Genomic DNA, 57,671 nt, shown 5'->3' with positions numbered 1-57,671 from the left:
ACGCACGCTGACCGGGATCTCGATCGCGCATTGGGTCAGCCATTTCCATCTGCTGGTCCTGCCGATGCTGTTTCCATTCCTGAAAGTTCAACTCGGCGTCGGCTATGTCGAGCTCGGCTTCGCGTTGACCGTGTCGGCCGTGGTCTCCGGTCTGACGCAGGCACCGACCGGCTATCTCGTCGACCATTTTGGTGCGCGCAAGATTTTGCTCGGCGGACTGACGCTCGGCGGCCTCGCGCTTGTTTTGCTCGGGCTACATCTGAGCTACGCCTCGCTGATCGCCTGCGCCGTGCTGCTCGGGCTCGCCAATAGCGTCTATCATCCGGCCGATTACGCGATTCTCGCCGAGCACATGGACGAGGCGCGGATGGGCCGCGCGTTTTCGGTCCACACCTTTGCCGGCTATTTCGGCGGCGCCGTCGCTCCGGCGATCGTCGCCGCACTGATCACGGTGTCCGGCGGCGTCGGTGCGCTGCTCGCCTCGGGCGCGATCGGCGTGCTGGTGGCGCTGCTGCTGGTGATGATGAGCATTCCCGATGCCGGCGCGCACAAGGCCAAGCCTGGAAACGCCGATGCACCGAAGCAGGCCGTCATCACGCCGGCGCTGATCACGCTGACCGCGCTGTTCATGCTGCTGAGCCTGTCGGTGGCCGGCATCAACAATTTCGGCGTGGTGGCGCTGATGAGCGGCTACGGCGCAACCTATTCCGTGGCCAATGTGGCGCTGACCGCGTTCCTCGGCTCAAGCGCCGCGGGCGTGCTCGCGGGCGGCTTCCTCGCCGACCACACCGAGCGCCACGGCTATGTCGCCGCCGCCTGCTTTGCCGCGAATGCCGCCATCGTGCTGCTGATCGCGCTGGTGACGTTGCCGGCCTGGGCCCTGACTGCCACGATGGCAACCGCGGGCTTCCTCTCGGGCGTGATCGCGCCGTCGCGGGACATGCTGGTGCGCAACGCCGCGCCTCCCGGTGCCGCGGGCCGCGCGTTCGGCATCGTCTCCACCGGCTTCAATCTCGGCGGCATCGTCTCACCGCTGCTGTTCGGCTGGATCATGGACCAAAGCGCGCCGCACTGGGTGTTCGGGGCGTCAGTGATCTTCATGGTCGCTACCGTGATGCTGTCGCCGTTCACCGAGCGGAAGACGCGAGCCAAGGCTTAGCGAGAAGTTTTACCGTCGTCCCGGCGAAGGCCGGGACGACAAGAAGCAAAACAAACCGGGACGAAACACCATGAGCACCCCTGATCTCGTGATCCGTGGCGGCACCGTCGCGGACGGCCACGGCGGCGAGCTGTTCGAGGCTGACGTCGCCATCACCGGTGGCATGATCAGCGAGGTGGGCAAGGTCGCGGCCAAGGGCAAAGAAGAAATCGACGCGCGCGGAAAGCTGGTGACGCCGGGCTTCGTCGACGTGCACACCCATTACGACGGGCAGGTCACCTGGAGCCAGGACATCACGCCGTCGTCGCAGAACGGCGTCACCACCGCGATCATGGGCAATTGCGGCGTCGGCTTCGCACCGTGCAAGCCCGCCGATCACACCCGCCTGATCCAGCTGATGGAAGGCGTCGAGGACATTCCCGAGCCGGTGCTGAGCGCCGGCATTCCCTGGGCCTGGGAGAGCTTCCCTGATTACATGGACTGGCTGTCGAAGCGCGATTTCGACATCGATGTCGGCGCGCAGTTGCCGCATGCGGCATTGCGGGTCTATGTCATGGGCGAGCGCGGCGCCCGCCGCGATCCCTCGACGGCGGAAGACAATGCGGCGATGGCCAAGCTTGCGGGCGAAGCGGTACAATCCGGCGCGCTCGGCTTCTCGACCTCGCGCACGCTCAACCACCGCACCTCGACCGGCGATTTCACGCCAACGCTGAAAGCGGGCGAGGACGAGCTCACCGCGATTGCCGGCGCGATGCACAGCCAGGGCCGCAGCGTGCTGCAATTCGTGCTCGATCTTTCCACCATCCATGAAGACCTGCCGATGATGCTGCGGGTGGCCGACAGCACAAGGTGCCCGATCTCGTTCTCGATCACGCAGAATGACAGATCACCCAACCGCTGGCGCCAGACGCTGGACGAGATCAATGCGGCCGCGAAACGCGGGCTGTCCATCACCGCGCAGATCGCGGCGCGCCCGGTCGGTCTGCTGCTCGGGCTCGAGCTGTCACGCAATCCGTTCCAGACCCATCCCAGCTACAAGGCGATCGCGCATTTGCCTCTGAAGGAACGGCTGGCGCGGTTGCGCCAAGCCGATGTGCGCAAGGCGATCCTGAGCGAGAGCGCGACTGCGACTGACGATCCGCTGTTCTTCCGCCCGAACTACGACAAGATGTTCCTGCTGGGCGATCCCCCCGACTACGAGCAGCCGCCGGAGAATGCGCTGGGGCCGCAGGCGCGCAAGCAGGGCCGCCAGCCGGAGGAGCTCGCTTACGATGCGATGCTGTCGGACGAGGGCCGCGGCATGCTCTACGTGCCGTTCCTCAATTATTCCGACGGCAATCTCGACGCGACGCGCGAGATGCTGATCGATCCGCAATCGGTGCCCGGCCTTTCCGACGGCGGCGCCCATTGCGGCATCATCTGCGATGCCAGCTTCCCGACTTATCTGCTGACGCACTGGACGCGTGACCGCAAGCGCGGCGAGAAGCTGTCGATCCCCTTCGTGGTCGCAGCGCAGTCGCGCAAGACGGCGTTGTCGGTGGGGCTGACCGATCGCGGATTGATCGCGCCGGGCTACAAGGCCGACGTCAACGTGATCGATTACGACCGCCTGCATCTGCATCCACCCGAGGTGCATTACGACCTGCCGGTCGGTGGTCGCAGGCTGCTGCAGGATGTCGACGGCTATGAGGCCACGATCGTCTCGGGCGTGGTGACGCGGCGGCAGGGCGAGGCGACGGGGCGAAGGCCGGGGAAGCTGATTCGGGGTGCGCAGGGGTGCAGTAAGCGGGCGCATGTTGAGCGCGATGTTTCCGCAATGTAGGCGTCGTCCCGGCGAAGGCCGGGACCCATAACCACGAAAAGGAGTTAAAGCGCAGGGCTCCCACTCCGAGTCTTCGCCAAACTGCTCCCTGGGGGTATGGGTCCCGGCCTTCGCCGGGACGACACTTGTTTCGTGGCAGGCTTTGGAAGACCTACGTCGGCGACACTGCGCGCTTCAGCGGCGCCGTCTGCACCGCCGCACCACGCGTCAGCCTCGCCTTTTCCGAGTTCGGCCAGAGCAGCAGCAGCCCGACCACACCGGAGCCGATCATGATCACGGCGTTGATGGTAAATCCGGTCATGTAGCCGTCGATCATGCTGCCGGCGCGCTCGATCACCTTGCCCATCACGTAGGGCGCGATGATGCCCGAGAGCGTATAGAGTGCGCCGTAGATCGCGAGGATCGCGCCGCGCTGCGAGGCCGGGGTAAACTCGCCGAGCATCGGCGGGCAGACGACATAGATCGCGCCGCAGAGACCGGAACCGACCACCAAGAGCGCGATCTGCAAGCCCGCACCCTGCATGTGAGGCATCGTTGTGAGAATGAGGCCGCCGATGATCAGCGGCACCGAGCCCAGCACGCCACGCGACATGCGCGTGGTGTAGCCGCGCACCATCATCACCTGCGAGATCCAGCCGGTCAGAATCACGATGGTGGCGCCGAACACCCAGGGCAGGATCGAGATCCAGCCGGCGTCGCTCTGCGAAAAGCCAAGTCCCTTGACGATGAAGGACGTAAACCACGTGAGTCCGAGCGACAGCGCCCAATAGGCGCCGAAGGTTGCGATCACGCAGCCGAGGAAGGTGCGCGAGGTCAGAAGGCGGATGTAGGGAATTTTCGGCTCACTGACGGCGAGCGCCTGCGTGTCCTCGAGCGGTCCTTCCTTGCCCAGCGCCAGCCAGGCGCAGACCCAGATCAGGCCGACCACGCCGAGCGCCCCGAAGGCATAGTGCCAGGAGTGATTGACGATGACCCAGTTCAGCGCCGGCACGGCCAGGATGACCCCGAAGGCCGAGCCCTGTGTCAGGACCGCGGTCGGCAGCGTGCGCTTCTCGTCGGGGAACCATTTGTAGATTGCGTGCGTCGCGACCGAAGCCGCCGGACCTTCGCCCGCACCGAGCACGATGCGGCAGATCAAGAGCGTGCTGAAGCTGACGGTGCCGACCATCGGAAACTGCGCCAGCGCCCAGACCACGGCGAGCGTCAGCAACACATAGCGCGTCGCCACCTTGTTGACGAGGAAGCCGACCACGATGGCCGAGATCGAGAACAGGAAGAAGAACGAGGAGCCGAGCAGGCCGAATTGCGCAGGCTCGAGCTTCAAGTCGGTCATGATCGGCACGCCGGCGAGGCCGACGACGATCTTGTCCGCGAAGTTCACCACCATCAGGAGAAAGAGGAGAAAAACGATGGTCCAGGCGCCCTTCGGCGTCGCCGTGGACGTTTGCTTGGACGTCCCTGCCATCCTGGCTGCCGCGGACGGCGTTCCCTGAGCGCTCATCATTCTCCCCGTATGTCTTCTTGTCGGCACTTTTGATTTGGCCGTCTTGGGAGCTAACAACGGCTTGAACGGCAACGCAACCCCGGCATTTCCGCGGCAAGTGTGCTACGCAGCACGGAGTTAATTCCGTCCGGCGAACAGACCTTGCTGAGCATCCGAAACCTCTCCAAAACCTTCACCTCGGCCGGCGAGCCCGTGCATGTGCTGCGCGGCGTCGACCTCGACCTCAAAGCCGGCGAACGCGTCGCGCTCACGGGCGAATCCGGCAGCGGCAAGAGTACGCTGCTGCATTTGATCGCAGGGCTGGATGCCGCCGATGGCGGCTCGATCCGCCTGGAGGACACCGAGATCACTGAGCTTGCCGACGCCGGCCGCGCCGAGTTGCGGCGAGACCGGATCGGTCTCGTGTTTCAGCAGTTCAATTTGATCCCAAGCCTGTCGGTCGCCGACAATCTCGCTTTCCAGGCCCGCATCGCCGGTCGGCACGACGCGCCCTGGACCAAGGAGCTGGTCGAGCGGCTCGGCCTCGGCGGCCTGCTCAAGCGTTATCCCGAGCAATTATCAGGCGGCCAGCAGCAGCGGGTCGCAATCGGCCGGGCGCTGGCGACAAAACCGTCGCTGCTGCTCGCGGACGAGCCGACCGGCAATCTGGATGAAGCCACCGCCGACGACGTGCTGGCGCTGACGCGCGACCTCGTCGCGCGCACCGGCTGCGGCTTCCTGATGGTGACGCACAGCCTGCATCTGGCCGGCACGCTCGACCGCCACATCGTCCTCCATGCGGGACGGATCGCATGAGGCGCGCGCTCTGGGTGCTGGCGGTGCTGCTGAGCCATTGGCGCCGGCATAGGATGCAGTTCGCAACGCTGCTGATCGGGCTGATCGCTGCGACCGCGCTGTGGAGCGGCGTGCAGGCGATCAACCAGCAGGCCCGCACGGCCTATGACCGTGCGGCGGCGACGTTTGGCGGCGTGCGCACGGCGACGCTGGTGGCGCCTGATACGGCGACGTTCCCGCAAGAGCTTTTCATAAAGCTTCGCCGCGCGGGCTGGCCGGTCTCGCCGGTGCTGGAAGGCCGGGTCCAGATCAACGGACGCTCGATCCGGCTGCTTGGCATCGAGCCGGTGACGCTGCCAGTTGACGTCGGCAATGCGCCGCGCCTCGGAGCCGCGGACCTCAGCAGCTTCGTCGCCGCGCCCGGACAGACGCTAGTGGCGCGGGAGACGCTGAGCGATTTGCACGAGAGCGAAGGAACGACGCCGTCGATCAGCAGCGGCGCAAAGCTGCCGCCGCTGCATGTGCAGCCGCAGCTGGTGCCTGATGTGCTGGTGGTCGATATCGGCGTGGCGCAGCGGCTCCTCAACAAGCCGGATCAGGTCTCGCGTCTGCTGATCGGCAGGGCGAGAGGCAAGCCGGCACCGCTGCAAAGCGTCGTCGGCGAAGAGTTGAAGCTGAAAGAGCCGACCGCGGAGACGGAGCTGGAGCGGCTCACCGACAGTTTCCACCTCAACCTCACCGCCTTCGGCCTGCTGTCGTTCTTCGTCGGTCTGTTCATCGTCAATTCCGCCGTCGGCCTCGCCTTCGAGCAGCGGCTGCCGATGCTGCGGACCTTGCGCGCTTGCGGCGCCTCGGCACGGCTGGTCAACTCCGTCCTGGTCGTTGAGCTGGTGGCGCTGGCGCTGGTCGCGGGGCTGATCGGGCTCGTCTGCGGTTATGTCATCGCAGCAGCGCTGCTACCCGACGTCGCGGCGTCGCTGCGCGGACTCTATGGTGCGCAGATTCCGGGGCAGCTGACGCTGCGGCCCGAGTGGTGGCTCGCCGGCATCGGCATCAGCGTTCTAGGCGCGATCGTGGCGGCTGCGACCAGCCTCATCAAGGCGATCAGGATGCCGGTGCTGGCGACCGCGCAGCCGCGGGCCTGGCAGCAGCGACAGCGCCGCTGGCTGATCCTGCAAAGCTTCGCTGCCTGCGCCGTGTTCGCGGTCGCGCTGCTGCTGCTCTATTACGGACAGTCCTTGATCGCCGGCTTCGCCCTGCTGGCTGCGCTGATGCTCGGCGCGGCGCTGATCCTTCCGGCCTTCCTCGAGATCCTCCTGCTTGCCGGCCAGCGGCTTGCGCGCGGGCCGCTGGCGCTGTGGTTCTGGGCGGACAGCCGGCAGCAGCTCTCGGGACTCTCGCTGGCGCTGATGGCTCTGCTGCTCGCGCTGGCAGTCAATGTCGGCGTCTCGACCATGGTAGAAACCTTCAGCCGCACCTTTGTCGGCTGGCTCGACGGACGGCTCGCCGCCGACGTCTACATCAGCGCTGCCGACAACGCGCAGAGCATCGCGATCCGCAACTGGCTGAAGGACCGCAGCGAGGTCCAGGCGATCCTGTCGGGCGGCCGCGCGGAGACGCAGGTTCAGGGCCAACCGGTGGAGTTGCTCGGCCTGCCCGATCACGCGCTCTATCGCGAGCGCTGGCCGCTGCTGGAGACCGCGCCACGCGCCTGGACCCAGTTGGTCCCGGGCAATGCCGCCTTCATCAGCGAGCAGCTGAGCCGCCGCCTCAATATCCGCGTTGGCGACGTCATCGAGGTGCCAGCGCCAGGCGGAACCTGGGAGCTCGACATCGTCGGCATCTATGCCGATTACGGCAATCCCAAAGGGCAGCTTGCCGTCAACGTCGCGGCGCTGATCCGGCAGTTTCCGCAGACGCCGCAGACACGGATCGGGCTGATTGTCCCGCGTGACAAGATTCCCGGCCTGATTGCGGCCTTGCAGAAGCAGTTCGCGCTCGACGACCGCGCGGTGGCCGACCAGGCCACGGTGAAGGCGGAATCGATCCGCATCTTCAACCGCACCTTTGCGGTGACCTCCGCGCTCAATGCCTTCACGCTCGGCGTCGCCGGCATCGCGCTCCTCACCAGCCTGCTGACGCTGGCAAACTCGCGCCTGCCACAGCTCGCGCCGCTCTGGGCGATCGGCATCACCCGGCCGCGCCTCGCCGCGATCGAGCTGACCAAGACGCTGTCGGTCGCGCTGTTCACGTCGCTGCTCGCGGTGCCGCTTGGGTTGCTGGTGGCGTGGTGCCTGATCGCGATCGTCAATGTGAAGGCGTTCGGCTGGCGGCTGCCGTTCCATGTGTTTCCGCTGCAATTGATCGAGTTGGTCGCGGTCGCGCTTGTCGCCTCGCTGCTGGCCGCGCTGCTGCCGGTGTTGCGGCTGGCGCGGATGCAGCCGGCGAGTCTCGTCAAGGTGTTTGCCAATGAGCGCTGACAAACTCTCGCGGCGCGCGTTCGCTGCCGGTATCGCAGCCCTTGCTCTCGCGCGCCGCGCCGCCGCGCAAGGCTATGCCGGGCTCGGCGAGACCGCCGACGGCTTCGCAAAGGTCACGCCCGGAAAAACGTTCACGTTCCCTGCCGATCACGGGCCGCATCCGGACTTTCGCATCGAGTGGTGGTATCTGACCGCAAATCTCGTCGACGTCAGTGGCGCGGCATGCGGGCTGCAATGGACGCTGTTCCGCCAGGCTGCAAAGCCGGGACCGCAAGGAGAAGGCTGGGCCAATCAGCAGATCTGGATGGCACATGCCGCGGTGACGCGCGCCGACACGCATCGATTCAGCGAGCTGTTTTCTCGCGGCGGCATCGGACAGGCGGGCGTCGAGGCAAAACCGTTTGCTTCGTGGATCGATGATTGGGAGATGAAGGGGTCCGAGCGCACCGACGACCGGACCTTGTCGCCGGTGACTCTGAAAGCCTCGGGCACCGACTTCAGCTACGCGCTGACACTGGAGACCGATCGTCCGGTCGTGTTGCAGGGTGACGGCGGCTACAGCCGCAAATCCGAGCGCGGGCAGGCGTCCTATTATTACAGCCAGCCGTTCTACCGCGCGCGCGGCACGCTCACGATCGACGACAAGCCGATCGAGGTCTCAGGCCAGGCCTGGATGGACCGCGAATGGAGCAGCCAGCCGCTCGACGCTGATCAGACCGGCTGGGACTGGCTATCGCTGCATCTCGTCTCCGGCGACAAGCTGATGCTGTACCGGCTGCGCCAGAAGGACGGCAAGGATTACCCGTTCGGCAACTGGATCAGCGCCGCCGGCGAGACGCAGATGATTGCGGGAGGCGACATCCAGATGACGCCAAAGGCGACGGCGGACGTGGCGGGCCGCAAGCTGCCGGTGGAATGGCAGATCGCGATCCCGTCGCACTCGTTCTCGATTTCCTGCAAGCCGCTCAATCCGAAGGCGTGGATGGGGACCGGCTTCTCTTACTGGGAAGGACCGATCAGCTTTACCGGCACGCATGACGGCGTTGGCTATCTCGAGCTGACCGGCTATTGAAGCGCGACCTGTTTGAAGGGATCTTGCGAAGTATCATTTCACCGCCCTCGTCACGCTGCTCGCGCTTGCGTTTTATTTCTTCACCTGCATCAACGTCTCGCGGTCCCGGACCAGGACCGGCGTGAAGGTGCCGGCGATGTCGGGCCATCCGGATTTCGAGCGCGCCTTCCGCATCCAGATGAATACGCTGGAATGGATGCCGATCTTCTTGCCGTCGCTGTGGCTGTTCGCGATCTATATCAGCGACGCCATCGCGGCCGGCATCGGCGCGGTCTGGATCATCGGCCGCATCGTGTATTTCATCGGCTATTCGCAAGCCGCCGCCAAGCGCGGCCCGGGCTTTGCGATCCAGGCGACCGCGGCGATCGCGCTGTGGGCGGGGGCGTTGTGGGTCGTGGTGTTGAGGGTGGTGTGAGGCAAGATCGCGCCTCAATCTCAGCCGTCGTCCCGGACAAGCGCGCCCCTAGGCGCGCGCCGATCCGGGACGACATTGGGGCTTGTAGCGCTAGCTCAACCCCTCACTTCGTCAGAGGGCAGCCGCTGTCCTTGGCTGTCGAAAACGCCTGGTCGCCGGGGACGACGGCGAGCTGCTTGTAATAGTCCCACGGCTTCTTCGATTCCGAGGGCTTCTTGACCTCGAACAGATACATGTCGTGGACCATGCGGCCGTTGGCGAGCACCTTGCCCTTGGCGAAGGCGTCATCGACCGGCAATTCCTTCAGCTTCTTGGCGACCGCGTCGGTGTCCTTGGTGCCGGCGGCTTTCACTGCCTTCAGATAGCTCAGCGTCGCCGAATAGGTACCGGCATGGATCATGCTCGGCATCCGGCCGGTGCGCTTGAAGAAACGCTCGGAGAAGGCACGCGAGGCATCATCATGATCCCAATAGAAGCCTTCGGTCAGGACCAGGCCCTGCGCCGCCTGCAAGCCAAGACCGTTCACCTCGGCGAGCGTCATCAGCAGGCCGGCAAGTTTCTGGCCACCCTGCACGATGCCGAATTCAGCCGCCTGCTTGATCGAGTTGGTGGTATCCTGACCGGCATTGGCGAGGCCGACGATCTTCGCCTTCGAACTCTGCGCCTGCAGCAGGAAGGACGAGAAGTCCGACGAGTTGAGAGGCACGCGGACCGAGCCCAGCACCTTGCCGCCGCTGGCCGTGACGATCTCGCTGGTGTCCTTCTCCAGCGCATAGCCGAACGCGTAATCAGCGGTGAGGAAGAACCAGGTGTCGCCGCCGGCCTTGGTCAGCGCGCCGCCGGTGCCGACCGCAAGCGCGTGGGTATCGAAGGCCCAGTGGAAGCCGTAGGGCACGCATGAAGCGCCTGTTATGGCCGATGTCGCCGCGCCGACCACGATGTCGATCTTCTTCTTTTCCTTCGACAGCTCCTGCACTGCGAGCGCGACCGACGAGGTCGTCAGCTCGGTGATCATGTCGACGTTCTCGGCGTCGTACCAGCGGCGCGCGATGGATGTGGCGAGGTCAGGCTTGTTCTGGTGATCGGCGGTGACCATCTCGATCTTCTGGCCGAGCACCTCGCCGCCAAAATCCTCGATCGCCATCTTCGCTGCTTCGACGGAGTACTTGCCGCCGTAATCGGCATAAACGCCGGACTGATCGTTGAGGATGCCGATCTTGACGCCTTGCGCGAAAGCCGGCGCGGCCAGCAAAAGGGCCGAGGTTGCGACAGCGGCCAAAAGTCCTGATTTCATTCGTTATCTCCCAGCAGTGTTCTGTTTTGAAATCGCGCGGATATTAGTGAAGAACCCCGGCTATGCCCATGGGTTTCGTGTTGATCGTTGGCAGGGGCGCCAAGCAAAAACTGTCGTCCCGGCGAAGGCCGGGACGACATCGAGATTTTGGATACGTTGGTGGTCAAGACGACGAGACCGTCCCCTTCTCGTTCCGGCCCTCGGCCAAGTTCCGCACCACGACATAGAAGATCGGAGTGAACAGCAGGCCGAACAGGGTGACGCCGATCATGCCGAAGAACACGGCAACGCCGACGGCCTGGCGCATTTCGGAACCTGAGCCGGACGAGATCACCAGCGGCAACACGCCGAGGATGAAGGCGAAGGACGTCATCAGGATCGGCCGCAGGCGCAGGCGGCAGGCCTCGATCACAGCCTCCAGCCGCGGTTTGCCCTCCTTCTCGATGTCGCGCGCGAACTCGACGATCAGGATCGCGTTTTTCGCCGCCAACCCCACCAGGACGACGAAGCCGATCTGGGTGAGGATGTTGACGTCCTGGCCCATGATGCGCACGCCGATCGTGGCAGCGAGCAGGCACATCGGCACGATCAGGATCACCGCGAACGGCAGTGTCCAGCTGCCATATTGCGCGGCAAGCACGAGATAGACGAACAGCACGCATATCGGGAACACGTAGAGGCCGGCATTGCCGCCGTTGATCTGCTGATAGGACAGGTCGGTCCACTCGAAGGTGAAGCCGCTCGGCAAAGTGTCGTCGGCGAGCTTCTTGATGGCGTTGAGCGCGGTGGTCGAGCTCGTGCCCGGTGCCGGCTCGCCCTGAAGCTCGGACGCCGCGTAGAGATTGTAGCGCGCCACGCGATCGGGTCCCGAGACATCCCTGAAGTCGACCACGCTGCCGAGCATCACCATGTCGCCGGAGGCGTTGCGCGTGCGCAGGCGCGCGAGATCGCTGGGCTCTTTCCGGAACGGGAAGTCAGCCTGCGCGGTGACGTGATAGGTACGGCCGAACAGGTTGAAGTCGTTGACATAGGTCGATCCGAAATAGGTCTGGATCGTGTCGTTGATGTTGGCGATGGGCACGCCAAGCTTCTGCGCCTTGGTGCGGTCGATGTCGACGAACAGCTGCGGCGTATTGGCGGAGAACGGCGAGAACACCGTGGGGGCAAGGAGCGCTGGCGATTTGCGCGCCGCGGCGACGAGTTCGTCGGTTGCGGACGCCAGCAGCTCCGGTCCACGCCCCTGCCGATCCTGGATGCGGATGGTGAAGCCACCGCCGGTGCCGATGCCGGGCACGGCCGGCGGCGGAATCACGATGATGAAGGCGCCCTGGATCGCAGCCAGTCGCTTGCGCAGCTCGGCTGTGATGGCATTCGCCGTCAAGCCCTTCTTCAGCCGCACCTCTGGCTCATCGAAAACAGGGAAGAGCGCCGCCGCATTGCCGGCCTGCGTGCGCGTCGCGCCGGAGAAGCCGGCGAAGGCCGCGACGCGGACGATACCTGGCGTATCCAGCGAGATCCGCTCGATCTCTCGGACAATTTCGGTGGTCCGCGCCAGCGATGCCGCACCCGGCAGCTGCGCCGAGATGATGACATAGCCGCGATCCTGCGCGGGGATGAAGCCCTGCGACGTCGTCCCGATCAGCCAGCCTGCGCTGCCGATGAGCACGACATAGATCAGGATCATCACCACGGAGTGCCGGATGACGAAATTGGCGAGGCCGGCATAGCCGTGCGAGAGCCGGTCGAATACGCGGTTGAAGACGCCGGTGAAGGCATTCCATCCGCGCGCGAACAGATTCCACGCGGCAGGCGGCCGCTTCTCGGCGTGGGGCGTGAGGATCAGCGAAGCCAATGCCGGCGACAGCGTCAGCGAGCAGAAGCAGGAGATCGCGGTCGCAACCGCGATGGTCACCGCGAATTGCTGGAAGAATTGCCCGGAGATGCCGCCGAGGAACGCGGTCGGCACGAACACCGCGCAGAGCACCAGGGCGATCGAGACCAGCGCGCCGCCGACCTCCTCCATCGTCTTCAGCGCCGCGTCGCGCCGGCTGAGCCCGTGCTCGAGATGCCGCTCGACATTCTCGACCACGACGATGGCGTCGTCGACCACGATGCCAACCGCAAGCACGAGCCCGAACAGCGTCAGATTGTTGATGGAGAAGCCGAGCGCCGCCATCACTGCAAAGGTGCCGACCAGCGACACCGGAATGGCGATGATCGGGATGATCGCCGCCCGCCATCCCTGCAGGAACACCAGCACGACGACCACCACGAGCAGCATGGCTTCGTAGATGGTCTTGATCAGCTCGTGGACGGACTGCGCGATGAATTCGGTCGGATTATAACCGATGTTGAAGTCGAGGCCCTTCGGAAAGCCCTGCTTGAGCTTCGCCATCGTGTCGGAGATGTTCTTGGCCGTCGCGAGCGCATTCGATCCCGGCCGCTGCGTCACCAGCATAGCGACCGCGGATTTACGCAGCAGGAAGCTGTTGGTCGAATAAGCGAGCGCACCGAGCTCGATGCGAGCGACGTCGCGCAGGCGCACCGTGCGGCCGTCCGAGCCGGCCTTGATCAGGATGTCCTCGAACTGTTTCTGGTCTTTCAGCCGCCCGGTGAAGACGAGGTTTGGCTGGAAGGCGCGGTCGGCAATCGGCGGCTCGGCGATCTGGCCGCCTGCAATCTGCACGTTCTGGGCGCGGATCGCGGCCAGCACCTCGGTCGAGGTCAGGCCAAGATTGGCGATACGATCAGGGTCGAGCCACAGCCGCATCGAATAGTCGCGCGCGCCAAACATCTGGATGTCGCCGACACCGTCGATGCGGAGCAACTGGTCGCGGACCTGGAGCAGTGCATAGTTGGAAATATAGAGCTGGTCGAACGTGTCGTCCGGCGACAGCATGAACACGACCATCAGGATGTCGGGCGAGTTCTTGCGGGTGACGACACCGTTGCGCTGCACTTCATCCGGAAGCTGCGGCTGCGCGATCGCGACCCGGTTTTGAACCAGCACCTGCGCCTTGTCGAGATCGGTGCCAAGCTTGAAGGTGACGGTGATGGTGAGCTGGCCGTTCGAGGTGGCCTGGCTGTAGAGATACAGCATGTCCTCGACGCCGTTAATCTGCTGCTCGATCGGAGCAGCGACGGTGTCGGACACGGTTTGCGCCGAGGCGCCGGGGTATTGCGTCGTGACGACGACGGTCGGTGGCACCACTTGCGGATATTCGGAGATCGGCAGCGTCGAATAAGCGAGCGTGCCGACGATCAGGAGCACGATCGACAACACCATCGCCAGGATGGGCTGGTTGATGGACAGACGGCCAAGATTCATGACTTGTCACCAGCCTTCGCACCGGTCTTGCCACCTGCCGGCGCTTGAGCAGGAGATGGGGCGACCTTGGCGCCGACACGCGCGCGCTGGATGCCGTTGACAATGACGCGGTCATCCGCGTTCAACCCCTCGCGGATGACGCGCAGGCCGTCATCGAGCGGTCCGAGCACGACGGGCCGCGCTTCGACGGTATCGTCGGACTTCACCACGAAGACGATCTTGCGCGACTGGTCGGTGGCGATTGCGGTATCCGGGATCAGCAGCGCTTCGTACGGCGCGCTGCCGATCAGGCGGACGCGACCGAACTGGCCGGGCAGGATCGAGAGGTCAGTGTTCTTGACCACGGCGCGGCTGCGCAATGTGCCGGTGGAAACATCGAGGCGGTTGTCGAGGAAGTTGATGGCGCCATCATGCGACGGCTTGGTCTCGCCCGCGAGCGTCACCTGCACGGGGTTTGCGGTGTCGCGCGAACTTGGGCGTTTTCCCTCGAACCAGAGCTTGCTGTATTTGATGAAGGTCGTCTCATCCATGTCGAAATAGATGTAGATCGGGTCGAGCGAGACGATCGAGGTCAGCAGCGTCGAGGTCCCGGTGTCGCTGCCCTGCACGAGGTTGCCGGGGCTGACCAGATGGCGGCTGACGCGGCCGGTGAGTGGCGCGGTGACATGGGTGAACTCGATGTTGAGCCGGGCGGCCTTCAGCGCGCCCTCGGCCTGGGTCTCGGCAGCGTGCGCGGCCTGCAAGGCTTGGCGGCGCTGGTCGACGACCTGCTCGGAGACCGCGCTGGTCTGCACCAGATTCAGGCCGCGGTCGAGCTCGCGCTTGGCAAGTTCCACCTTGGCGCGGGCGTCGGATAGCTGGCCGTCGGCCTGCTCGGCCACCGCCTCGAACGGCCGCGGGTCGATGACGTAAAGCAGATCGCCCTGATGCACGATCGCGCCATCCTGGAACTCGACCGAGTTGACGAAGCCGCCGACGCGGGGGCGCACCTGCACCTCCTCGACCGCCTCGAAGCGACCGGTGTACTCGTCCCAATCGGTGACGGTGCGCTTGACCGGCTGGGCAACGGTCACGGGCGGAGGCGGCGGCGCGGCCGCTTGCGAGGTCGGTTGTCCGCAACCGCTGAGGGCGACGGCCGCAGCAAGAAGACCGGCTAGCGCATAAGGCCGGAGCTGAACGAAATCGTGCGTTTTGACAAATTGCTCGCTTCCGTCCGGTCCACTCATCCCAGGTCCTCGCATGAAAGCCGCGGAAAATGCAGGGTAGTCCTCTACCCGCGGGCGCCACAAGATGGGTGGCGATGATGAAATCTTCAAGACTACCTCGCGCACAATGCTCGGCAGGATGCCCTGGCCTGATGGCGAGTTGACACGCGCTCTCTTCGCCTATTCCCGCCTGCGGAGAGGGAGAAGAAGCGCCAGCGTCTTCGCACATGACTGAGGCGGCCGGCTTGGCTAGACTACCCCTTACAAAACAAGACGAATTGTCCGGGGAGGACAGGCGTGCATCAGGGACGTGTCGTTTATGGTGCGATCGAGGAGGTCGTGTTTGGCCATCCGGCGGCGGAGGCCATCGTCGCGCAGATGGACCGGCTGGGAACCCGCCGCGCCTTCCTGATGGTCTCGGGGACGCTGAACCGAGAGACCGACGAAATCACTGAGATCGTAAAGGCGCTCGGTGCGCGCTGCGCCGGGCTGTTCGATGCGATGCCGGCGCACACGCCGCGCGAGGCGGTGGTCGCGGCCACCAATGCCGCGCGCGCGGTCGACGCTGACCTGATCGTCACCGTGGGCGGCGGCTCGATCACCGACGGCGCCAAGGCGGTGCAGCTTTGCCTTGCCAATGGCATCGACGATATCGCCGGCATCGACCGCATCCGTGTGCACAAGGGCATCGCGCCCGAGATGACCGCACCGACCGTGCGGCAGATCAGCGTGCCGACCACGATTGCAGGCGGCGAGTTTTCATCGATCGCCGGCGTGACCGACCGCATCACGCATGTGAAGCAGATGCTGCGGCATCCGCTGGCGGTGCCGCGCGCAACCATCCTCGACCCTGCCATCACCGTGCACACGCCGGAATGGCTGTTTCTCTCCACCGGCATCCGCGCCATCGATCACTGCGTCGAGGCGATCTGCTCGCACGAGACGCATCCCTATGCCGACGCACAGTCGGTGAAGGGCCTTGCCATGCTCGCCGACGCGCTGCCGCGGGTGAAGGCCGACCCCCGAGATCTGGACGCGCGGATGGACGCGCAGATCGGCACCTGGCTGTCGATGGGCGCGCTCGCGGCCGGTGTGCCGATGGGCGCGAGCCACGGCATCGGCTATGTCTTGGGCGCGGCCTTCGACGTGCCCCACGGCCACACCTCCTGCGTCATGCTGCCGGCGGTGATGCGCTGGAATGCGAGCGCCAATGCCGAGCAACAGATGATCGTCGCCGCCGCGATGGGCTTCCCCGGCCATAACGCCGCCGACGTGCTCGATGCCTTCATCCGCTCGCTGGGCATGCCGCGTCGCCTTGCCGATGTCCGCGTCTCGCCGGAGCATTTCGACGTCATCGCCGAACAGGCCATGCGCACGAACTGGATCCCGCGCAATCCGCGCAAGATCGAGAGCCCGGCGCAGATTCGCGAAATCCTCGATCTCGCCGCATGATCTTCAAGCCGGAGGACTGATGTACCCAGGTCTGCATGCCCGCCTGCGCCCGCTGCAACCCGCCTTCATCATGGCGGCGACCGGCGAGGCGGTCACCTATCGCGAACTCGATGCGCGCAGCAATCGCCTGGCGCATCTGTTTCGTAAGCATGGCCTGAAGCGGCTCGATCACTACTCGATCTTCATGGAGAACAACTCCCGGTATCTCGAAGCCTGCGCCGCGGGCGAGCGGTCCGGCCTGTACTACACCTGCATCAACTCCTTCCTGACGCCGGGCGAACTCGCTTATCTCCTCGTCAACAGCCAGTCGAAGATCCTGATCACATCAGTGGCGAAGCTCGACATCGCGCGCGAGGCGATCCAGGCTTGCCCCGACGTCAAGCTCTGCATCGTCGCCGACGGCCCCGGCGAGAGCGATCGCATTGTGGGCCTTGCCGACGTCAACGCGGATCTGCCGAAGACGCCGATCGCGGATGAATGGCTCGGCACTGCGATGCTGTATTCCTCCGGCACGACGGGACGCCCAAAAGGAATCTTGCGGCCACTCCCGGAGGAGCCTCCAAAGCACAATCTGCCGCTGTTCGATTTCCTCACCAAGCTCTGGCACTACCGCGAGGGCATGGTCTATCTGTCGCCGGCGCCGCTCTACCACTCCGCGCCGCAGGCCGCCGTGAATCTCACGATCCGCATGGGCGGCACCGTGATCATCATGGAGCATTTCGACCCTGAACGTTACCTCCAGCTGGTGCAACAATGGGGCATCACCCACACCCAGCTGGTGCCGACGATGTTCTCGCGGATGCTGAAGCTGCCGGAAGAGGTGCGCAAGCGCTACGATCTATCCTCGCTCGAGATCGCGATCCATGCCGCCGCGCCCTGCCCCGCATTGGTGAAGGACGACATCATCAAGTGGTGGGGCCCGATCATCCACGAATATTACGGCGCCACCGAAGGGCTCGGCTTTACCGCCTGCAACAGCGAGGAATGGCTTAGCCATCGCGGCACCGTCGGCAAGGTGCTGCTCGGCGATCTTCATATTCTCGACGAGAACATGCAGCCGTGCCCGACCGGCACGCCCGGCCAGGTCTGGTTCAAGACGGGCTCGCCGTTCGAATATTTCAACGACCCGGAGAAGACGAAGGAGGCGCGCTCGGCCGACGGCAGCATGAGCACGGTCGGCGACGTCGGCTATGTCGACGAGGACCGGTTCCTCTATCTCACCGACCGCGCCACCTTCATGATCATCTCCGGCGGCGTGAACATCTATCCGCAGGAATGCGAGAATTTGCTGATCACCCATCCGAAGGTCGCGGATGCCGCAGTGTTCGGCGTGCCCAATGCCGATCTCGGCGAGGAGGTGAAGGCCGTGGTTCAGCCGATGCCGGGCGTAATGCCCGGCGAGGCGCTCGCCGAAGAGCTGATCGCCTTTTGCGCAAAATCGCTGTCGCGGCAGAAAGTGCCGCGCTCGGTGGATTTCGAGAAGGAATTGCCGCGGCTGCCGACGGGAAAACTGTACAAGCGTCTGCTGAGGGACCGGTACTGGGGCAACAAGACGTCAAGGATCGTGTGAGGCCCCGATGTCGTCCCGGCGAAAGCCAGGACCCATACCCGTGATATGTCGATTTGCAGAAGGTAGCAGTACCAAACGACCAATCTTCGCCAAACATCTCCCTGGGGTAGCGGGTCCTGGCTTTCCGGCGGAGTTTGTTGATGCGACCTCCAACATCTGCACGGGAACCGTGCGTTCGCACCTGCACTCTCACATTGTGAGAGAATCACCCCGCGGCTTTTCGTCATCCGAATTACCAAGACAGTACGAGCCCTTGCCGGTTGCCTCCCTCCACACGGCTCGGCTATCGTCCGGTCAAACAGGCCAAAAGCGGCCCAAGAGACTAATGTCCAGGGAGGACCGAGGATGCGGAGCGTGTGGGCGCTCGCCGCGACGGCGGCGTTGTCTTTGCTGGCGTTTTCGACCACGACATTCGCCGGCGAGCCCAAGCAGGGCGGAATCCTGCGGATGTATCACCGCGACAGCCCGGCGAATGCGTCGATCCTCGAGGGCGCGACCTATTCGGTCAACGTGCCCTTCATGGGCGTGTTCAACAATCTCGTCATCTACGATCAGCACATTGCGCAGAACAGTCCTGATACACTCAGGCCCGAGCTGGCCGAGAGCTGGTCCTGGAGCAGTGACAACAAGAAACTGGCGTTCAAGCTCCGCCAGGGCGTCAAATGGCATGACGGCAAGCCGTTCACGTCGGCCGACGTCAAATGCACATTCGATCTGCTCATGGGCAAGTCGCAGCAGAAGCTTCGGCAGAATCCGCGCAAGGCCTGGTACAGCGAGGTCGACGACGTCACGCCAAACGGCGACTTCGAGATCTCCTTCAACCTGAAGCGGCCGCAGCCCTCGCTGCTGGCGATGCTCGCCTCCGGCTATACGCCGATCTATCCCTGCCATGTCTCGCCGGCGGACATGCGCACCCATCCGATCGGGACCGGGCCGTACAAATTCGTCGAGTTCAAGGCCAATGAATCGATCAAGCTGACGCGGAATCCGGACTACTGGAAGAAGGGCCTGCCCTATCTCGACGGCATCGAATACACGATCATCCCGAACCGCTCGACGGCGATTCTCGCCTTCGTCGCCGGCAAGTTCGACATGACTTTCCCGACGCATATCACCATCCCGCTGCTCAAGGACATCAAGTCGCAGGCGCCGAACGCGGTCTGCGTCGTCGAGCCGACCAACGTCTCGACCAACATCATCGTCAATTCGAGCTCGGCGCCGTTCGACAACATCGATATCCGCCGCGCGATGTCGCTGGCACTCGATCGGAAGGCCTTCGTCGATATCCTGTTCGAGGGTCAGGCCGACGTCGGCGGCACCATGCTGCCGCCGCCGCAAGGCATCTGGGGCATGCCCAAGGACAAGCTCCAGACCATTCCGGGTTACGGTCCGGACGTGAACGCGAACCGCGAGGAAGCGAAGAAGCTGATGCAGAGGGCCGGTTACGGCCCCGACAAGCATCTCGCCGTAAAGGTTTCGACACGCAATCTCGCGGAATATCGCGATCCTGCGGTGATCCTGATCGACCAGCTCAAGAGCATCTATATCGACGGCGAACTCGATGTCGTCGAGACTGCGAACTGGTTCCCGAAGGTCGCGCGCAAGGACTACATGCTCGGCCTCAATTTGACCGGCAATTCCGTCGACGATCCGGACCAGTCCTTCTACGAGAACTATTCCTGCGGTTCGGAGCGGAACTACACCAATTACTGCAACAAGGAGATCGAGAAGCTGTTCGACGTGCAGTCGCAGGAGATCGACACGAACAAGCGCAAGCAACTGGTCTGGGACATCGACAAGAAGCTGCAGGAGGACGTCGCCCGCCCGATCATCTTCCACGCACGGGCCGGCACCTGCTGGCAGCCTTACGTCAAGGGGATCACGATCATGTCGAACAGCTCCTATAACGGATTTCGCTACGAGGACGTTTGGCTCGACAAATAGTGCGACAGGCTGAAGACTAGCGGCTCGACAGGAGAGCACGGGATGTTTGCCTATCTGGTGCGGCGCCTGTTGCTGATGCTCGTGACCCTGTTTGGGATCTCGATCGTCATCTTCTTCCTGTTGCGCATCGTTCCCGGCAACATCGTCGACATCCTGTTCGCCGCGGCCGGCTATGTCGATCCCGCCGACAAGGTCGATCTCGAGAAGCAGCTCGGCATCGACCAGCCGCTGGTGGTGCAATATCTGCACTGGATCGGCGGCTTGCTGCATGGCGATCTCGGTTACTCCTATGTCTCGGAGAAGCCGGCGCTGCAGGAGATCCTGCCGCGAATCCCGATCACCGCGCGGCTCGCCGGCCTCGCATTGCTGTTCTCGGCTTCGATCGGCATTCCGCTTGGCGTCATCAGCGCGGTCAAGCAGGGCTCACGGATCGACTACGCCTTGCGCGTGGTGAGCCTGAGCGGATTGTCGCTGCCCTCGTTCTGGCTTGGCCTGCTGGTTCTGACCGCGTCTGTCGCCATGTTTGGGCAGATGCCGATCTTCAATCCCAATCCGCAGAGTCTTGGCGAGGCATTCGCAACCTATTGTATCCCTGCGATGGTGGTCGGTTTCCGCAGTTCAGCGCTGACCATGCGGATCACGCGATCCTCGATGCTTGAGGTGCTGCGGCAGGACTATATCCGCACCGCCCGCGCCAAGGGTGCCTCCGACGCCGCGGTGAACTATCACCATGCGCTGAAGAACGCGATTCTGCCGGTCATCACCGTGATCGGCATCGAGGCGGCGTTCCTGATCGGCGGCCTCATTGTCACCGAGACCGTGTTCAATATCCCGGGCGTCGCCCGCTTCCTGGTCGAGGCGATCCGCTGGCGCGATTATCCGATCGTGCAGAACCTCGTGATGCTGATTGCCGTCGTGGTGGTGAGCGCGAATTTCATCGTCGACATGCTGTACGCGGTGTTCGACCCGCGCATCCGGTACACGGATTAGGAGATCAGCTTGGCCGCGATCGACTTCGACGTTGAACTGAGGCGGGCCGGCGCCCATGCGACCGGCGGCTGGCGGCGCGTGCTGTTCCTGGCGCAGCGGCACGTGCTGGGCGCGGCCGGACTGACCATCATGGCGGTGTTCGTGCTCACCGCGATCTTTGCCGATTTCATCGCGCGTTACGATCCCCTGACGGTCGATGCCGCGCACGCGCTGGCGCGCCCGAGTCTTGCCCACTGGATGGGCACGGATTCCTTCGGCCGCGATGTCTTCAGCCGCATCATCCACGGCGCGCGGATCTCGCTCGCGGTCGGGATCGGCTCGACCGCGCTCGGCGGCACGATCGGCGTGATCGTCGGGCTGACCTCCGGCTATCTCTCTGGCTGGGTCGATCTCATCTTCCAGCGCGTCTCAGACATCTTGCAGGCGCTACCGCTGCTGGTGCTGGCCCTGATCATGACGGCCGCCCTCGGCCCGTCGCTGCCGAATGTCATTCTCGCGATTGCCATTCCGCTGATCCCGACCGTGTCGCGCGTCACCCGCGCCAACACGCTGGCGCTGCGCGAGCAGCCATTCGTGGAAGCCGCGAAATCGATCGGCATGAGCGAGGTGCGCATCGCGCTGCGCCACGTGCTGCCGAACACGCTGGCACCGTTGATCGTGCTCGCCACCGCTCAGCTCGGCTCGACGATCCTCACCGAGGCCTCGCTCTCCTTCCTCGGCCTCGGTATCCCCGAGCCTTATCCGTCATGGGGCCGCATGCTCTCGGAGTCCGCCGCCGAATATGTCCGCACCGCACCGTGGCTGGTGATCTTCCCGGGCATCGCCATCAGCCTCGCTGTATTCGGTGCAAACCTGTTCGGCGACGCCCTGCGCGACATCCTCGATCCCCGGCAGCGCGGCTGATGGCTGATACCTCCGATCTCGTGCTTGACGTGAAGAACCTGAAGACCGTGTTCTTCACCAATTCTGGCCTCTTCAAAGCCGTCGACGATGTCTCCTTCACCGTGAAGCGCGGTGAGACGCTGGCCATCGTCGGCGAATCCGGCTGCGGCAAGAGCGTCACCGCGCTGTCCCTGATGCGGCTGGTGTCCGATCCGCCCGGTCGTATCGTTGGTGGCTCGATCATGCTCGAAGGCACCGATCTGCTGGCGCTGGACGAAGCGGCGATGCGCAAGATCCGCGGCAATCGCATCTCCATGATCTTCCAGGAGCCGATGACATCGCTCAATCCTGTCATCCGCATCGGCGATCAGATCGTCGAAGCTGTGCGGCTGCATCGGAACTTGTCGACCAAGGAGGCGCGTAACATTGCGGTCGAGATGCTGCACCTGGTGCGCATCCCCGAGCCGGCGCGGCGCGCGCGCGAATATCCGCATCAACTCTCCGGCGGCATGCGTCAGCGCGCGATGATCGCGATGGCGCTGGCATGCCGGCCGGCGTTGCTGATCGCGGACGAGCCGACCACCGCGCTCGACGTCACCATCCAGGCGCAAATCCTGGCCCTGATCCTCGATCTGCAGAAAGAGCTTGGTACCGGTCTCGTGCTGATCACGCACGATCTCGGCGTCGTCGCGCAAACCGCGCAGCGCGTGATCGTGATGTATGCGGGACGGAAAGTCGAGGAAGCCAGTGTCGAGGCGCTGTTCGCTGCGCCGAAGCATCCCTACACGCGCGGGCTGATGGCCTCGATCCCGGCTGTGCCGGCGTCCGGCGCCGCGGCGCAGGAGCGACTGAACGAAATTCCGGGGACCGTGCCCTCGCTGGTGCGGCTACCCGCAGGCTGCGCTTTCGCGCCACGCTGCAAGCTCGCGGTGAAGCGCTGCGAAGCCGAATATCCGCCGCTGGCCGATTGGGGCGGCGGCCACCTCGCCGCCTGCTGGCGCGCAGCTGACGTGGCGGAGGTGGCATGAGCGAGGTTCTACTCGAGGTCACCGACCTCAAGAAATATTATCCGGTGCGCGCCGGCGTGCTGCGCCGGCAGGTCGGCACCGTGCATTCGGTCGACGGCGTCTCGTTCTCCGTTGGTGCGGGCGAGACGCTCGGCCTTGTCGGCGAATCCGGCTGTGGCAAGTCGACGGTGGCGCGCAGCGTGCTTCGGCTGATCGAGCCGACGTCAGGCCAGATCCGGCTCGACGGCGAAGACATTACCCATCTGTCCAAGACGGCGCTGCGGCCGCATCGCCGCGCCATGCAGATCGTATTCCAGGATCCGTTCGCCTCGCTCAATCCGCGCATGACCGCGGGCGATATCGTCGGCGAGCCGATTGCGGTCCACGGGCTCGCGACCGGCCAGGCACTAGAGGCGCGCGTTGCAAAGCTGTTCGAGCAGGTCGGCCTTCGGCCCGACCAGATGCGCAACTTCCCGCATCAATTCTCCGGCGGTCAGCGCCAGCGCATCTGCATCGCGCGCGCGCTGGCGCTGGGGCCGCGCCTGATCGTCTGCGACGAGCCGGTGTCAGCGCTCGACGTATCGATCCAGGCGCAGGTGATCAATCTCTTGATCGACCTGCAGAAGCAGCACGGCTTCTCCTATCTCTTCATCGCCCACGATCTCGCCGTAGTCGCCCATATCAGCCATCGCGTCGCGGTGATGTATCTCGGCCGCATCGTCGAGATCGCCGACAAGGATGAGCTGTTCCGTAACCCCCGCCATCCTTACACGCAGGCGCTGCTCGCCTCGGTGCCGATCGCCAATCCGTTGGCGAAGAAGCTCGCGCCGCTGGTGGACGGCGACGTGCCTAGTCCCGTCAATCCGCCGCCCGGCTGCGCGTTTCACACCCGCTGCCGGTTTGCGATGGAGCGTTGCAAGACGGAGCGTCCGGTGCTGATGGAGGCGGGTGATGGGCACCAGGTGGCGTGCTTGCTCAATGACGGGACAGGCCGAAGCCAGTAGGCCGCAACGCCCGGATCACCGGCCAGGCCGCCAACGCAGCAGCCAGATGCTTGAGCGTGTGACCCGAGACAAGGTGCCCGGTCGCTTCGAATATGGTCACATCGCCCAGCTCGAAAAGCTTGGCCAGGACATAGAAGACAATCACGCCGCCGAGCGGCACGCCGATCGCGCCGGGCCGCGGCCGCGTCAACGCCAGTCCCACAGCCAGCGCCATGCCGCCGTACTGCACGACCACCCATGGCGTGAGGTTCTCGCGCGCGACCCAGCCCGCGAGCAGGCCGGCAACCATCATCAGCACCAGCACGGCCTCGCCTGCGCGCACACTGATGCGCTCGCTGGCCGCAATGCCGAGAAAGCCAGCGAACGCCACCGCCATGCCGAGACGATCGGCCACGAGCCGTTGCGGCATGTCGGGGTCGAGGTGATAGAAGCCCGAACCCACGCATGTGAGGATCAGTCCAACGAAGAACCAGCTTGCACCCACGGGGGCGTCATTGCCGCCGCGCAGCCGCTCCGTGCCCCAGACACCCATCGCGAGGAAGGCGAGATTACTCAGGACGTCGCCGGCGTTGGGCACACCCAGCCAGGCGCGCGTGTCGACGAAATGCGGGATGTGCCAGCCGGCGGCCGGCAGCGCGGGGGCGAGGAAAGCCGCAAGTCCGAGCACAGAGAGCGCCGCGAGCAGATATTTTTCGCGGACCGTCGGCAGGAGCCGACCAGGCATCGACAGCAGCGGGGCCTCGGTCGCTTGGGCTTGGTCACTTGGGCGCAGCATGCAGGCCTCCGAATTGAACTCCGTTCAATATCAGTAGGACATACTTGAACATTGTTCAATAAGATTCGAGCGCAAACCCAATACGCTTGTATCTTATTGATATTATTTACATTTCTGAGCGAGACGGAGGCGGTCCCGCGGGGTCGGCAAAGCGACTTGTCCGCCGTAGCTCGAGGAGCGAGGCCGGCACGGCGCTTTGCGCCCTTACCCACCCAACGAGCCTGCGTTTGCCGCGCTACTCCGCCCCGATCTCTGCGACAATCCTGCCCGTGGTGACCTGCTCGCCCTCGACGACGTCGATCGCAGCGACGACACCGTCGATGCCGGCCTTGTGGACGTGCTCCATCTTCATCGCTTCCAGCGTCAGCACCGGCTGACCTGATGTGACGCGATCGCCCGGCTTGACCAGCACGGCGACAACGCGGCCGTTCATGGCGGCGCGGACCTTTCCATCGCCGCCGTTGCTTGCCGCTGCTTTGGGCGCAGCGAGCGTCAGATCATTCACCGCGAGCGGGATGCCCCGATGCTGGACGTATAGTCGGTCGCCCTCACGGAGGATTTTTGCGCTGTCCATCACGCCATCATGACGGAAGCGGATGATTTCGGAATCGAGCTGCGCGATCTCGAATCGGTCCTGCCGCGCCCCGGTGGCGACGATGTAGCTGCCATCGCGCTCGCGGGTGACCTCGAGCTCATGCGCGTGGCCGGCGATCTCGATCTTCGCGGGCAGAGGAAACGTCGCCGACAGGCTGCGGCCAGCTCGCCATGCCGGCGCGCGCGGATTGGTGACGTAGAGCAACAGGCCGGCCAGCGCCGCATTGAATGCAGCGTCCGGACGCGGCGCCAGCAGCTCGTCGCGATGCGCACCGATGAAAGCCGTCGTCGCCTCGCCTTTGGCAAAGCCGGGATGACGCAGGCACGAGATCAGGAACGCCTGATTGGTCGTCACGCCAAGCGCCGTGAGCTGCTCCAGCCCGACGATCAGCCGCCCCCTTGCCTCCTCGCGCGTCGCACCATGGCTGACCAGCTTGGCAATCATGGAATCGTAGAACGGCGGGATCTCCGCCCCCGATTGCAGCGCATGCTCGACGCGGATGCCATCAGGCACCTGCCAGCGCGCCATACGGCCGGATTGCGGCATGAAATCCCGCGCGGCATCTTCCGAGCAAAGCCGCACCTCGATCGCGTGACCTGAGAATTTGATGTCCTGCTGCTTCACCGGCAAGGCTTCGCCGCGCGCGACACGCAATTGCAGCTCGACGAGATCGAGACCGGTGATCGCCTCGGTGACGGGATGCTCGACCTGGAGGCGCGTGTTCATCTCCATGAAATAGAATTCGCCGCTGGTATCGAGCAGAAATTCCAGCGTGCCGGCGCCCTCGTAGCGCAGCGCCTTGACGGCAGCGACCGCGACCTCGCCCATCTTCGCACGCAGCTCCGGTGTCACCGCTGGCGACGGCGCCTCCTCGATCAGCTTCTGGTGTCGCCGCTGCACCGAACAATCGCGTTCGCCGAGATGGATGACGTTGCCATGGCTGTCGCCGAACACCTGGATCTCGATGTGCCGGGGATTTTGAATCGCGCGCTCGAGGATGACCGTGCGATCACCGAAAGCCGCCTTCGCTTCCGACCGCGCGCTACGCAGCGCATCCGGAAACGACGCTGCGTCGACGACAAGCCGCATGCCGCGACCGCCGCCGCCGGCGACGGCCTTGATCATCACGGGGAAGCCGATCTTTCCGGCCTCCGAAAGCATAACTTCGTCGCCCTGGTCGGCGCCTTGGTAGCCGGGCACGATTGGCACGCCGGCCTTTTTCATGATCTCCTTGGCGCCGGCCTTGTTGCCCATCGCCTCGATCGCCTGTGGCGACGGGCCGATGAAGATGAGACCGGCATCCTTGCAGGCTTGCGCAAAATCCTCGTTCTCGGCAAGGAAGCCGTAGCCGGGATGCACGGCATCCGCGCCGCTCGCTTTGGCAGCTTCGATGATCGCGGGGATGTTGAGGTAGGATTGCGCCGGCAAGGCCTCGCCGATCCGCACGGCCTGATCGGCCTGCTTGACGTGGAGCGCATCGCGATCCGCGTCCGAATACACCGCGACGACACCAAGACCGAGCTGCCGCGCGCTGCGCATGACGCGCAATGCGATCTCGCCACGATTGGCGATCAAGACCTTGAAGAACGGCCGGTGCTGCACTGATCCGTTCCTCATGGGCGGGCCACTGAAAACTGCATGCGCTGCGGCATGCGTGCATCGCCCTCGCGACAGATCGCGAGCACTTCGGACAGCACCGCGCGGGTGTCGCGCGGATCGATCACGCCGTCGTCGAGCACGCGGGCGCTGGTTGAGAATACGTCCATCTGGCCGTCGAACACGCCGACGATTTGCGCCTTCATGGCGTCAAGCTTTTCCTTCTCGACCGGCTTGCCACGTCGCGCGGCGGCGGCTTCCGTCACGATCGCCATGGTCTCGGCAGCCTGCTCGCCGCCCATCACCGCGGTCTTGGCGTTCGGCCAGGAGAAGCAGAAGCGCGGATGGAAACCGCAGCCGCACATGCCGTAATTGCCGGCACCGAACGAGGCGCCGCAATAGATGGTGATCTGCGGCACCGTCGCAGACGTCACCGCCTGGATCATCTTCGAGCCGTGCTTGATCATGCCGGCCTCTTCATAGGCCTTGCCGACCATATAGCCGGTGGTGTTGTTGAGATAGAGGATCGGCGTGCGGGTCTGGCAGCACGCCTGGATGAAATGCGTCGCCTTGTTGGCGCCGGCAGGATCGAGCGGGCCGTTGTTGGTGATGATGCCGATCGCCTGGCCCTCGATGCGAGCATGGCCGCAGACGGTGGCCGGGCCGTAATTCGGCGCCATCTCGGTGAAATCGGAATCATCGATGATGCGCGCGATCACCTGCTTCATGTCGACCGCACGCTTGTGGTCCATCGGCATGATGCCGAGCAGATCGTCCTGGTCGTAGCGCGGCGGCTTGAATTGTGCAGCCGCCCTGCCCGGCCGCTCCCATTCCAGCGCGGCCATGATCTCGCGCGCGATGCGCAATGCGTCGCGATCGTCCTCGGCGAGATAGTCGCCAAGACCGGAGATTTGCGTGTGCATCTCAGCGCCGCCGAGCTCTTCCTCGGTCGCGATCTCGCCGGTCGCGGCCTTCAGCAGCGGCGGCCCCGCAAGGAAGGCACGGGTGCGGCCGCGCACCATGACGATGTAATCGGACAAGCCGGTCTGGTAGGCGCCGCCGGCTGTGGACGAGCCGTGCGTCACGGTGACGACGGGCAGGCCGGCCGCCGAAAGGCGCGCGAGATTACGAAAGATGTTGCCGCCGCGGACAAAATCCTCGACGCGGTAGCGCAAGAGATTGGCGCCGGCGCTTTCGACCAGCTGGACGTAAGGCAGCTTGTTTTCCAGCGCGAGCTCCTGGACCCGCAGCGTCTTGTCGAGGCCGTAGGGCTGCAGCGCGCCGGCATCGATGCCGGAATCGCTGGCGCTGACCATGCAGCGGATACCCGAGACAAAGCCGATGCCGGCGATAACGCCACCGCCAGGCACGCTCTTGCTCGCGTCCGGCACGTCGAACATGTAGCCGGCGAGCGTCGACAGCTCGATGAAGGGCGTGCCGGGATCGAGCACCAGCGCGACGCGCTCGCGCGGCAGCAGCTGGCCCCGCTTGTGGAACCGTTCTTTCGCTCCGGCCGACGCTGCACGCGTACGCTCTTCCAGCGCCCGCATGCGGTCGATCAGGCCAAGCATGCCGTCGCGGTTGGCGTGGTAGCCGGCGTTGCCTGGGGAAATGGTATTTTCGAGAATGGACATGATTCTATCCTACCCGTCATTGCGAGGAGCGAAGCGACGAAGCAATCCAGGAATGTATCTGCGGAGGCAGTCTGGATTGCTTCGCTTCGCTCGCAGTGACGGCTGAGGCTACAATTACCTGCTCGTCCCAAAGATCTTCCGCGCTTCGGCCGGGCTCGCGATGTCGCGGCCGGCGCGGCGGGCGCAGGCGGCGATGGCTTCGATCAGCTGGCCGTTCGACGTGACCTTTTTGCCGTCGGCGAGATAGAAGGCGTCCTCCAGGCCGGTGCGCAAGTGGCCCCCGAGTTCGGCGCAGCGCTGGTGCAGCGGCCAGATTTCTTCGCGGCCGATGGCCGTGACCTGCCAGTGCGCCTCGGGGCGCTTCAGCTTGAGCAGGATCGGCAGCAGTTCGGGATCGGCAGGCATGCCGGAAGCGACGCCCATCACGAAGTTGTATTCGAGCGGCCCTTTGTACATGCCGACCTGGTGGTACATGCCAACGCAACGGACGATGCCGACGTCGAAACATTCGAACTCGGGGATGGTGCCGACCGCGTTCATGACGTCGAGATAGTCCTTCACCTTCTCGACCGCGTTGTCGAACATCATCGGCGGCCAGGCCCAGGTGTTGTCGGCCTTGACCTTCAGGTAATTCAGCGAACCTGCATTGCAGGCGGCGATCTCCGGCCTGGTCTCACGGATGCAGTCGAGCGCGCCGGAATAGTTGGGCCCTGACACGCCGGAGGTGTGGTTGATGATGACGCCGGGGCAGGCCTCGCGGATCGCCTGCTGGATCTCCCTGCTGACGCTGACGTCCCAGGACGGCAGATGCCCCTTGTTCGGCGCCTGCTGGCGCAGATGGATGTGCATGATGGACGCGCCCGCATCGAACGCAGCCTTGGCCTCGCGCGCCATCTGCTCGGGCGTCACCGGCACATTGTGCTGCTTGGGGTCGGTGAGCACGCCGTTCAGGGCGCAGGTGATGACGGCCTTGTCGCTCATGCCACAGATGTCTCGTAACGTTGATTTCAACGCTGCGATCATGTGATGCGCGGCATGCGGCTTCTTGCGCGGAGAAGCTAGCTAAAGACGAGCTATCGTAGGGTGGACAAAGCGAAGCGTGCCCACGATCTTTGCCAAATTGCCGAGAGGTGGTGGGCACGGCGCAAGAGCGCCTTTGCCCACCCTACGACACCGGCGCTAGCTCGCCTCCGCGAGCTCCCGCACCGTCTCGGTGCTGCGATAGATCGCAAGATCCCGCGACCCGACGAAGATCGCGCGTGGCTTCAAGCCGTAGAAGCGGCGGATCGAGTGGCTGAAATGCGTGGAGTCGGGATAGCCGATGTCCTGCGCGAGGTGGGCGAGGTTGAGGTCCTGGTTGGCGAAGTGCAGCAGGTGCCGAGCGCGCTTCCAGGCGCGGAACGAGCGGAACGAGATGCCGGTCTCCTCCTTAAACAGATGCAGGAAGCGCGAGGCGGAGAGACCTGCTTCCGCCGCGCATGTATCTGCCGTCACCGGCTCGCCCGAAAAGCGCCCGATGCGGGCGACCGCACGTATGACCCGCGGGTCAAGCGCGCGGCGCGGCAGCGCTTCGCCAAAACACATCTCGTCGAATTCGGCGGTGGTGATGTCGTTATAGCGACGCTGGCGCAGCAGCGCGTAAGCAGCGAGGATCTTGCGGGCATAGATAGCCCTGTCCGGGCCGGTCAGGCGCTCGGCCAAGGCCTCGATCACGCCGTCGGGCATGCTTTCCGGTTCGAGAGTCACGCTGATTGCAGTGCGATAGTCGCTGGCGATGGAGTGCCGCTGGTTTGGTAGCGTGACGAACAGCTCAGCCGTGGCGAGCACATCGTCGATGGTCATATGCAGGCTGCCTTTCACCGCGACATAGACGTGGCAGCAACCTGGGGTTCGCTTGCGGGGCCTGCCGAGCAAGCCGGCGTAGAAGACCCGCTCCGGCGTGATCAGCATCAAATGGTCGGATTCGCGACCTTTATCTTCCATGGGGGTCCTCCTCGCGCGGCTCTATGGCCACTGCGGACGGAGTTCACCTTAGCGGAAATTTGGGCCCTGTCACGACGAGGTAGCGCTGTCATCGCGTGCAAAAGATTACCATTCCGGGACGACGATCAGTCGCACCCGGAACCGCGATGAGACCGCAGTCCATCCTGCGGAATGTTTACGCCCTTAAGCGCGGCGCAACATTCTGTTCGGTGCCGGCCTTCTGCTCCGCAGCAACCGCGCGCTTGAAGCCGTCGCGCTGCTGCAGGCGAGCCCAATAAGCTGCGACATTCGGCCCGAAATCCTTGGCAAGGCCAATATTGTCGGCAAGGCGAAGTGCGTAACCGATGACAATGTCAGCGGCGGTAAAGCGGCCCGCGCACAAGGCATCAGTATTGGCGGTCGCGGCCTCGACGGCGCGCAGCCGCCCCAGGAACCACTTTGCGTAGTCGGTGGCGACCTGCGGATTGCGGCGCTCCTCCGGCTCGAGCTGGGTGTAGCGGAGCACCAGCGTTTGCGGGAAGGTTAACGTCGCGTCGCTGAAATACATCCAGTTCAGGAAGGCGCCATAGGTGGGATCCTCCGGGCCGACCATCAGCGGCGTCGGGCCATATTTGACGCCGAGATAGTGGCAGATGCCGGATGATTCCGTCATCTTGGTCTCGCCGTCGACCATGAAGGGAATCGTGCCGAGCGGATTGAGCGCGAGATATTCCTTGGCGAAGACCCGCGGAGGGAACGGCAGCATCTTCAATTCATACGGCAGCCCCATCTCCTCCAGCATCCAGAGCGGACGGAACGAGCGCGCGGCGTCGCAATGATAGAGCGTGATCATGAAGCATTCCCTTTGCTGCCGGGCAGCGTCCCCATCATCTTGCACAGGACCATCAGCATGACCTCGTCGGCGCCGCCGCCGATCGAGGTCAGGCGGCTGTCGCGGTAGGCGCGGCTGACCGGCGTCTCGTTGGTAAAGCCCATTCCGCCCCAATATTGCAAGCAGGCGTCGGTGAGCTCGCGGCCGAGACGGCCGGCCTTCAGCTTGGCCATGGTCGCAAGCCGCGTGACATCCTCGCCGGCGACAAGCTGCTCCGCGGCGCGATAGATCAGCGCACGCAGCAGCTCGACCTCGGTCTGCATCTCCGCAAGCTTGAAGTGCACGACCTGGTTGTCGAGGATCGACTTCCCAAACGCCTTGCGGTTGCGGGTGTATTCGATGGTCTCGTTGATGATGTATTCATGCGCTTTGAGGCAGGCCGCCGCGCCCCAGAGCCGTTCCTCCTGGAACTGGATCATCTGGTAGGTAAAGCCCTGGCCCTCTTCGCCGATCCGGTTGCGCTTGGGTACGCGGACGTTGTCGAAGAAGATCTGCGCGGTATCGGACGAGCGCATGCCCATCTTGTCGAGCTTGCGGGCGACGGTGACGCCCTTGCTCTTCATGGGCACGCAGATCAGCGATTTGTTCCGGTGAACGGGGCCGTCGCCGGTGTTGGCGAGCAGGCAGATCCAGTCGGCCTGGGTGCCGTTGGTGATCCACAGCTTGCCACCGGTGATGAGATAGTCGTCGCCGTCAGAGCGCGCGCTGGTCTTGATCGAGGCGACGTCCGAGCCTGCGCCGGGTTCGGAGACGCCGATGCAGGCGACATAGTCGCCTGAGATCGAGGGGCTGAGGAATTCGCGCCGCACCTCGTCCGAGCCGAACCGTGCCAGCGCCGGCGTCGCCATATCGGTCTGCACCCCGATCGCCATCGGCACGCCGCCGCAGGTGATCGCGCCAAGCTCCTCCGCCATCATCAGCGCATAGGAGTAATCGAGGCCGGAGCCGCCGAACTCGACCGGCTTGTTCAGTCCAAGGAAGCCGAGGCTGCCCATCTTCTTGAACAGCTCATGCGCCGGGAAGATGTCGGCCTTCTCCCAGTCATCGACGTGAGGATTGATCTCGTTGGCGATGAATTTCTGCAGCGAGCGGCGGATGTCGTCGTGGTCGGCGGTAAATAGCATTTTGTCCCTTTTGTCATTCCGGGGCGCGCAACGCGCGAACCCGGAATCCAGAGATGAGTCCTACAATATCGAGATTCCGGGTTCGACGCGTCGCGTCGCCCCGGAATGACGGTGAGAATCATAACCCCATCTGCCGGCTGGCAAGATCCTTCATGATCTCCTCAGTGCCGCCGCCGATGGCGTTGACCTTGACCTCGCGATAGATGCGCTCGGCCTTGATGCCGCGCATGAAGCCGGCGCCGCCAAAGATCTGCACGGCTTCCGAGGCGCAGAACGCCATGGTCTGGGTCGCCTGGTTCTTCATCATGCAGATTTCAGCCACCGGGCTCTCGCCCTGCCCGAGCCGCCAGGCCAGCATTTCCAGCATCGCCTGAGAGGCTGCGACCTTCTGCGCCATGTCGACGATCTTGTGCCTGATGACCTGGTGCTGCGCGAGCGGCTTGCCAAACGTCTTGCGTTCCTTGGCATAGGCGACGGCTTCATCGAGACAGACGCGCGCGAACGCGGTGCAGCCCGCTGCCATGCCCATCCGCTCACTGTTGAAGTTCTGCATGATGATCTTGAAGCCCTGCCCTTCCTCGCCGATCAGGTTCTCGGCCGGCACGCGGCAGTCATCGAAATGCAGCGTCGCGGTGTCGGAGGCCCACCAGCCCATCTTCTTGAGCTTTGTCCGCGACAGGCCCGGCGTGTCGCCCTCGATCAGGAGCAGGCTGACACCGCCGGCGCCCTCGCCGCCGGTACGCACTGCAACGGTCAGATAATCGGCGCGTATGCCCGAGGTGATGAAGGTCTTCTCGCCGCTCACGACGTAGTGATTGCCGTCGCGCAGCGCCCTGGTTCGGAGGTTCGCGACATCGGACCCACCGCCCGGCTCGGTGATCGCGAGCGCGGAAATCTTCTCCCCTGCCAGCACCTGCGGCAGCACGCGTGCCTTGACCTCCGGCCGCGCCGCGCGGGCGATCGGCGGCGAGCCGATGGTGTGGCTCATCAGGCTGGCGCTGACGCCGCCGGCGCCTGCCCGCGCCAGCTCCTGGCTCGCCACGATCTTCATGAACTGGTCGGCGGCGATCCCGCCATATTCCTCGGGAAATCCGAGCCCCAGCAGGCCGATCTCGGCCGCCTTGCGATAAAGCGCGCGGGGAAATTCGCCGGCTTCGTCCCATTCATGCGCGAACGGGGTGATCTCCTTGTCGACGAAGCGGCGCATCATTTCGCGGAAAGCGTCGTGCTCGGCGGTATAGAACGGGCTCTTCATTGCGTTTTCGCTTTCGACCACTCCTGCCGTTCCACCATGGCTGGAACATTGGCAGCTCACTTGCGCGGAGTGGCTGGCTTCGCCGAGACGGCTCGGAGCAGCCGTGATCTAGCAACTCAACGCAAGACGATTTTCACCCCTCGCAGGCCAACTCCAAAAAAAAAAGACTGCTGCACAAACTCCGGCTGGCCTCCCAGGGCCATGCCGAGCATGGTGCACAGCAATAAGGTTCGGGCGGCACGAGATCGCCAAGGGAGAGAGAGTTGGCCGTTCGTTACTACGACTGGATCGCTCATCATGCCCGCCGCGCACCTAACAAGGTCGCGGCCATCGACCTGGCGAGTGAGCGCCGCTTCACCTATTCGGAGTTCGACGGTCGCATCTCGCGCCTGGCTTCGTTCTTGCGTCACTCGCTGAAGGTCTCGCGCGGCGACCGCGTCGCCGTGCTGGCGCCGAACACCACCGATATCCTGGACGTGCAGTTCGCCTGCGGACGCCTCGGCGCCGTCCTCGTGCCGCTGAACATCCGCCTCACCATTCCCGAGCTTCAGTTCATCGCCGGCGATTGCGCGCCTGACGTGATGATCTACGACACCGAACTGGCCGAGACAGCACTCACCGTGGCAAAGCTCTGCAACGTCGCGACCAGCCTGCCGCTCGGCGCCGGTGGAGCCTACGAAGCCAGCATCGCCGCCGCAAAGCCGCTCGATCGCACGGAGGAGGTCACGCTCGATGATATCTCGACCATCATGTACACGTCGGGCACGACGGGCCATCCTAAGGGTGCGACCATCACGCATGGCATGACCTTCTGGAATTGCATCAATCTTGGCGGCCCCGCCTGCATCGGGCTGTCCTCGGTGGCGCTCACCGTGCTGCCGATGTTCCACACCGGGGGACTGAATTGTTATACCAATCCCGTGCTGCATGCCGGCGGCACCGTGATGATCATGCGCGCGTTCGATCCCGCCGCTGCGCTCGGCCTGATCGACGATCCCGCACGCGGCATCAACGCGTTCTTCGGCGTGCCCGCGATCTACCAGTTCATGGCGCAGCATCCAGCCTTCGCGACGACTGACCTCTCCCGATTGATGGCCTGCGGCGTCGGCGGCTCACCGGTACCGATGCCGCTGCTGAAGGCCTGGGAAGCACGTGGTGTTGCGCTCCAGCAAGGTTACGGCATGACCGAGACCTCGCCGGCCGTGCTGGTGCTCGACCGCGAGGACGCGGCACGCAAGGCCGGCTCTGCCGGCAAGCCGGTGTTGCACACGGAAGTGCGCATCGTCCGCCCCGACGGCAGCGATGCCGATGTCGGCGAGCTCGGTGAGCTCTGGGTCAAGGGGCCGAACATCACGCCGGGCTACTGGAACAGGCCGGAGGCGAACAAGACGTCGTTCACCGACGGCTGGCTGCACACCGGCGATGCGACGCGCGTCGATGAGGAAGGCTTCTACTACATCGTCGACCGCTGGAAGGACATGTATATCTCCGGTGGCGAAAACGTCTATCCGGCCGAGGTGGAGAACGTTCTGCATCAGCTCGCTGCGATTGCCGAGGCGGGTGTCATCGGCATTCCCGATCCGCAATGGGGCGAAGTGGGCCTTGCGATCGTTGCCGTGAAGCAAGGCCAACAGCTAACGGAGGCCGACGTCTTCGCGCATTGCGCCGCTAATCTCGCGCGTTTCAAATGCCCGCGCCAAGTCCGTTTCGTCGACGCGCTGCCACGCAACGCCACCGGCAAGATTCACAAGCCGACCCTGCGCAAGGAATTCTCGGCGGCTTCCGAGGTCGACCAGAAAGTCGCCAACGCCTGATCGAAGCGCCCCTCGCGGGCGCTTTTGCTTTTTCGACGTGCCTGCTCCAACCCAGAAAAATCGCCAAAGAAACACCAAGGAATTTTCATGAACAAGAAACTCTCAATGCTCGCCGCAGCCACCGCATTGACGCTGCTCTCGACCCAGGGCGCTTTCGCCCAGAAGGCGTACGACACCGGCGTCACCGACACCGAGATCAAGATCGGCAATGTCGAGGCCTATTCCGGACCTGCATCCGCCTACGGCGTGATCGGCAAGACCGAGGAAGCCTATTTCAAGATGATCAACGACCAGGGCGGCATCAACGGCCGCAAGATCAACTTCATCTCCTACGATGACGGCTATTCCCCGCCGAAGACGGTGGAGCAGATCCGCAAGCTGATCGAGAGCGATGAGGTCTTCCTGGTGTTCAACGCGCTGGGCACGCCGACCCAGACCGCCGTCCAGAAATATCAAAACTCCAAGAAGGTGCCGCAGCTGTTCCTCGCCACCGGCGCCAGCAAGTGGAACGACCCGCACAACTTTCCCTGGACGATGGGCTTCCAGCCCAGCTACCGGGTCGAGGCGCGGATCTTCGCCAAGTACATTCTGAAGGAGAAGCCGGACGCGAAGGTTGCGATCTTCTATGCCAACGACGATTTCGGCAAAGATTACCTTGCCGGCATCAAGGACGTGTTCGGCGAAAAGGCCTCGAAGCTGATCGTGGCGGAAGAGAGCTATGAGACCTCGGAGCCCTCGATCGACGCCCATATCGTCAAGCTCAAGGACACCGGCGCCGACGTCTTCGTCAACATCTCGACTCCCAAATTTGCTGCCCAGGCCATCAAGAAGATGGCCGAGCTCAGCTGGAAGCCGATGCACCTGATGACCGACGTCTCGGTGTCGATCGGCGCGGTGATGAAGCCGGCGGGCTTCGAGGCTTCGGAAGGCGTGCTCTCGGCCGGCTATCTGATGGATGCGTCCGATCCTCAGTGGAAGGACAACGAAGGCATGAAGAAATTCCTGGCCTTCGTCGATAAATACATGCCCGGCGCCAACATCTCGGACACCAACCTGGTGTACGGCTACGCTGCGGCACAGACCATGGTGCAGGTGCTGAAACAGGCCGGCGACAATCTCACCCGCGAGAATGTGATGAAGCAGGCCGCGAGCCTGAAAGACTTTGTCCCGGATACGCTGATCCCGGGGATCAAGATCAACACGTCGGCCAACGATTTTGCGCCGATCGAACAGCTGAAGATGTGGCGGTTCAAGAGTGGTCAGTGGGAGCTGTTCGGCGACATCATCAGCGCGGAGGTCGGCGGCTAGAGCATGATCCGGAAAAGTGTGAAGCGGTTTTCCGAAACGATCATGCTCAAACAAAGGGCTAAAGCGTGATGACGATTCAACCCAATCTCATCGCGCTTTAGTCTCGGTCGGAAGCGTCCGTCGTGTGCGAGATAGCGGCCGAGAGGCCGCTATCTTCTTGAGCACTGCCGCGCGCGCCTGGATTAACCTCGATGTCAACGACAGGCAGGCCGAGACGACGCACATCGCCGATACCTCTGAACTCGGGGCAGGCCCAAGCCAGGATGGCAATGCCGGTTTGCGGCAGGTCCAGACTCAACATGTAACGATCAAGGCTGCTCTCGATCGCGGCACGATCGAGAGGTGCGCCATCGAGATAGAATTGCACCCCGATCTTGTCGAGCGGCTCGCGCAGGGCGGGACTTCGGACGCAGACCGTGTTGCGTCCCGGCGCGCCCTTGATTCGAACGGCTGCCTGCGGCTCGCTCCAGCGAAACGCATGGCCGGCAGCTGATTCGAGCTCGTGAAATCCGAGCTGCGCGAGGACCTGATCGCCAAGCAGTTTCTTCGCCGATCTGGTATGTCCGCGAACACGACTGATACACACGAGCCGCTGAAGGTGGATCAGCGAAGCGATGTAACGCTTCATCCAGCGCGCAATGGCATCGCGCGAGCCGACCGCTGTCAGCGCGGTCAGCACTAGGCGCGCATACGCGGCGGCTAAGAAAGCCGCGACGCGCACACGGCGATCGCCGAACAGCGCCGGCCCGCTCCAGCGCCACAGTGCGCGCAGTTCCTCGTCGGGCCATTTCCAACTCAGACGCGGCAGGCTGTAACGCACCATCGCGTTCAATGCATTGAACGCAAGCGGACGATCGAAATTGTCCCGGTCTTTCCATTCAAAGGGGGCTTCGAGCAGATCGCTGCCCGGATCGTGCCGATCCCCGCTGAGAAACCGGCTCTCGCCCTGGACGAAATCGAGCGTGAACGTCTTCAGCTCGCCGATCCGGCCGATATAATAGTGGTGGAAGCGGGCTTCCTCGAGATAGCCGATGGCGTATCCTCGCGCATGGTATCCGGCGGCGAGCACCCATTCGGCGAAATGACCGAGCTCTTCGCGCAGGCCGCCGCATTCCCGGTAGACGTCATGCTGCGTCACGAAGCACTGGTCGAGCACCTTGCGCCAGGGATGCTGCTTCATGCCGAATTCGATGTCGGCCTGGTACATCGCAGCCTCCGCCTCGGACAGGCGATTGTGGCAGACCGGGACCGAACGGCAGGAAAATCCGGCCCAGTCGGGATGATCATCGATCGCGCGGATGCAGAGCGCGATCACATCGGGTTCGGGCCAGCAATGCGATTCCGTGAAGAACAAATAGCGGCCGCGAGCCCTGGCCGCGCCGGCCGCGCAGAGCCCGATATCGTGCACGGAATCCGCGAATTCGAGGCGGGCCTGGCCTGCGGCAAGTGCTTTCAGCTCCGCGTGCCCGGTGAAGTCCGGTGGCACGACGAGAATGATCTCGTAGAGAGACCTGTCCGCCGTCTGCGACGTCCAGCCAAGCCAGGACTGCTCCCACTGCCCGCGGTGAAATTCGAGCGGGATGATGATCGAGAACAGAGGGCATGCGCCGTCGGATATTGTGGTCACGTCCAGCATGATCGCCTTATAGACGGATGCACGGCAAATACCGGACCATTTCGTTCGAAGGACCGGCTAGACCGACAGGAAGAGCGCAAATGGCTCCTCCACCGTGCGGCGCAGGTGGCTCAGATACAGCGCATGATTGGCATGATCGGGCATGATCCGTCCGAGCGTCGGCTCCTTGACATTGGCAATCGGGACATAGGCGATCGGCGCCGCGACCGGCATCAGCTGTGCGCCGGCACCGGCCCGCAGCGTCGAAATGATGCCGTACATCGCACCTGTTACGGTCGGCCGCGAGACCGTGATGACGCGATGCTGCCCGTGCTTGTTGATGACGAGATAGATGAAACCGGATTGATGCGGCACTGCAACCTCGCCGGTGTGCTCGTAGGCAGCATCGGTTCGCTCGCCCTCGCGGAAGACCAGCGAGGACACTTTCGGCTCCCAGACGATTTCGGTGCGATAGGCGAAAATCGCATCCTTGTCGCCAAAGGACGGCCGCAGGGTGATGTAGACGCCCTCGAGCCAGGTCACCGCGCGATGCGAATAGGAGCCGAGGCCGTCGGGTGCGACGTCGTTGCCAGCCGCAGGCGCCGGCGTAGAGGTGCTCTTGCGCAAGGACACGCCCAGTGCCTGCTCCAGCCGGACCGTGGTCGCCAGCGTGAACGGGCGCCGGCCGCCGAGCGCCTTCTCCAGCGTCGACAGGCTGAGCTTGGCCTGCTCGGCCAGCGCCTGCCGCGAGATCCGGCGCCTGGCGATTTCCTCGCGGATCATCTCCGCGACCTCACGGCTTTGCTCGTCCGAAAGCTGCTTGTCAGAGAGCTTGTCTTGCGTCTGCATCGTTAACTCTGCTCCACGGAGGCCAGTCTAGCAGGGCGGACAAGTCAGCACAAAACCGGACATCGCCGCCAAACTGGCGGCTGGCCCCGACCGGCCGCGGCGGAACATTACCGATCATTCTGCTCGCGAAATCAGGCCCTCCCGACCGATGCTTGGCGTCATCAAACATGCTTCGGGAGCAGGTCAAATGGACAATTACGACACGGTCGACGGTGACGAACACCCTGACGAACACCCTTGGCTCGGCAGGCTGATCAAGGTCGGGCTGTTCCTTCTGGCGCAAAGCATTGCCGTGCTCCTGGTCAGTTTCGTGGCCCTGCTGGTGAGCTTCGAGACCTCCTGGTCGGCGACGACGGAGCAGGCCAGCCTGCTTCAGCCCGGCGATGCCAAATCCGGCACCCTGCTCCTGAAGGAGAACGGAGCCACGACCGAAGCTATCCGGCTCGGGATCGACGTCGACATCACGGTCTCAGGCCCGACACTGCGCACGCGCGTCACCCAGGCCTTCCGCAACCCGACCAAGGACTGGGCCGAGGCGACCTATATCTATCCACTGGGCGCTGATGGCGCCGTCGACACGCTGAAGATGGTGGTCGGCGACCGCGTCATTATCGGCGACATTAGGGAGTGCCAGCAGGCCCGCGTGATCTACGAGCAGGCGCGCCGCTCCGGGCAGAAGGCCGCGCTCACCGAGCAGGAGAGGCCCAACATCTTCACCAACTCGGTCGCCAATATCGGACCCGGCGAAACTGTGCTGGTGCAGATCGAGTATCAGGAGCCCGTGCATCAAGCCGGCAACGAATATTCGCTGCGCGTTCCGCTCGTGGTCGGACCCCGCTACAATCCGGCGCCGATCGTGCAGAGCGTCGATTTCCGCAATGACGGCTCCGGCTGGGGCGCGACCCATTCAGACCCGGTGCCCGACCGTGAGCGCATCTCGTCGCCGGTCCTTGATCCGGCGAGAAGCGCGCCGGTCAATCCGACCAGCATCACAGTGCATTTGAAGGCCGGCTTCGCCCTCGGCGAGGTGAAGAGCCATTTTCACAACGTGAAGATCGAAAGCCCGGACAACATGACGCGCGTCGTCACGCTTGCTGACGGCACCGTCCCGGCCGACCGCGACTTCGAGCTCACCTGGAAGCCAGCCGCTGAAAAGGCACCGTCAGTCGGGCTGTTCCGCGAGCATGTCGGCGATGCCGACTACCTGCTGGCCTTCGTCACACCGCCGGCCGCCGAACAGACCGCCCAGAAGCCGTTGCCGCGCGAAGTGGTGTTCGTGATCGACAATTCCGGTTCGATGGGTGGCACCTCGATCGAGCAGGCCAAGGCGAGTCTGCTTTATGCCCTCGGCCGCCTGCAGCCGAACGACCGTTTCAACGTGATCCGCTTCGACGACACCATGGACGTGCTGTTTTCGACCTCCGTGCCGGCCGACGCCGCGCATGTCGGTGAAGCGACCTCTTTCGTCAGCGCATTGCAGGCCCGCGGCGGCACCGAGATGGTGCCGGCGATGCGCGCGGCACTGACGGACAAGCTTGCCGACACCAACATGGTCCGCCAAGTCGTATTCCTCACCGACGGCGCGATCGGCAACGAGCAGCAATTGTTCGAGACCATCACGGCGATGCGCGGCCGCTCGCGCATTTTCATGGTCGGCATCGGCTCCGCGCCCAACACCTATCTGATGACGCGCGCCTCCGAGCTCGGCCGCGGCGCCTTCACCCATATCGGCTCCGTCGATCAGGTCGAGGAACGTATGCGCGGCCTGTTTGCCAAGCTGGAGAACCCGGCCGTGACCGGCCTCACCGTGAAGTTTTCCGATGCCAAAGCTGACATCAAGGCCGACGTCACGCCGGCAATCATTCCGGACGTCTATCGCGACGAGCCACTGGTGCTTGCCGCGAAGCTCGACAGACTCGCGGGCTCACTTGAGATCAAGGGTCATGTCGGCGATCGCCCGTGGTCGGTGACGCTGCCGTTGAAGAGTGCCGCTGAAGGCAAAGGTCTGTCGAAGCTTTGGGCCAGGCGCAAGATCAGCGATGCGGAAGTGGCGCGGACGCTGCACGAGATGACCCCGGAGGACACGGACAAGACGGTCCTTGCACTGGCGCTCGACCACCAGATTGTCACGCGGCTGACCAGTCTCATCGCTGTCGACAAGACGCCGAGCCGTCCCGAAGGCGCGCCGCTCAAGCTCACCGAGCTTCCGATCAACCTGCCGGCGGGCTGGGATTTCGCGAAGGTATTCGGCGAACGGCCGCAGCAGACACCGGCACAGCTGCGCGAGCGCCGCGCCGATGCGAGCCAGCCCGCGGCAAGGCGGCCAGCACCTGTCACCGCGGATACGATCCGCCTGCCCAAGACCGCGACCTCTGCTGAACTGAAGATGATCGCAGGCCTGATCCTGATCGTGCTCGCGCTGATCCTGTTCGTGTTCAACCGGCGTCGGACCTTGCTCACTGACGCCGCTTGAGAGAGGAGCACCCCGAACTCCTCTTGCTTGGCGCGCGCGGCTGCCCGTCCCGAACCAACGGTCGCGCGCGCCTTTTTTCTTCCCGTCATTGGTGGAAACCATGCCCCGCCTCATCTCGCCTCTGGTCCTGGCGCTGGTCGGAACGATCCTGTTCGGTGACGGCGCCTACATCCACGCCAAGGCGTGGCTCGCGCAGGTGCTGCTGGAGCGTGCGTTCGACCGGGGCATTGCAACCGGCCAACCGGTCAAGCCATGGTCTTGGGCCGACACCTGGCCGGTGGCGCGGATCGAGGTGAAGCGGATCGGCGCCAGCGCGATCGTACTGGAAGGCACAAGCGGCCAGGCGCTTGCCTTTGGACCCGGCCACATCCACCGGACGGTTGACGCCGGCGAGCGCGGGATTGCCGTCTATGCGGCACATCGCGATACGCATTTCCGCTTCCTGCGGAATGTCGCCATCGGCGATGTGATCGATGTCACACGCAGTGACGGCAAGCGCTTTCGCTATCGTGCGGATTCCTCGACGGTCGTCCATTTCGACGCATCGGGCATCGATCCCGAGACTCAAGGTTCGGAGCTTGTCCTTGCGACTTGCTGGCCTTTCGACGCCGTCACCTCCGGCCCCGAGCGTTACCTGCTGCATGCGACCTTGATGGGCGATCGTGAATAGCCGTTCGCAAGCGCAAGGCTTGGGATTGATTTCGCGCTCGCAAACCGTACCGATGTCCTTACGACGTCATGAGCCGCTGAACTGGCGCGGCCGTCCGTAGACCTATAAGAAGGCCTGCGGATCTTTACGGCGGAGCCGGGCGGGAAGACGGGGTAGATGGACGAAGAGTTCAGGCAGCGGCTCGACCAGCGACTGGAACAGCTCGAAAACCGCGTCGCGTTGCTGGAGCGGAACCTGGGTCTCGTTGCCGCCGGTCAGAGACGGGCCTCGCTCCGCGGCCTCTGGCGGCGTCCGCCAATGTGGACCTTCGAACAATACCTACCGCGTTTACTCAACCTGAACGCGTTCAAGTCCTCGCCTGCGATCCCTGCGAACGCGCCGCGGATCGCAATGGTCACTCCGAGCTACAACCATGCGGAGTATATCGGCGCCACGATCGACAGCATCGTGGGCCAAGCCTACCCGAACCTCTATTATCACGTGCAGGATGGCGCCTCGATCGACGGCACGATTGATCTCCTGAAGAGCCGCGGCAACAGCATCAGCTGGAAGAGCGAGCCGGACAAAGGCCAATCCAACGCGATCAATCTCGGTTTTGCCGGCGTCGACTGCGAGATCATGGCCTATCTCAATAGCGACGACATGCTGCTGCCCGGGACGCTCGCTCATGTCGTCAACTATTTCATGTCGCATCCCGATGTCGACATCGTCTATGGCAACCGCATCTTCATCGATCGTGATGGACTTGAGGTTGGACGCGCGGTGCTGCCTCGCCACGATGGCAAGACGCTACAATATGCCGACTACATTCCGCAGGAGACGATGTTCTGGCGCAAGCGCGTGTGGGACAAGATCGGTCCAATTGACGAAAACTTCCATTTCGCGATGGACTGGGACTTCATCCTGCGGGCACAGGCGGCCGGTTTCAAGTTCGTACGCCTGCCGCGGTTTCTTTCCTGCTTCCGGATCCATGACGCACAGAAGACGGCGGCAACCTACGCGATCGGCGTCAGGGAAATGGGCATCCTGCGGCGTCGCGTCCTCGGATTTGATCCGACGCAGATGCAGATAAGGCGCGCCATTGCACCTTATCTGCTGCGGCAGATTGCCTATCACTACAGCTACAAATTGGGCGTGCTGCGCTACTGAGGACGGCACGGCTGCGCGCGATCCGCTGCGCATTCCGTCTGGCGGCATGCAGCGCCGCCGGTTGCCACTCCAGTCAACTCACCATACGATCGGGCGACGCGCTATCAAGAAGAACAACAGGTGAGGTCACACCATGGAAGCTCAGGTCTCAGCCGCGTCGGTCCCTGCCCGCCCATGGTCGCCACCGCCCGATGCCAGCGACGTCGTCAAGGGCATCCACGCCATGCTCCATCCACACAACATCGTGCTGGTGGGTGCGACCGACAAGCCCGGCAATTACGCCGAGCGCATCTGGAACAATCTGGTCAAATATGGTTTCGAGGGCGGGCTCTATCCTGTCAACGCCAAGCGCGAGAGCATCTGGGGCGTACCCTGCTACAAGGATTTTGCCAGCCTGCCCGAAAAGCCCGACCACGTCCTTGTGCTGGTGCCCGCTCGCTTTGCCGTGCAGGTGATCCGCGACGCTGCCGCTGCCGGCGCGCGGTCCGCGACCATCGTGACCTCGGGTTTCAGCGAATTGCAGGATGAGGAGAGCCAGAAGCTCGCCACTGAGCTGCAACAGGCGGTGCGCGAGACGGGATTGGCCGTGACCGGCCCGAACTGCCTCGGCAATTTAAGCGCCGCAGAAAAGCTCTTCACCAATATCGACGACCGTATCGTCACCATGGAACAAGGCGCGGTGGCGATCGCCGGGCAATCGGGCGCCATCGTCATGGCGATCAGGCAAGCGCTGGAAGATCGCGGCGTCGGTGTCGGCTATATGGTGACGACAGGGAACGAAACCGGGCTCGAGACGCCGGACTTGATGCGCTATTTCGCCGAAGATCCGAGCGTCAAGGTGATCGTGGTCTATCTCGAGGGCGTACGCAACACCAAGGCGTTTCGCGACGCCTGCAAGGCCGCGCGTGCCGCCAGCAAGCCGGTGATCGCGCTCAAGCTCGGATCGTCGGAGGGTGGCCGCGCCGCCGCGATGGCACATACCGGCGCACTCGCGGGCTCGATCGAGACATTCGACGCGATTGCAACCCGCGAAGGCGTGATCCGCGTCGCCGGGCTCGACGAGTTGATCGAGACCACCGAATGCTTCGTTCACGCCGCCGTGCCCAAGGGCAACCGGCTCGCCGCGGTGACGCTGTCAGGCGGCAAGCGGGGCATGCTGATCGATGCCTTCTATGCACAAGGCCTGAACTTCGCACCGTTGAGCCCGCATGTCAGCAGCGAGCTGGGCAAGATGCTTGGACCTGGTTCGATCGTGGGCAATCCGCTCGACGCCGGCTTTGCCGCGGTCGTTGATCCCTCCGTCTACATGAAGTCGATCAAGCTGATGATCGACGATCCTGATATCGACATCGTCATCATCGACGCCGAGTTTCCAAAGGCACCGCACGAGCAGCGCGAGCGGAACTTGCGCATCGTCAACGAGATGGCGAGCCGGGCCGCAAAGCCCGTGATCTATATCAGCGCGATGTCGATCGGCTTTACGGAGTTCACCAAGGGCTTGCGCAAATCGTTGCCGCATCTGGCGGTGATGCAGGGCATGGACCGTGCGGTGACCGCGATCAAATCGCTGCTCGCCTATGCCAGCTTGCGGAAAGAAGTGCCCGACATCGTCTCGAGCTCCAAGCCGGCAGCACGCGCCGTGCTGGAGAAGGCGTTGAAGTCCGCGCGCGGCGCCGCGCTCGACGAGGTCGCTTCAAAGAAGCTGCTGAAGGCCTATGGCATCCCGATTTCGAAGGAGGGAATCGCACAGACGGCCGCGGAAGCCGCTGACATCGCCAAGCAGATCGGATTTCCGGTTGTCGCCAAGGTCGTCAGCGCCGAGATCCTGCACAAATCCGATATCGGCGGCGTGGTGCTGAACCTCAACAGCGCAGCCGAGGTGAAGAAGGCGTTTGCCGACATCACCGCGCGGGTGAACAAGCTGAAAGGCAAACCAAAGCTCGACGGCATCCTGATCGCGCAGCAGGTCAAGGCCGACCTCGAGCTTGTGGTCGGCGCCTCGCTCGATGCCGAGATGGGGCCCGTCGTGCTGTTCGGCACCGGCGGCATCGATATCGAGCTGATGAAGGACGTGGCGCTCGCCGGCGCACCGCTCGACGAGGCCGAGGCGCGGCTTTTGATCGGCCGGACCAAAGCCGGCATCAAGATGCGCGGCTATCGCGGCAAGCCGGCGTTGCACGAGACCTCGGCCGTCAAGGCGCTGGTCGGCTTGTCCAATCTGATCGCGGATGCCGGCGACCGGATCGCCTCGATCGACGTCAACCCGTTCCTGATCAATGCCAGGACGGGCGTGGCTGTCGACGCGCTGATCGTATTGAACAACGCCGCGGCCAAACGCGCGGCTGGACATTGATGTCGCGGGAAACGGTGGGTGACGCTTCCACCTTCGCTCTTCGAGCCAGGGCGGACATGTCGTTAACCCGCCGGCGTTAGCATTGCGGCCGTTCGGGCTCCTTCCAACTTTCCCGCTTTGGTCGTAACATCGCACCCGTATGGCACGCGCGAGCAATCTTGTGATCGGAACGGCGACGTTGACGGTGATCGCCGTCGCGTTCGGCGGTCTGCTCGGCGTGCAGAAATGGCGCGCCAGCCAGAGCCGCAGCCAATTGCGCGTCGTCTTCGAAGGCGGTTCCGCGAGCGGCCTGCGCCGCGGCGGGCCGGTCAATTTCGACGGCGTACCCGCCGGCCAGATCCTGTCGATCCAGCTGCAGAGCCCGCGCAAGGTCGTGGCGCTGGTGTCGCTCGACAACACCGCGCCGATCCGCAAGGACACTGTGGCCGGCATCGAGTTCCAGGGCCTCACCGGCGTTGCCGCGGTCTCGCTGATCGGCGGCGCGCCGTCTGCGCCACCGGTGCCGCTGGACTCGGACGGCATCCCCGTGCTGACCGCCGATCTCAGCGATGCTGAATCCATCGTCGACACGCTGCACAGCGTCGACCGCACGATCGTCAGCAACGCGCCCGCGATCAAGGACGGCCTGCGTACCTTCGAAAACTACACCGCCGATCTCAGCGACAAGGGCGAGGAGATCGACGCCGTGATGCTCAAGGTCGACAATGCATTTGCAGGCTTCGACAAGGCGGTTTCGAAGATCGAGGGCGCGGTGCCGGGTTTCGTCGACGGCAAGGCCGACGAGCTGTTCGAAAAGGTGAAGGGACTGCACGAGCTCGCCGACACCATGAAGAAGAAATCGGCAAGCTTCCTCGAAGACACCCGTCGCTCGCTGCTCGATGTCAGTGAAGCCGCCAACAAGATGAGCGGAACGCCTGCTCCCGCCGTCGCCCTGCGCCCGCCGCGCAAGCCGACGCAGCCGAAGCGATAGGACCTCACCAAGTGTAGCGCACGACGCCCTTGCCGGCATAGGAGCGCGCGACGTTCGAAAACTCGCCCTCGAAGGTTGCCGACGCGGACCAGCCGTTCATCCAGCTCATTTGCACCGACGCCGTCGTCAGCGCGGAGTCGCGAGCCTGCGCCGCGCCGTTCACGACGAAGGCCGCCCCCGGCAGCGTCTGGAACACCGCACCGACCGTGCGATCCGGATTGAAATCATGTGCCCAGGCGGCGCGGCCGCGCAGCGTCACCACGGCTGCGGCAGTCGCAAAAGATCTGTCTGCGCGCAGGCCGAGCTCGGTGCGTGTGCTGGTCACGTCCTTGGCGGCGTAGTTGAGCGCAAACGTGTTGTTGCCGACCACGGCGAATTCCTGATAGCTCGGCAGGCTGAACATCGTGGCCTGGAGTGCAGCATAGGGCGTGAGCCCAATCCACGGCGTTGCCTGTCGATAGCCGCCCTCGATGCGGCCCGAAACGGCGTTGGCATTGAACTGCGCGCGCAACTGGTCGGTGCCGGCAGCGGTGACGATGCGGTTGGTCGTCACATCCTGCCAGCCATAGGCGAGTGCGGCCGTGATGTAAGCGGGCCCGGCATTGTGGCGAACGAAGGCACCGGCCTGGAACAGATCCGAGCGGCCCCAGCCGAGCCCGTTGACACCAAAGCCGGTGCCACCGCCGGCGAGCGCGAAGCCCGCAACCGTCGAGGGTGAGAAGCGATAATCAAAGCCGACCGCGGTGCCGTAGAGATTGCTGTTGGTGTTGTTGGAGCCGAGTGCGACACGACCATCAGTGGTCTGCGAGCCGCCGAAGCCGGCCGCCCAGACATCCCAGCGTTGCTGGAAAGTCGGCGGCGGCACCTTGCGATAGATGGAAGCAAACGCGTCGCTCGGGCGTTTGCCTGTAGCTGCATAGGCGTTTGCGTCGCCGTCGGCATACGGCGTCGCGCCGGGTGCTTCGCTACGCCCGGAGCCGAAGACGTCGGTCAGCAGGCTCATGAACAGGTTCATCGCATTGAACGTCGTCTGCTGCGATCCCGTTGCCGATTCGCCGGAGGCTTGCGTCAGGCCGGACGGTGAGAGGTTCGCAAATGCCAGGGGAAGGCTGCCGGTGCTGTCGAAGTAGTGCGTCAGGACATTGGCGACGGCCTGTTGATTGACGTTAAGGCCCGAGCCGTAGCTCAGCGAGAGATCCAGGAAGACGTTGTGGGGGTCGTTGCTCAGCGTAGCATGCAGGTTCGACGACAGGCCCGCAACGACCGGATTGAATGCGTCGGACAGCGTGCCTGCGTTCAGGATCGTGTAGTGCTTCGCGATCGAGCCGGTCGGCACGACGACGACCGTTGCGCCGCCGAGCATCGCCGTTCCGGTCACGACCGCGATGCCATTGCTCGTGCCGGAGGCTTGCACCATGTAGCGCGAGGCCGACGTGAACGTGAGATCGCCGGACACCGAGAGCGTCCCGGTCGGATTGCCCGGCGCCAGCGTGCCGCCATTGACGCTGATCGTGCTGACCGTGCCGACACCACCGAACGTACCACCGGCCGCAATGCTCACATTGCCGTTGATGGTGCCGGCGAGCATCAGCGTGCCGCCGAGTACGTTCCAGTCCTGATTGCCGGTGCCGGTCAACGTCCAGGTCGAGCCGTCGACCTTGTTGAAGGTCGAAAAGCCGTCGTACTGGAGGCCGGCACCAATCAGGTCGAGGTTGAACGTATCCTTGCCGGTGCCACCGAGCTGAAATGTGTCAGTGCCGGCGGCGAGCACCAGGCCGTTTATGACGCTGCCGGGGCCGAGGGTGAGTGTGTTCGGCTGGCAGCCGCAGAATTCGATTGCCGCGAAGCCAGTCGCGGCATTGATCGTTCCCGAGTTGAAGACGCTTCCCCCGCTTGTCACGCTGATGCCCACACCCGCGTCTCCAACGGAGATAGTGCCGGTGTTAACAATTGGATTGCCCGACATGAACACTATGATGCCAGTGCCCGACGCACCAACCGAGATGACGCCGCGGTTAGTGAAGATGCTGCCGTCGCCAAACAGCACGATGCCTTGGGAGCCGTCGCTTCCCGTAATCCGACCAGTGTTGGTCATGCTGGAGGACACGACGGAAAGAGTAATGCCAACGCCCCCGACGCCGACATTGATCACCCCGCTTTGAGTGATGAGCATACGACTGCCCTGCACGGACATGCCAGCCGAGTCGGCGGCGGTCGTGATCGTTCCGCTGTTGGTCACCTTTGCATCGTCACCGAGAGCGACAATGCCTGCGCCAAAACGCGCAGCGGTAATGCTGCCGGCATTGCTGACGGTTTCGGTATTGCCCTGCGCGAAGATGCCCACGGCGCGCTGACCGACGGAAATACTGCCGGTAGCGGTATTGATGACCGTGTTACCGTCACTGATCGCGAAAATGGCGCCGGAAAGTCCGCTCGATGCGCCGACCGTGACCGTGCCGGCATTGGTCACGGTCGAGCCGCCAAGGACGAAAATACCGAACGCATTGTTGAGGCCGGTGATCGTGCCGCTGGCCGCATTGGTGATCGTGTTGTTTACGCCCGCGAAAATACCCGAGGCTCCGGCTCCGACTGACAGCGAGCTGCTGTTGGTGACGACGTTGTTGTCCTGGATCCAGATCGCCGAGCCACCGTTACCCGTGGCGGCGATCGTTCCGTTGTTGGCGATAGTGTTGTTATCCAGCATCGAGACGCCGAGACTGTTGTCTAGCACCGTCGTGATGATGCTGTTGTTGGTCACGGTGTTGAAATTGCCGCCGTTGATGCCGGTGAGGCTCGAGCCCGCCAATACCGTTCCGTTGTTGGTTACAACGTTGGTATCGTTGACGTTGATCGACGCCGTACTGTTATCGTGCACGGTCGCGCCAGCCAGCACATTCACGGTCAGATTGGTGACACCGCCGCCGGCTGCAAAGCCGTTGGTATCGGTGCCGCTACAGGTGACCGTCTGACCGCTGGCCGCCGGGTCAGGCGCGCAGTCCGCCCGCGCCGATGTCGTCGACGCGAAGAGGCTGAACGCGAGCGCCAAGATTACCGATGCGCCAATGGACGACCTAGCGCCGACCCGGCGCAGCCGACCCTGCCGCCCCGATACCCCCGCGCCCCTCACGTCGCACTCCCCAGCAACAACATTTCCGCGGGGAAACGTAGGCCATGGGGAGGTTCCGCAATACTACGGCCAGACCAAATGCGTCGGTTTGGCGCACAACCGAGGCGGAATCTGACGGTTGTGTTGCAACCGCGCCACGGTTTTCGGAAGCTCGATCGAATCCCGCGCAAAGAGTCTGCTTGAGCGGCGCAGCCCGGATGTTGACGGCTGTCGACACGACTTGTCGCCGCAGCCCGCGGTCCCTAGTAATTGCTCGGCGCGGCCTCGTTCGGAATGCCGTCGATTGGGCATTCGGCGGTGCCTGGCGTCGCGCGGGTCATGGCCTCGACCATGTCCCGCGTGCCTTCGGGATCGGCAATCCAGTTCTTGTAGAAATCATACGGGCAAGCCGCGACGCCGCGCGGGCTGTCGCCGGAATTGATCATGCCGGTATAGCCGCGGTGGACCAGCTTGTAGAGATGGTTCTGCGACTGGCCATTGCGGCGCGCATCGCGGATCAGGTTTTTGGAGAGCTGGGCGTATTGGATGCCGTAATCCTCTTCACCGCACTCGCCGAGTGTGCGGCCATCGAAGCCGATGATCGCGGAATGGCCGAAGTATGAGTAGACGCCGTCAAAGCCTGCGGCGTTGGCGACCGCGACATAGACATTGTTGGCCCAGGCCATGGCCTTGGAGATCATCACCTGCTGCTCCTTGGCCGGATACATGTAGCCCTGGCAGCGCACGATCAGCTCCGCGCCCTTCATGGCGCAGTCGCGCCAGATCTCCGGATAATTGCCGTCGTCGCAAATGATCAGGCTGACCTTGAGGCCCTTCGGACCTTCGGAGACATAAGTACAATTGCCGGGATACCAGCCCTCGATCGGCACCCAGGGCATGATCTTGCGGTACTTCTGCACGATCTCACCCTTGTCGTTCATCAGGATAAGCGTGTTGTAGGGCGCCTTGTGCGGATGCTCCTCGTGGCGCTCGCCGGTCAGCGAGAACACGCCCCACACCTTCGCCTTGCGGCAGGCTTCCGCGAAGATCGCGGTCTCCTCGCCCGGCACCACGGACGCCGTCTCGTACATCTCCTTGGAATCGTACATGATGCCTTGGGTCGAATATTCCGGGAAGATCACAAGATCCATGCCGGGCAGTCCGATCTTCATGCCGACGATCATGTCGGCGATCTTGCGGGCGTTGTCGAGCACCTCGGCTTTGGTGTGCAGGCGGGGCATCTTGTAATTGACGACTGCGACGCCGACGGTGTCGTTGCTGCTGGAAATATCGCCGTGAAGCATGTTGGGCGCTCCTGTCTTTTTGTTGGTTTGAGGTCGTCGCGTGCGTTATTTGCGCATGATCTTGCCGGAAAACCGCTGCACGCTTTTCCGGATCATGCGTTAGTGGCTGATCATCCAGGGCCGCGCCGTCGGAAACCCCTTGGCGCCGCTCTTGCTCTGGGTCATCAGCCGCGCGGGCTTCTTCCGGTCCGTCCCGCTCTTGTCCTTCACGGTCTTGCCTGATGAGCAGCAGCCGCAACCGGGACCGTGCGAGGTTTTGTATTGCGCCAGCGTCTGCGGCGCGTGCGAGCTGCGTTCGTTGACGGCATGCGCTTTGCGCTTGTCCGCCGGCATGCATAAGAAATTCGGCGCGGTCAGGATGACGCGTGGCGCCATCGTCTCGCAATGCGGACAGCTTTGCGGATCGTCGCACTCTGCCATCGGGCGGAGATCCCTAAATGGCCCGCAATCGTCACAGAGATATTCATAGACCGGCATCTTGTGCCCCTTCGCGTTCCGTCGTGCGGAGACAGCCCCTTCACCCCAACCCTCTCCCCGTAAGAACGGGGAGAGGGAGCGCACAGGTTACTTGTCCGGCGAGATCGGCATCTGGATATCGCCGGTGATATGCTTGATGGGCCCGGCCGCCGACGGCATCACGTCGAAGTCGAAGATCTCGGTCGGCAGCCATAGCGTGGCGCAAGCATTGGGCACGTCGACCACGCCGGAGATGTGGCCCTGACACGGCGCGGTGCCGAGGATCGAATAGGCCTGCGCACCGGAGTAGCCGAACTTCTTCAAATATTCGATCGCGTTCAGGCAGGCCTGGCGATAGGCGATGTGGACGTCGAGATAATGCTGCTTGCCGGCCTCGTCGACCGAGATGCCTTCGAAGATCAGATAGTCCTTGTAGTTCGGCGTGATCGGCGACGGCTTGAAGATCGGGTTCTTGATGCCGTATTTCGACATGCCGTCCTTGATCACCTCGACCTTCAGATGCAACCAGCCGGCCATCTCGATCGCGCCGCAGAAGGTGATCTCGCCATCGCCCTGGCTGAAATGCAAATCGCCCATCGAGAGACCGGCGCCCGGCACATAGACCGGGAAGTAGATCTTCGAGCCGCGCGAGAGATCCTTGATGTCGCAATTGCCGCCGTGCTCGCGCGGCGGCACGGTGCGCGCGCCCTCCGCTCCGATCTTGGCCTTGACGTCGCCCTTGGCACGTCCGCCGTGAGCGGTCGCGGCGAACGGCGGATTGGCGAGACCGGGTACGCGGGTCGGGTTGGTCGAGATCAGCTCGGCCTCGCGCTTGTTCCAGGTCTCCAGCATCTTCGGATCGGGCAGACAGCCGATCAGGCCGGGATGGATCAGGCCTGCGAAATTGACGCCGGGCACATGGCGCGACGAAGTATAGAGCCCCTTGATGTCCCAGATCGACTTCTGCGCCAGCGGAAAATGATCCGTGAGGAAACCGCCGCCATTCTGCTTGGAGAAGAAGCCGTTGAAGCCCCAGAGGCTCTCCTTCATCGGACCGACATCGAGCAGGTCCACCACAAGGAGATCGCCGGGCTCGGCGCCCTTGACGCCGATCGGGCCGGAGAGGAAGTGCACGATCGACAGATCGATGTCGCGCACGTCGTCGGCGGAATCGTTGTTCTTGATGAAGCCGCCGGTCCAGTCATAGGTCTCGATGATGAAGTCGTCGCCGGGATTGACCCAGGCCACGATCGGGATGTCGGGGTGCCAGCGATTGTGCACCATGTCATTTTCGTAAGCCGACTTGGTGAGATCGACCTTGATCAGTGTCTCTGGCATCGAGATGCTCCCCTTTGCTACGGTTGGTTAGACGGACAGATATTTCGAGACCTGCGCGGCATCGACGCTGTCGCGCGGATCGTCACGGACAATCGCGCCATTCTCGATCACCAGCACGCGGTCGGCGATATCAAGCGCGAAGCTCAGGACCTGCTCGGACACGACGATCGACAGGCCCTTCTCGTCGCGGATGCGCTTGAGCGTCCGCGCCATGTCCTTGATGATCGACGGCTGGATGCCCTCGGTCGGCTCGTCCAGCAGCAGCACCTTCGGCTTGGTGGCGAGCGCGCGGGCGATCGCAAGCTGCTGCTGTTGTCCGCCCGAGAGATTGCCGCCGCGGCGACCCTTCATCTCCAGCAGCACCGGAAACAGCTCATAGATGTCGCTCGGCACCTCGGAGCCGCCGGAGACCACGAGACCGGTCTCGATGTTCTCCTTCACCGTCATGGTGGAGAAGATCATGCGGCCCTGCGGCACATAGGCGAGGCCCTTGGCGACGCGCTCGTAGCTCGGCAGGCCCCCAAGCTCGGCGCCGTCCATTGTCACTGAGCCGCTCTTGGCCGGCAGGATGCCCATCAGCGACTTCATCAGCGTGGTCTTGCCCATGCCGTTGCGGCCCATGATCGCAACGATCTCGTTGGGCGCGACCTTGACGTTGAGCCCATGCAGCACCTCGCTCTGGCCGTAGGCGACGTGAAGATCGGAAATTGCCAGCATCGTCACGCCTCCTTAATGGCCGAGATAGACTTCGATGACCTTGGGATCGTTCTGCACTTTCTCCATCGTCCCCTCCGAGAGGATCTGGCCCTGGTGCAGCACGGTGACCTTGTGCGCGATGTCCTCGACGAACTTCATGTCGTGCTCGATCACCAGCACCGATCGGTTCTTGATGATGCGATTGAGCAGCTCGGCCGTCTTGGCGCGCTCGGACACGCTCATGCCGGCCACCGGCTCGTCCAGCATCAGCAGATCCGGATCCTGGATCAGCAGCATGCCGATCTCGAGCCACTGCTTCTGGCCGTGGCTGAGCAGATCGGCGCTCTTGTTCAGCTTGTCCTTCAGGAAGATCATTTCCGCAACTTCGTGCACGCGGTCGCGCACGGCGGAGTCGCGGGTGAAGGTCAGTGCGCCGAACACCGAACGTCCGCGCGGATAGGAGATCTCCAGATTCTCGAACACGGTGAGATCGTCGTAAATTGACGGGTTCTGGAATTTGCGCCCCACCCCGGTCTTGACGATCTCGTTCTCCTTCATCCGCGTCAGCTCCTTGCCGCGGAACTGGATCGAGCCTGAGGTCGCTTTGGTCTTGCCGCAGATCAGATCGAGCACGGTGGTCTTGCCGGCACCGTTGGGGCCGATGATGACGCGGATCTCGTTTTCATCGACGTAGAAAGAGAGATCGTTGACCGCCTTGAAGCCGTCGAACGACACGGTGAGAGCCTCGACCGCGAGCAGGAATTCCTTGGGCTGATGACCGACGAGCATGATCTATCTCCTCACTGCCAGCGTGGCATCGGCATCGCGATGACCGACGAGCATGATCTATCTCCTCACTCCGCGGGGGCGCTGTCGGCGACCGAGCTGTCGGTCCAGCCCTCAGGTTTCGGTTTGCGCGAGGCGATCAGACGATCGATGCGCGGCTGCACATAGTCGCCCCAGATCCCGGCAAGGCCATTCGGGAAGGCGAGCACCACGGCGATGAACAGGCCGCCGAGACCGAACAGCCACAATTCGGGGAAGGTTTCCGACAGGCTGGTCTTGGCGAAATTGACCAGCAGCGTGCCGTAGATCGCACCCAGGATCGACAACCGGCCACCGACAGCGGTGTAGATCACCATTTCGATCGAGGGCACGATGCCGACGAAGGACGGCGACATGAAGCCGACATTGAGGGCGAACATGGCGCCGCCGATCGCGGCGAAGACGGCGGCGATGCAGAAGGCGAAGATCTTGAAGTTCGCGACGCTGTAGCCGGAGAATCTGACGCGGTCCTCCTTCTCGCGCATCGCGACCAGGATGCGTCCGAGCTTGGAGTGCCGGACGAACTGCGCGATCATGATGCAGACGAACAGGCAACCGACCTCGAAGAAATACAGTACGATCTTGGCGTGGTCGGGCCTGATGTCCCAACCCTTCAGCGTGCGCAGGTCGGTCATGCCGTTGATGCCGCCGGTGTAGCCCTGCTGGCCCACGATCAGGATGGTGAGGATGGCCGCGACCGCCTGGGTGATGATCGCGAAGTAAGTGCCGCCGACGCGGCGCTTGAACATCGCGGTGCCGATGATCAGGGCGAAAATGCCGGGCACCAGAATGATGGCGGCGATGGTCAAGGTGAGGCTGTGAAAGGGCTTCCAAAACAGCGGCAGCGCCGTGATCTGATTCCAGTCCATGAAATCAGGGATGCCCGGCGTCGACTGGATCTTGGTGTTCTCCACGCTCGATGCTTCGAGCTTGAGGAACATCGCCATGCAGTAGCCGCCGAGGCCGAAGAAGACGCCCTGGCCGAGGCTCAGGATGCCGCCATAGCCCCAGCAGATGACGAGACCGAGCGCGACGAAGGCGTAGGTCAGATACTTTGCGACCAGGTTGAGCCTGAAGACGTCGAGCGTGAGCGGCAGCACCAAGACCAGGAACACCGCGAGCACCAGAATTCCGATCAGCTCAGATCGATTGAAGAACCTGTTGTCGGTCATTGCATCAGCCCCACATTCTCACTTGCGGACCTTGAGGGCGAACAGCCCCTGCGGCCGCAGCATCAGGATTCCGACAACGGCGAGCAGCGTCAGCACCTTGGCCATCGAGCCCGACATGAAGAACTCGAGGGTGGATTGCGTCTGCGAGATCGAGAAGGCCGAGGCAATGGTACCGACCAGGCTCGCGGCGCCGCCGAACACGACCACCAGGAATGTGTCGACGATGTAGAGCTGGCCCGAGGTCGGTCCGGTCGAGCCGATCATCGTGAAGGCGCTGCCGGCGACGCCGGCGATGCCGCAACCGAGACCGAAGGTGTAGCGGTCGACCTTTTCGGTGTTGATGCCGACCGCGCCGGCCATGATGCGGTTCTGCACCACGGCGCGCACCTGGCGGCCCCAGCGCGACTTGTACATGACATAGGCGACGGCGATGGTGATCAGCACCGTCAGGCACATCACGAAGACGCCGTTGATGGGGACTTCGATGCTGGAGGTCACCTGCAGCGAGCCGAGCATCCATTGCGGCAGCTCGACGCCGACCTCGCGCGCGCCGAATACGGAGCGATAGGCCTGCTGCAGCATCAGGCTGAGGCCCCAGGTCGCCAGCAGCGTGTCGAGCGGCCGCTTGTAGAGATGTCGTATCAGCACCCATTCCACCAGCATTCCCAGCGCGCCTGAGGCGAGGAAGGCGAGGATCATGGCGAGGAAGAAATAGCCGCCGAACAAACCAGGCATGTAGGTCTGGAACAGACTGGAGGTCATCCAGGTGACGTAGGCCCCCAGGATCATGAACTCGCCATGGGCCATGTTGATGACGCCCATCTGGCCGAAGATGATCGCAAGACCGAGCGCCATCAGCACGTAGACAGAGAACAGGATCAGCCCTGCAAAGCCCTGCATGACGAAGATGGAGCCAAGATCACCAAGCGAGTAGTCGCCGAACATCGATGTCCTCCGTCAGGGAATAGGGTCCCGCGTCGCGAGCAAATTCGCGACGCGGGGGTCTTGGGCATGGACTTGCAATCCACGCCAGGGAGCGGCTTGAGTTCGAGGGAAACTGCGGCGGTCGCCGCGCTTGTTACTGGTAGCTCTCTTATTGGTAGCCCTTGGGGAACGGATCCGGCTCGACGAGATCGGCGGTCTCGTAAATCAGCTCGAACTGGCCATCGAGCTTGGCGCGGCCCACGCGGGTTTTCGACCAGAGGTGATGATTCTCGTGGATGCGCACATAGCCTTCCGGCGCGCCCTTGAACTCGACGCCGGGTGAAGCCGCCGCGATCTTGTCGACGTCGAAGGAGCCGGCCTTCTCGACCGTCAACTTCCACAGCCAAGGGCCGAGATAGGCAGCCTGGGTGACGTCTCCGATCACGGTTTTCTCGCCCCACATCTTCTTGAACGCGGGCACGAAGGCCTTGTTGTTCGGATTGTCGAGCGACTGGAAGTACTTCATGCAGGCGTAAGCGCCAGCGATGTTCTCGCCGCCGATGCCGTCGATTTCGTCTTCGGTCACCGAGATCGTCAGCAGCGCCTGCTTGGCGAGGTCGATGCCGGCTGCCTTGAGCTGCTTGTAGAACGCGACGTTGGAGCCGCCGACGACGTCGGTGAAGATCACGTCGGGCTTGGTCAGCTTGATCTTGTTGATGACCGAGTTGAACTGGGTGTTGCCGAGCGGATAGTACTCCTCGCCGACGACCTTGCCCTTGAGCACGTTCTCGACGTGCTTGCGCGCGATCTTGTTCGATGTGCGCGGCCAGATGTAGTCGGAACCGATGAAGAAGAAGGTCTTCGCGCCCTTTTCCTTGGCGATCCAGTTCAGGCCGGCGAGGATCTGCTGGGTC

General features: G+C 63.6%; 43 protein-coding genes (2 of these 43 only partly in view). 20 read left to right on the top strand and 23 right to left on the bottom strand.

The window, feature by feature from the left end; translation table 11 throughout:
* Both XI06_RS39575 and XI06_RS39570 read left to right on the top strand, forming a co-directional pair.
* A protein-coding gene (locus XI06_RS39575) for an MFS transporter (protein WP_237860251.1) crosses the window boundary here: on the top strand, positions 1–1,159 show its 3' portion. Its footprint begins 50 nt before the window's first position; 1,159 of the gene's 1,209 nt are visible here — the last part of the coding sequence; the start codon falls outside the window, past its left edge; its stop codon occupies positions 1,157–1,159.
* Between the two features lie 70 nt (positions 1,160–1,229).
* Positions 1,230–2,981 (top strand): N-acyl-D-amino-acid deacylase family protein, encoded by a 1,752-nt coding sequence (locus XI06_RS39570; protein ID WP_237872283.1) that lies wholly within the window; start codon positions 1,230–1,232, stop codon positions 2,979–2,981.
* Between the two features lie 151 nt (positions 2,982–3,132).
* Here XI06_RS39570 and XI06_RS39565 read toward each other — a convergent pair whose 3' ends face one another.
* Positions 3,133–4,482: an MFS transporter gene (locus XI06_RS39565; RefSeq protein ID WP_237860255.1), complete on the bottom strand. Its 1,350-nt coding sequence runs from the start codon at positions 4,480–4,482 to the stop codon at positions 3,133–3,135.
* Between the two features lie 144 nt (positions 4,483–4,626).
* Here XI06_RS39565 and XI06_RS39560 point away from each other — a divergent pair, with 144 nt between their 5' ends.
* From XI06_RS39560 to XI06_RS39545, 4 genes are read left to right on the top strand one after another with little or no spacing between them, the layout of a single operon-like run.
* Positions 4,627–5,280: an ABC transporter ATP-binding protein gene (locus XI06_RS39560; RefSeq protein WP_237860257.1), complete on the top strand. Its 654-nt coding sequence runs from the start codon at positions 4,627–4,629 to the stop codon at positions 5,278–5,280.
* On the top strand, positions 5,277–7,739 hold the full coding sequence (locus XI06_RS39555; protein WP_271607781.1) for an ABC transporter permease: 2,463 nt from the start codon (positions 5,277–5,279) through the stop codon (positions 7,737–7,739). Before XI06_RS39560 ends, XI06_RS39555 begins: the two co-directional genes overlap by 4 nt.
* Positions 7,729–8,811, top strand: coding sequence for a lipocalin-like domain-containing protein (locus XI06_RS39550; protein WP_271607780.1), 1,083 nt, complete (start codon positions 7,729–7,731; stop codon positions 8,809–8,811). Before XI06_RS39555 ends, XI06_RS39550 begins: the two co-directional genes overlap by 11 nt.
* Before the next feature lie 55 nt (positions 8,812–8,866).
* On the top strand, positions 8,867–9,226 hold the full coding sequence (locus tag XI06_RS39545) for an MAPEG family protein (RefSeq protein WP_333909389.1): 360 nt from the start codon (positions 8,867–8,869) through the stop codon (positions 9,224–9,226).
* A gap of 103 nt (positions 9,227–9,329) precedes the next feature.
* Here the strand turns inward: XI06_RS39545 and XI06_RS39540 are convergent, their stop codons facing one another.
* The 3 genes from XI06_RS39540 to XI06_RS39530 all read right to left on the bottom strand — a co-directional run bounded on the left by XI06_RS39540 (position 9,330) and on the right by XI06_RS39530 (position 15,074).
* Complete coding sequence (locus XI06_RS39540) at positions 9,330–10,520, bottom strand: ABC transporter substrate-binding protein (RefSeq protein ID WP_237860266.1); 1,191 nt, start codon at positions 10,518–10,520, stop codon at positions 9,330–9,332.
* Between the two features lie 163 nt (positions 10,521–10,683).
* Positions 10,684–13,848 carry an efflux RND transporter permease subunit gene (locus tag XI06_RS39535; RefSeq protein WP_271607779.1) on the bottom strand — a complete coding sequence of 1,055 codons (3,165 nt, stop codon included), beginning with the start codon at positions 13,846–13,848 and terminating at the stop codon, positions 10,684–10,686.
* The gene (locus XI06_RS39530) at positions 13,845–15,074 is read right to left on the bottom strand and encodes an efflux RND transporter periplasmic adaptor subunit (RefSeq protein ID WP_237860270.1); all 1,230 of its coding nucleotides are present in this window, start codon (positions 15,072–15,074) and stop codon (positions 13,845–13,847) included. Before XI06_RS39530 ends, XI06_RS39535 begins: the two co-directional genes overlap by 4 nt.
* A 276-nt stretch (positions 15,075–15,350) precedes the next feature.
* On the opposite strand from XI06_RS39530, the gene XI06_RS39525 reads away from it, so the two are divergent.
* The 7 genes from XI06_RS39525 to XI06_RS39495 all read left to right on the top strand — a co-directional run bounded on the left by XI06_RS39525 (position 15,351) and on the right by XI06_RS39495 (position 23,902).
* On the top strand, positions 15,351–16,505 hold the full coding sequence (locus tag XI06_RS39525) for an iron-containing alcohol dehydrogenase (protein WP_237860272.1): 1,155 nt from the start codon (positions 15,351–15,353) through the stop codon (positions 16,503–16,505).
* Positions 16,506–16,524: 19 nt separating this feature from the next.
* Positions 16,525–18,075, top strand: coding sequence for an AMP-binding protein (locus XI06_RS39520; protein ID WP_237860274.1), 1,551 nt, complete (start codon positions 16,525–16,527; stop codon positions 18,073–18,075).
* A 345-nt stretch (positions 18,076–18,420) separates the two neighbouring features.
* Complete coding sequence (locus XI06_RS39515) at positions 18,421–20,019, top strand: ABC transporter substrate-binding protein (RefSeq protein ID WP_271607778.1); 1,599 nt, start codon at positions 18,421–18,423, stop codon at positions 20,017–20,019.
* Between the two features lie 42 nt (positions 20,020–20,061).
* On the top strand, positions 20,062–21,009 hold the full coding sequence (locus XI06_RS39510) for an ABC transporter permease (RefSeq protein ID WP_237860278.1): 948 nt from the start codon (positions 20,062–20,064) through the stop codon (positions 21,007–21,009).
* 9 nt (positions 21,010–21,018) lie between these two features.
* Positions 21,019–21,912 carry an ABC transporter permease gene (locus tag XI06_RS39505; RefSeq protein WP_237860281.1) on the top strand — a complete coding sequence of 298 codons (894 nt, stop codon included), beginning with the start codon at positions 21,019–21,021 and terminating at the stop codon, positions 21,910–21,912.
* Positions 21,912–22,919, top strand: coding sequence for an ABC transporter ATP-binding protein (locus XI06_RS39500; protein WP_237860284.1), 1,008 nt, complete (start codon positions 21,912–21,914; stop codon positions 22,917–22,919). The genes XI06_RS39505 and XI06_RS39500 overlap by 1 nt, the downstream gene beginning before the upstream one ends.
* Positions 22,916–23,902 (top strand): ABC transporter ATP-binding protein, encoded by a 987-nt coding sequence (locus XI06_RS39495; protein ID WP_237860287.1) that lies wholly within the window; start codon positions 22,916–22,918, stop codon positions 23,900–23,902. The genes XI06_RS39500 and XI06_RS39495 overlap by 4 nt, the downstream gene beginning before the upstream one ends.
* Here the strand turns inward: XI06_RS39495 and XI06_RS39490 are convergent.
* The 8 genes from XI06_RS39490 to XI06_RS39455 all read right to left on the bottom strand — a co-directional run bounded on the left by XI06_RS39490 (position 23,874) and on the right by XI06_RS39455 (position 33,735).
* Entirely contained in the window at positions 23,874–24,677 is an 804-nt protein-coding gene (locus XI06_RS39490) for a hypothetical protein (RefSeq protein WP_271607777.1), read from the bottom strand. The genes XI06_RS39495 and XI06_RS39490 overlap by 29 nt on opposite strands.
* Before the next feature lie 235 nt (positions 24,678–24,912).
* On the bottom strand, positions 24,913–26,889 hold the full coding sequence (locus XI06_RS39485) for an acetyl/propionyl/methylcrotonyl-CoA carboxylase subunit alpha (RefSeq protein ID WP_271607776.1): 1,977 nt from the start codon (positions 26,887–26,889) through the stop codon (positions 24,913–24,915).
* Positions 26,886–28,502 carry an acyl-CoA carboxylase subunit beta gene (locus tag XI06_RS39480; RefSeq protein ID WP_271607775.1) on the bottom strand — a complete coding sequence of 539 codons (1,617 nt, stop codon included), beginning with the start codon at positions 28,500–28,502 and terminating at the stop codon, positions 26,886–26,888. Before XI06_RS39480 ends, XI06_RS39485 begins: the two co-directional genes overlap by 4 nt.
* A 114-nt stretch (positions 28,503–28,616) precedes the next feature.
* Complete coding sequence (locus tag XI06_RS39475) at positions 28,617–29,483, bottom strand: 3-keto-5-aminohexanoate cleavage protein (RefSeq protein ID WP_237872305.1); 867 nt, start codon at positions 29,481–29,483, stop codon at positions 28,617–28,619.
* A gap of 198 nt (positions 29,484–29,681) precedes the next feature.
* Positions 29,682–30,485: a helix-turn-helix domain-containing protein gene (locus XI06_RS39470; RefSeq protein WP_271607774.1), complete on the bottom strand. Its 804-nt coding sequence runs from the start codon at positions 30,483–30,485 to the stop codon at positions 29,682–29,684.
* Between the two features lie 175 nt (positions 30,486–30,660).
* Complete coding sequence (locus XI06_RS39465; RefSeq protein WP_271607773.1) at positions 30,661–31,317, bottom strand: glutathione S-transferase family protein; 657 nt, start codon at positions 31,315–31,317, stop codon at positions 30,661–30,663.
* Positions 31,314–32,480 (bottom strand): acyl-CoA dehydrogenase family protein, encoded by a 1,167-nt coding sequence (locus XI06_RS39460; protein WP_237872308.1) that lies wholly within the window; start codon positions 32,478–32,480, stop codon positions 31,314–31,316. Before XI06_RS39460 ends, XI06_RS39465 begins: the two co-directional genes overlap by 4 nt.
* A gap of 118 nt (positions 32,481–32,598) precedes the next feature.
* On the bottom strand, positions 32,599–33,735 hold the full coding sequence (locus tag XI06_RS39455; RefSeq protein WP_237872310.1) for an acyl-CoA dehydrogenase family protein: 1,137 nt from the start codon (positions 33,733–33,735) through the stop codon (positions 32,599–32,601).
* Between the two features lie 263 nt (positions 33,736–33,998).
* On the opposite strand from XI06_RS39455, the gene XI06_RS39450 reads away from it, so the two are divergent.
* Positions 33,999–35,549 (top strand): acyl-CoA synthetase, encoded by a 1,551-nt coding sequence (locus XI06_RS39450; RefSeq protein ID WP_237872311.1) that lies wholly within the window; start codon positions 33,999–34,001, stop codon positions 35,547–35,549.
* 87 nt (positions 35,550–35,636) lie between these two features.
* Complete coding sequence (locus XI06_RS39445; protein ID WP_237872313.1) at positions 35,637–36,857, top strand: ABC transporter substrate-binding protein; 1,221 nt, start codon at positions 35,637–35,639, stop codon at positions 36,855–36,857.
* Between the two features lie 97 nt (positions 36,858–36,954).
* Here XI06_RS39445 and XI06_RS39440 read toward each other — a convergent pair whose 3' ends face one another.
* Positions 36,955–38,493, bottom strand: a complete 1,539-nt coding sequence (locus XI06_RS39440; RefSeq protein WP_237872315.1) for a hypothetical protein — start codon at positions 38,491–38,493, stop codon at positions 36,955–36,957.
* Between the two features lie 57 nt (positions 38,494–38,550).
* The gene (locus XI06_RS39435; RefSeq protein WP_237860318.1) at positions 38,551–39,321 is read right to left on the bottom strand and encodes a helix-turn-helix domain-containing protein; all 771 of its coding nucleotides are present in this window, start codon (positions 39,319–39,321) and stop codon (positions 38,551–38,553) included.
* Positions 39,322–39,508: 187 nt separating this feature from the next.
* Between XI06_RS39435 and XI06_RS39430 the strand changes: the two genes are divergently transcribed.
* The 5 genes from XI06_RS39430 (at position 39,509) to XI06_RS39410 (ending at position 46,936) form a co-directional block, all read left to right on the top strand.
* Positions 39,509–41,794, top strand: coding sequence for a marine proteobacterial sortase target protein (locus tag XI06_RS39430; RefSeq protein ID WP_237872317.1), 2,286 nt, complete (start codon positions 39,509–39,511; stop codon positions 41,792–41,794).
* Between the two features lie 100 nt (positions 41,795–41,894).
* A complete protein-coding gene (locus XI06_RS39425; protein WP_237872319.1) occupies positions 41,895–42,464 on the top strand; it encodes a class GN sortase in 570 nt (189 codons plus the stop codon).
* Between the two features lie 156 nt (positions 42,465–42,620).
* Entirely contained in the window at positions 42,621–43,613 is a 993-nt protein-coding gene (locus XI06_RS39420) for a glycosyltransferase family 2 protein (protein WP_237860328.1), read from the top strand.
* Between the two features lie 133 nt (positions 43,614–43,746).
* Complete coding sequence (locus tag XI06_RS39415; RefSeq protein WP_271607772.1) at positions 43,747–45,966, top strand: acetate--CoA ligase family protein; 2,220 nt, start codon at positions 43,747–43,749, stop codon at positions 45,964–45,966.
* A gap of 139 nt (positions 45,967–46,105) precedes the next feature.
* Complete coding sequence (locus XI06_RS39410; protein ID WP_237872323.1) at positions 46,106–46,936, top strand: MlaD family protein; 831 nt, start codon at positions 46,106–46,108, stop codon at positions 46,934–46,936.
* Between the two features lie 4 nt (positions 46,937–46,940).
* Here the strand turns inward: XI06_RS39410 and XI06_RS39405 are convergent, their stop codons facing one another.
* From XI06_RS39405 to urtA, 9 genes are all read right to left on the bottom strand, one after another.
* Positions 46,941–50,063 carry an autotransporter outer membrane beta-barrel domain-containing protein gene (locus tag XI06_RS39405; protein WP_442869493.1) on the bottom strand — a complete coding sequence of 1,041 codons (3,123 nt, stop codon included), beginning with the start codon at positions 50,061–50,063 and terminating at the stop codon, positions 46,941–46,943.
* Between the two features lie 242 nt (positions 50,064–50,305).
* A complete protein-coding gene (locus XI06_RS39400) occupies positions 50,306–51,346 on the bottom strand; it encodes an aliphatic amidase (RefSeq protein WP_237872328.1) in 1,041 nt (346 codons plus the stop codon).
* A gap of 99 nt (positions 51,347–51,445) precedes the next feature.
* Positions 51,446–51,823: an FmdB family zinc ribbon protein gene (locus XI06_RS39395; RefSeq protein ID WP_237872330.1), complete on the bottom strand. Its 378-nt coding sequence runs from the start codon at positions 51,821–51,823 to the stop codon at positions 51,446–51,448.
* Between the two features lie 87 nt (positions 51,824–51,910).
* A complete protein-coding gene (gene fmdA, locus XI06_RS39390; protein ID WP_018316778.1) occupies positions 51,911–53,140 on the bottom strand; it encodes a formamidase in 1,230 nt (409 codons plus the stop codon).
* 27 nt (positions 53,141–53,167) lie between these two features.
* Positions 53,168–53,857 (bottom strand): urea ABC transporter ATP-binding subunit UrtE, encoded by a 690-nt coding sequence (gene urtE / locus XI06_RS39385; protein ID WP_237872332.1) that lies wholly within the window; start codon positions 53,855–53,857, stop codon positions 53,168–53,170.
* Between the two features lie 12 nt (positions 53,858–53,869).
* Positions 53,870–54,625: an urea ABC transporter ATP-binding protein UrtD gene (gene urtD, locus XI06_RS39380; RefSeq protein ID WP_237872335.1), complete on the bottom strand. Its 756-nt coding sequence runs from the start codon at positions 54,623–54,625 to the stop codon at positions 53,870–53,872.
* A gap of 65 nt (positions 54,626–54,690) precedes the next feature.
* Entirely contained in the window at positions 54,691–55,833 is a 1,143-nt protein-coding gene (gene urtC, locus XI06_RS39375) for an urea ABC transporter permease subunit UrtC (RefSeq protein WP_237872337.1), read from the bottom strand.
* Positions 55,834–55,851: 18 nt separating this feature from the next.
* Positions 55,852–56,778 carry an urea ABC transporter permease subunit UrtB gene (gene urtB / locus XI06_RS39370; protein WP_271607770.1) on the bottom strand — a complete coding sequence of 309 codons (927 nt, stop codon included), beginning with the start codon at positions 56,776–56,778 and terminating at the stop codon, positions 55,852–55,854.
* A gap of 148 nt (positions 56,779–56,926) precedes the next feature.
* Positions 56,927–57,671, bottom strand: the 3' portion of a protein-coding gene (gene urtA / locus XI06_RS39365; protein WP_237860351.1) for an urea ABC transporter substrate-binding protein. The gene runs 515 nt beyond the window's last position; the window shows 745 of its 1,260 coding nt (coding positions 516–1,260); its start codon lies beyond the right edge, outside the window — the gene reads right to left on this strand; it ends in the stop codon at positions 56,927–56,929.

Origin of the sequence: Bradyrhizobium sp. CCBAU 11434 (assembly GCF_028128895.1) — a bacterium.
In the GTDB taxonomy this organism is placed as follows: Bacteria; Pseudomonadota; Alphaproteobacteria; order Rhizobiales; family Xanthobacteraceae; genus Bradyrhizobium; species Bradyrhizobium zhengyangense.
The sequence above is the reverse complement of the archived record's forward strand: the minus strand, read 5'-3'. Positions and strand labels throughout refer to the sequence as shown.

Bases quoted from the DNA above. Each gene is read 5' to 3' on its own strand.
- XI06_RS39570 (WP_237872283.1), top strand. From the start codon at position 1,230: ATGAGCACCCCTGATCTCGTGATCCGTGGCGGCACCGTCGCGGACGGC.
- XI06_RS39565 (WP_237860255.1), bottom strand. From the start codon at position 4,482: ATGAGCGCTCAGGGAACGCCGTCCGCGGCAGCCAGGATGGCAGGGACG.
- XI06_RS39555 (WP_271607781.1), top strand. From the start codon at position 5,277: ATGAGGCGCGCGCTCTGGGTGCTGGCGGTGCTGCTGAGCCATTGGCGC.
- XI06_RS39550 (WP_271607780.1), top strand. From the start codon at position 7,729: ATGAGCGCTGACAAACTCTCGCGGCGCGCGTTCGCTGCCGGTATCGCA.
- XI06_RS39540 (WP_237860266.1), bottom strand. From the start codon at position 10,520: ATGAAATCAGGACTTTTGGCCGCTGTCGCAACCTCGGCCCTTTTGCTG.
- XI06_RS39535 (WP_271607779.1), bottom strand. From the start codon at position 13,848: ATGAATCTTGGCCGTCTGTCCATCAACCAGCCCATCCTGGCGATGGTG.
- XI06_RS39530 (WP_237860270.1), bottom strand. From the start codon at position 15,074: ATGAGTGGACCGGACGGAAGCGAGCAATTTGTCAAAACGCACGATTTC.
- XI06_RS39520 (WP_237860274.1), top strand. From the start codon at position 16,525: ATGTACCCAGGTCTGCATGCCCGCCTGCGCCCGCTGCAACCCGCCTTC.
- XI06_RS39515 (WP_271607778.1), top strand. From the start codon at position 18,421: ATGCGGAGCGTGTGGGCGCTCGCCGCGACGGCGGCGTTGTCTTTGCTG.
- XI06_RS39510 (WP_237860278.1), top strand. From the start codon at position 20,062: ATGTTTGCCTATCTGGTGCGGCGCCTGTTGCTGATGCTCGTGACCCTG.
- XI06_RS39500 (WP_237860284.1), top strand. From the start codon at position 21,912: ATGGCTGATACCTCCGATCTCGTGCTTGACGTGAAGAACCTGAAGACC.
- XI06_RS39495 (WP_237860287.1), top strand. From the start codon at position 22,916: ATGAGCGAGGTTCTACTCGAGGTCACCGACCTCAAGAAATATTATCCG.
- XI06_RS39490 (WP_271607777.1), bottom strand. From the start codon at position 24,677: ATGCTGCGCCCAAGTGACCAAGCCCAAGCGACCGAGGCCCCGCTGCTG.
- XI06_RS39485 (WP_271607776.1), bottom strand. From the start codon at position 26,889: ATGAGGAACGGATCAGTGCAGCACCGGCCGTTCTTCAAGGTCTTGATC.
- XI06_RS39480 (WP_271607775.1), bottom strand. From the start codon at position 28,502: ATGTCCATTCTCGAAAATACCATTTCCCCAGGCAACGCCGGCTACCAC.
- XI06_RS39475 (WP_237872305.1), bottom strand. From the start codon at position 29,483: ATGAGCGACAAGGCCGTCATCACCTGCGCCCTGAACGGCGTGCTCACC.
- XI06_RS39470 (WP_271607774.1), bottom strand. From the start codon at position 30,485: ATGGAAGATAAAGGTCGCGAATCCGACCATTTGATGCTGATCACGCCG.
- XI06_RS39465 (WP_271607773.1), bottom strand. From the start codon at position 31,317: ATGATCACGCTCTATCATTGCGACGCCGCGCGCTCGTTCCGTCCGCTC.
- XI06_RS39460 (WP_237872308.1), bottom strand. From the start codon at position 32,480: ATGCTATTTACCGCCGACCACGACGACATCCGCCGCTCGCTGCAGAAA.
- XI06_RS39455 (WP_237872310.1), bottom strand. From the start codon at position 33,735: ATGAAGAGCCCGTTCTATACCGCCGAGCACGACGCTTTCCGCGAAATG.
- XI06_RS39445 (WP_237872313.1), top strand. From the start codon at position 35,637: ATGAACAAGAAACTCTCAATGCTCGCCGCAGCCACCGCATTGACGCTG.
- XI06_RS39440 (WP_237872315.1), bottom strand. From the start codon at position 38,493: ATGCTGGACGTGACCACAATATCCGACGGCGCATGCCCTCTGTTCTCG.
- XI06_RS39435 (WP_237860318.1), bottom strand. From the start codon at position 39,321: ATGCAGACGCAAGACAAGCTCTCTGACAAGCAGCTTTCGGACGAGCAA.
- XI06_RS39430 (WP_237872317.1), top strand. From the start codon at position 39,509: ATGGACAATTACGACACGGTCGACGGTGACGAACACCCTGACGAACAC.
- XI06_RS39425 (WP_237872319.1), top strand. From the start codon at position 41,895: ATGCCCCGCCTCATCTCGCCTCTGGTCCTGGCGCTGGTCGGAACGATC.
- XI06_RS39420 (WP_237860328.1), top strand. From the start codon at position 42,621: ATGGACGAAGAGTTCAGGCAGCGGCTCGACCAGCGACTGGAACAGCTC.
- XI06_RS39415 (WP_271607772.1), top strand. From the start codon at position 43,747: ATGGAAGCTCAGGTCTCAGCCGCGTCGGTCCCTGCCCGCCCATGGTCG.
- XI06_RS39410 (WP_237872323.1), top strand. From the start codon at position 46,106: ATGGCACGCGCGAGCAATCTTGTGATCGGAACGGCGACGTTGACGGTG.
- XI06_RS39400 (WP_237872328.1), bottom strand. From the start codon at position 51,346: ATGCTTCACGGCGATATTTCCAGCAGCAACGACACCGTCGGCGTCGCA.
- XI06_RS39395 (WP_237872330.1), bottom strand. From the start codon at position 51,823: ATGCCGGTCTATGAATATCTCTGTGACGATTGCGGGCCATTTAGGGAT.
- fmdA (WP_018316778.1), bottom strand. From the start codon at position 53,140: ATGCCAGAGACACTGATCAAGGTCGATCTCACCAAGTCGGCTTACGAA.
- urtE (WP_237872332.1), bottom strand. From the start codon at position 53,857: ATGCTGGCAATTTCCGATCTTCACGTCGCCTACGGCCAGAGCGAGGTG.
- urtD (WP_237872335.1), bottom strand. From the start codon at position 54,625: ATGCTCGTCGGTCATCAGCCCAAGGAATTCCTGCTCGCGGTCGAGGCT.
- urtC (WP_237872337.1), bottom strand. From the start codon at position 55,833: ATGACCGACAACAGGTTCTTCAATCGATCTGAGCTGATCGGAATTCTG.
- urtB (WP_271607770.1), bottom strand. From the start codon at position 56,778: ATGTTCGGCGACTACTCGCTTGGTGATCTTGGCTCCATCTTCGTCATG.